The sequence below is a fragment of the Pseudarthrobacter sp. Y6 genome (assembly GCF_050156205.1).
Classification (GTDB): Bacteria; Actinomycetota; Actinomycetes; order Actinomycetales; family Micrococcaceae; genus Arthrobacter.
This window is the reverse complement of the sequence record NZ_CP189574.1, coordinates 1,355,759-1,412,230: the sequence shown is the minus strand read 5'-3', so window position 1 is coordinate 1,412,230 and position 56,472 is coordinate 1,355,759. Positions and strand designations below refer to the sequence as shown.

General features: G+C 63.5%; 56 protein-coding genes, 1 tRNA gene and 2 pseudogenes (1 of these 59 running past the window's edge). 39 read left to right on the top strand and 20 right to left on the bottom strand.

Annotation, left to right across the window (positions count from 1 at the left end; genetic code table 11):
• The first annotated feature begins 64 nt into the window (after positions 1-64).
• The gene (gene mscL, locus ACQCSW_RS06815; protein ID WP_426990068.1) at positions 65-457 is read left to right on the top strand and encodes a large conductance mechanosensitive channel protein MscL; all 393 of its coding nucleotides are present in this window, start codon (positions 65-67) and stop codon (positions 455-457) included.
• Positions 458-512: 55 nt separating this feature from the next.
• Here the strand turns inward: mscL and glmM are convergent, their stop codons facing one another.
• The 3 genes from glmM to rplM all read right to left on the bottom strand — a co-directional run bounded on the left by glmM (position 513) and on the right by rplM (position 2,995).
• Positions 513-1,874, bottom strand: a complete 1,362-nt coding sequence (glmM, locus tag ACQCSW_RS06810) for a phosphoglucosamine mutase (RefSeq protein ID WP_354250584.1) — start codon at positions 1,872-1,874, stop codon at positions 513-515.
• 132 nt (positions 1,875-2,006) lie between these two features.
• Complete coding sequence (gene rpsI / locus ACQCSW_RS06805; protein ID WP_056344277.1) at positions 2,007-2,513, bottom strand: 30S ribosomal protein S9; 507 nt, start codon at positions 2,511-2,513, stop codon at positions 2,007-2,009.
• Between the two features lie 38 nt (positions 2,514-2,551).
• Complete coding sequence (gene rplM, locus ACQCSW_RS06800; protein ID WP_058931751.1) at positions 2,552-2,995, bottom strand: 50S ribosomal protein L13; 444 nt, start codon at positions 2,993-2,995, stop codon at positions 2,552-2,554.
• A 378-nt stretch (positions 2,996-3,373) separates the two neighbouring features.
• Between rplM and ACQCSW_RS06795 the strand changes: the two genes are divergently transcribed.
• The 18 genes from ACQCSW_RS06795 (at position 3,374) to ACQCSW_RS06710 (ending at position 18,947) form a co-directional block, all read left to right on the top strand.
• Positions 3,374-3,958 carry a prepilin peptidase gene (locus tag ACQCSW_RS06795; protein ID WP_426990067.1) on the top strand — a complete coding sequence of 195 codons (585 nt, stop codon included), beginning with the start codon at positions 3,374-3,376 and terminating at the stop codon, positions 3,956-3,958.
• 277 nt (positions 3,959-4,235) lie between these two features.
• Positions 4,236-4,430, top strand: coding sequence for a Flp family type IVb pilin (locus tag ACQCSW_RS06790; protein WP_426990066.1), 195 nt, complete (start codon positions 4,236-4,238; stop codon positions 4,428-4,430).
• Between the two features lie 24 nt (positions 4,431-4,454).
• Entirely contained in the window at positions 4,455-4,769 is a 315-nt protein-coding gene (locus tag ACQCSW_RS06785) for a Flp family type IVb pilin (protein ID WP_426990065.1), read from the top strand.
• A 38-nt stretch (positions 4,770-4,807) separates the two neighbouring features.
• Positions 4,808-5,218: a TadE/TadG family type IV pilus assembly protein gene (locus ACQCSW_RS06780; RefSeq protein WP_426990064.1), complete on the top strand. Its 411-nt coding sequence runs from the start codon at positions 4,808-4,810 to the stop codon at positions 5,216-5,218.
• Entirely contained in the window at positions 5,206-6,237 is a 1,032-nt protein-coding gene (locus ACQCSW_RS06775; protein WP_426990063.1) for a pilus assembly protein TadG-related protein, read from the top strand. The genes ACQCSW_RS06780 and ACQCSW_RS06775 overlap by 13 nt, the downstream gene beginning before the upstream one ends.
• A 260-nt stretch (positions 6,238-6,497) precedes the next feature.
• The gene (locus ACQCSW_RS06770; RefSeq protein ID WP_426990062.1) at positions 6,498-7,046 is read left to right on the top strand and encodes an RcpC/CpaB family pilus assembly protein; all 549 of its coding nucleotides are present in this window, start codon (positions 6,498-6,500) and stop codon (positions 7,044-7,046) included.
• Positions 7,043-8,236, top strand: coding sequence for an AAA family ATPase (locus ACQCSW_RS06765; protein ID WP_426990061.1), 1,194 nt, complete (start codon positions 7,043-7,045; stop codon positions 8,234-8,236). The genes ACQCSW_RS06770 and ACQCSW_RS06765 overlap by 4 nt, the downstream gene beginning before the upstream one ends.
• Positions 8,233-9,678: a CpaF family protein gene (locus ACQCSW_RS06760; protein WP_426990060.1), complete on the top strand. Its 1,446-nt coding sequence runs from the start codon at positions 8,233-8,235 to the stop codon at positions 9,676-9,678. Before ACQCSW_RS06765 ends, ACQCSW_RS06760 begins: the two co-directional genes overlap by 4 nt.
• Positions 9,675-10,622 (top strand): type II secretion system F family protein, encoded by a 948-nt coding sequence (locus tag ACQCSW_RS06755; protein ID WP_426990059.1) that lies wholly within the window; start codon positions 9,675-9,677, stop codon positions 10,620-10,622. The genes ACQCSW_RS06760 and ACQCSW_RS06755 overlap by 4 nt, the downstream gene beginning before the upstream one ends.
• A gap of 11 nt (positions 10,623-10,633) precedes the next feature.
• Complete coding sequence (locus ACQCSW_RS06750; protein WP_426990058.1) at positions 10,634-11,524, top strand: type II secretion system F family protein; 891 nt, start codon at positions 10,634-10,636, stop codon at positions 11,522-11,524.
• A gap of 295 nt (positions 11,525-11,819) precedes the next feature.
• Positions 11,820-12,065, top strand: a complete 246-nt coding sequence (locus ACQCSW_RS06745; RefSeq protein ID WP_426990057.1) for a Flp family type IVb pilin — start codon at positions 11,820-11,822, stop codon at positions 12,063-12,065.
• Positions 12,066-12,188: 123 nt separating this feature from the next.
• A complete protein-coding gene (locus tag ACQCSW_RS06740; protein WP_426990056.1) occupies positions 12,189-12,563 on the top strand; it encodes a TadE/TadG family type IV pilus assembly protein in 375 nt (124 codons plus the stop codon).
• Positions 12,551-13,582, top strand: a complete 1,032-nt coding sequence (locus tag ACQCSW_RS06735; RefSeq protein WP_426990054.1) for a pilus assembly protein TadG-related protein — start codon at positions 12,551-12,553, stop codon at positions 13,580-13,582. The genes ACQCSW_RS06740 and ACQCSW_RS06735 overlap by 13 nt, the downstream gene beginning before the upstream one ends.
• Positions 13,583-13,622: 40 nt before the next feature.
• Positions 13,623-14,393, top strand: a complete 771-nt coding sequence (gene cpaB / locus ACQCSW_RS06730) for a Flp pilus assembly protein CpaB (protein WP_426990053.1) — start codon at positions 13,623-13,625, stop codon at positions 14,391-14,393.
• Positions 14,390-15,586 (top strand): AAA family ATPase, encoded by a 1,197-nt coding sequence (locus ACQCSW_RS06725; RefSeq protein WP_426990052.1) that lies wholly within the window; start codon positions 14,390-14,392, stop codon positions 15,584-15,586. Before cpaB ends, ACQCSW_RS06725 begins: the two co-directional genes overlap by 4 nt.
• Complete coding sequence (locus ACQCSW_RS06720; protein WP_426990051.1) at positions 15,587-17,122, top strand: CpaF family protein; 1,536 nt, start codon at positions 15,587-15,589, stop codon at positions 17,120-17,122.
• Positions 17,123-17,125: 3 nt separating this feature from the next.
• Positions 17,126-18,058 carry a type II secretion system F family protein gene (locus ACQCSW_RS06715; RefSeq protein ID WP_426990050.1) on the top strand — a complete coding sequence of 311 codons (933 nt, stop codon included), beginning with the start codon at positions 17,126-17,128 and terminating at the stop codon, positions 18,056-18,058.
• Between the two features lie 7 nt (positions 18,059-18,065).
• Positions 18,066-18,947 carry a type II secretion system F family protein gene (locus ACQCSW_RS06710; protein ID WP_426990049.1) on the top strand — a complete coding sequence of 294 codons (882 nt, stop codon included), beginning with the start codon at positions 18,066-18,068 and terminating at the stop codon, positions 18,945-18,947.
• Positions 18,948-19,234: 287 nt separating this feature from the next.
• On the opposite strand, the gene ACQCSW_RS06705 is transcribed toward ACQCSW_RS06710, so the two are convergent.
• Positions 19,235-19,846 carry a GtrA family protein gene (locus tag ACQCSW_RS06705; protein WP_426990048.1) on the bottom strand — a complete coding sequence of 204 codons (612 nt, stop codon included), beginning with the start codon at positions 19,844-19,846 and terminating at the stop codon, positions 19,235-19,237.
• 172 nt (positions 19,847-20,018) lie between these two features.
• Between ACQCSW_RS06705 and ACQCSW_RS06700 the strand changes: the two genes are divergently transcribed.
• From ACQCSW_RS06700 to ACQCSW_RS06680, 5 genes are all read left to right on the top strand, one after another.
• Positions 20,019-21,215 (top strand): 5-(carboxyamino)imidazole ribonucleotide synthase, encoded by a 1,197-nt coding sequence (locus ACQCSW_RS06700; RefSeq protein WP_426990047.1) that lies wholly within the window; start codon positions 20,019-20,021, stop codon positions 21,213-21,215.
• Positions 21,212-21,784 carry a 5-(carboxyamino)imidazole ribonucleotide mutase gene (purE, locus tag ACQCSW_RS06695; protein ID WP_426990046.1) on the top strand — a complete coding sequence of 191 codons (573 nt, stop codon included), beginning with the start codon at positions 21,212-21,214 and terminating at the stop codon, positions 21,782-21,784. Before ACQCSW_RS06700 ends, purE begins: the two co-directional genes overlap by 4 nt.
• Positions 21,785-21,794: 10 nt before the next feature.
• Entirely contained in the window at positions 21,795-23,444 is a 1,650-nt protein-coding gene (locus ACQCSW_RS06690) for an LCP family protein (RefSeq protein WP_426990044.1), read from the top strand.
• A gap of 86 nt (positions 23,445-23,530) precedes the next feature.
• A complete protein-coding gene (gene manA, locus ACQCSW_RS06685) occupies positions 23,531-24,781 on the top strand; it encodes a mannose-6-phosphate isomerase, class I (protein ID WP_426990043.1) in 1,251 nt (416 codons plus the stop codon).
• Between the two features lie 3 nt (positions 24,782-24,784).
• A complete protein-coding gene (locus ACQCSW_RS06680; RefSeq protein ID WP_426990042.1) occupies positions 24,785-25,750 on the top strand; it encodes a lipid II:glycine glycyltransferase FemX in 966 nt (321 codons plus the stop codon).
• A 27-nt stretch (positions 25,751-25,777) separates the two neighbouring features.
• Here the strand turns inward: ACQCSW_RS06680 and ACQCSW_RS06675 are convergent, their stop codons facing one another.
• Together ACQCSW_RS06675 and glpX are read right to left on the bottom strand one after the other, a co-directional pair.
• Positions 25,778-26,713 carry an endonuclease domain-containing protein gene (locus ACQCSW_RS06675; RefSeq protein ID WP_426990041.1) on the bottom strand — a complete coding sequence of 312 codons (936 nt, stop codon included), beginning with the start codon at positions 26,711-26,713 and terminating at the stop codon, positions 25,778-25,780.
• A 167-nt stretch (positions 26,714-26,880) separates the two neighbouring features.
• A complete protein-coding gene (gene glpX, locus ACQCSW_RS06670) occupies positions 26,881-27,903 on the bottom strand; it encodes a class II fructose-bisphosphatase (RefSeq protein ID WP_181037131.1) in 1,023 nt (340 codons plus the stop codon).
• Positions 27,904-28,122: 219 nt separating this feature from the next.
• Between glpX and ACQCSW_RS06665 the strand changes: the two genes are divergently transcribed.
• The 4 genes and pseudogenes from ACQCSW_RS06665 to ACQCSW_RS06650 form a co-directional block, all read left to right on the top strand.
• Positions 28,123-28,803 carry a DUF4245 domain-containing protein gene (locus tag ACQCSW_RS06665; RefSeq protein WP_426990638.1) on the top strand — a complete coding sequence of 227 codons (681 nt, stop codon included), beginning with the start codon at positions 28,123-28,125 and terminating at the stop codon, positions 28,801-28,803.
• Positions 28,804-28,812: 9 nt separating this feature from the next.
• Positions 28,813-29,427 (top strand): carbonic anhydrase, encoded by a 615-nt coding sequence (locus ACQCSW_RS06660; protein ID WP_426990040.1) that lies wholly within the window; start codon positions 28,813-28,815, stop codon positions 29,425-29,427.
• A gap of 76 nt (positions 29,428-29,503) precedes the next feature.
• The gene (locus ACQCSW_RS06655; protein WP_111906278.1) at positions 29,504-30,925 is read left to right on the top strand and encodes a class II fumarate hydratase; all 1,422 of its coding nucleotides are present in this window, start codon (positions 29,504-29,506) and stop codon (positions 30,923-30,925) included.
• A 115-nt stretch (positions 30,926-31,040) separates the two neighbouring features.
• Positions 31,041-32,112: pseudogene (locus ACQCSW_RS06650) on the top strand (MFS transporter); the annotation flags it as partial.
• Between the two features lie 117 nt (positions 32,113-32,229).
• Here the strand turns inward: ACQCSW_RS06650 and ACQCSW_RS06645 are convergent.
• Positions 32,230-32,787: a prepilin peptidase gene (locus ACQCSW_RS06645; RefSeq protein WP_426990039.1), complete on the bottom strand. Its 558-nt coding sequence runs from the start codon at positions 32,785-32,787 to the stop codon at positions 32,230-32,232.
• Positions 32,788-32,846: 59 nt separating this feature from the next.
• On the opposite strand from ACQCSW_RS06645, the gene ACQCSW_RS06640 reads away from it, so the two are divergent.
• Positions 32,847-33,641 (top strand): hypothetical protein, encoded by a 795-nt coding sequence (locus ACQCSW_RS06640; RefSeq protein ID WP_426990038.1) that lies wholly within the window; start codon positions 32,847-32,849, stop codon positions 33,639-33,641.
• A 71-nt stretch (positions 33,642-33,712) separates the two neighbouring features.
• Complete coding sequence (locus ACQCSW_RS06635) at positions 33,713-34,360, top strand: GNAT family N-acetyltransferase (RefSeq protein WP_426990037.1); 648 nt, start codon at positions 33,713-33,715, stop codon at positions 34,358-34,360.
• A 138-nt stretch (positions 34,361-34,498) separates the two neighbouring features.
• On the opposite strand, the gene ACQCSW_RS06630 is transcribed toward ACQCSW_RS06635, so the two are convergent.
• Both ACQCSW_RS06630 and ACQCSW_RS06625 read right to left on the bottom strand, forming a co-directional pair.
• Positions 34,499-35,929, bottom strand: a complete 1,431-nt coding sequence (locus tag ACQCSW_RS06630; RefSeq protein ID WP_426990036.1) for a PhoH family protein — start codon at positions 35,927-35,929, stop codon at positions 34,499-34,501.
• Positions 35,930-36,166: 237 nt separating this feature from the next.
• Positions 36,167-36,928: an isoprenyl transferase gene (locus ACQCSW_RS06625; protein ID WP_111906528.1), complete on the bottom strand. Its 762-nt coding sequence runs from the start codon at positions 36,926-36,928 to the stop codon at positions 36,167-36,169.
• Between the two features lie 154 nt (positions 36,929-37,082).
• On the opposite strand from ACQCSW_RS06625, the gene trhA reads away from it, so the two are divergent.
• Positions 37,083-37,805 carry a PAQR family membrane homeostasis protein TrhA gene (gene trhA / locus ACQCSW_RS06620; protein ID WP_426990035.1) on the top strand — a complete coding sequence of 241 codons (723 nt, stop codon included), beginning with the start codon at positions 37,083-37,085 and terminating at the stop codon, positions 37,803-37,805.
• Positions 37,806-37,845: 40 nt separating this feature from the next.
• On the opposite strand, the gene ACQCSW_RS06615 is transcribed toward trhA, so the two are convergent.
• Both ACQCSW_RS06615 and mca read right to left on the bottom strand, forming a co-directional pair.
• A complete protein-coding gene (locus ACQCSW_RS06615) occupies positions 37,846-38,187 on the bottom strand; it encodes a hypothetical protein (RefSeq protein WP_426990034.1) in 342 nt (113 codons plus the stop codon).
• A 115-nt stretch (positions 38,188-38,302) separates the two neighbouring features.
• Positions 38,303-39,208, bottom strand: coding sequence for a mycothiol conjugate amidase Mca (gene mca, locus ACQCSW_RS06610; RefSeq protein WP_426990033.1), 906 nt, complete (start codon positions 39,206-39,208; stop codon positions 38,303-38,305).
• A gap of 149 nt (positions 39,209-39,357) precedes the next feature.
• Between mca and ACQCSW_RS06605 the strand changes: the two genes are divergently transcribed.
• Both ACQCSW_RS06605 and greA read left to right on the top strand, forming a co-directional pair.
• A complete protein-coding gene (locus ACQCSW_RS06605) occupies positions 39,358-39,816 on the top strand; it encodes a DUF4307 domain-containing protein (RefSeq protein ID WP_426990032.1) in 459 nt (152 codons plus the stop codon).
• 151 nt (positions 39,817-39,967) lie between these two features.
• Positions 39,968-40,462: a transcription elongation factor GreA gene (gene greA, locus ACQCSW_RS06600; RefSeq protein WP_111906271.1), complete on the top strand. Its 495-nt coding sequence runs from the start codon at positions 39,968-39,970 to the stop codon at positions 40,460-40,462.
• 53 nt (positions 40,463-40,515) lie between these two features.
• Here greA and ACQCSW_RS06595 read toward each other — a convergent pair whose 3' ends face one another.
• From ACQCSW_RS06595 to ACQCSW_RS06580, 4 genes and pseudogenes are all read right to left on the bottom strand, one after another.
• Positions 40,516-41,133, bottom strand: a complete 618-nt coding sequence (locus tag ACQCSW_RS06595; protein WP_426990031.1) for a rhomboid family intramembrane serine protease — start codon at positions 41,131-41,133, stop codon at positions 40,516-40,518.
• A gap of 8 nt (positions 41,134-41,141) precedes the next feature.
• Positions 41,142-42,380, bottom strand: coding sequence for a threonine ammonia-lyase (gene ilvA / locus ACQCSW_RS06590; protein ID WP_426990029.1), 1,239 nt, complete (start codon positions 42,378-42,380; stop codon positions 41,142-41,144).
• A 48-nt stretch (positions 42,381-42,428) separates the two neighbouring features.
• Positions 42,429-43,741: pseudogene (locus tag ACQCSW_RS06585) on the bottom strand (AI-2E family transporter).
• Positions 43,742-43,781: 40 nt separating this feature from the next.
• Positions 43,782-44,741 (bottom strand): aldose 1-epimerase family protein, encoded by a 960-nt coding sequence (locus tag ACQCSW_RS06580; protein WP_426990028.1) that lies wholly within the window; start codon positions 44,739-44,741, stop codon positions 43,782-43,784.
• 152 nt (positions 44,742-44,893) lie between these two features.
• On the opposite strand from ACQCSW_RS06580, the gene galT reads away from it, so the two are divergent.
• Together galT and galK are read left to right on the top strand one after the other, a co-directional pair.
• Complete coding sequence (galT, locus tag ACQCSW_RS06575; protein ID WP_426990027.1) at positions 44,894-46,069, top strand: galactose-1-phosphate uridylyltransferase; 1,176 nt, start codon at positions 44,894-44,896, stop codon at positions 46,067-46,069.
• 68 nt (positions 46,070-46,137) lie between these two features.
• Positions 46,138-47,301, top strand: a complete 1,164-nt coding sequence (gene galK / locus ACQCSW_RS06570) for a galactokinase (protein ID WP_426990637.1) — start codon at positions 46,138-46,140, stop codon at positions 47,299-47,301.
• Between the two features lie 102 nt (positions 47,302-47,403).
• On the opposite strand, the gene ACQCSW_RS06565 is transcribed toward galK, so the two are convergent.
• Positions 47,404-48,300, bottom strand: a complete 897-nt coding sequence (locus ACQCSW_RS06565; RefSeq protein ID WP_426990026.1) for a Bax inhibitor-1/YccA family protein — start codon at positions 48,298-48,300, stop codon at positions 47,404-47,406.
• A 494-nt stretch (positions 48,301-48,794) separates the two neighbouring features.
• Here ACQCSW_RS06565 and ACQCSW_RS06560 point away from each other — a divergent pair, with 494 nt between their 5' ends.
• Genes ACQCSW_RS06560 through ACQCSW_RS06545 form a run of 4 tightly spaced genes read left to right on the top strand, consistent with a single transcriptional unit; the run spans position 48,795 to position 52,820 of the window.
• On the top strand, positions 48,795-50,078 hold the full coding sequence (locus tag ACQCSW_RS06560; RefSeq protein WP_426990025.1) for an ABC transporter permease subunit: 1,284 nt from the start codon (positions 48,795-48,797) through the stop codon (positions 50,076-50,078).
• Positions 50,079-50,089: 11 nt separating this feature from the next.
• A complete protein-coding gene (locus tag ACQCSW_RS06555; protein WP_426990024.1) occupies positions 50,090-51,061 on the top strand; it encodes a branched-chain amino acid ABC transporter permease in 972 nt (323 codons plus the stop codon).
• On the top strand, positions 51,058-52,050 hold the full coding sequence (locus tag ACQCSW_RS06550) for an ABC transporter ATP-binding protein (protein WP_426990023.1): 993 nt from the start codon (positions 51,058-51,060) through the stop codon (positions 52,048-52,050). The genes ACQCSW_RS06555 and ACQCSW_RS06550 overlap by 4 nt, the downstream gene beginning before the upstream one ends.
• Positions 52,047-52,820 (top strand): ABC transporter ATP-binding protein, encoded by a 774-nt coding sequence (locus ACQCSW_RS06545; RefSeq protein WP_111906261.1) that lies wholly within the window; start codon positions 52,047-52,049, stop codon positions 52,818-52,820. The genes ACQCSW_RS06550 and ACQCSW_RS06545 overlap by 4 nt, the downstream gene beginning before the upstream one ends.
• 104 nt (positions 52,821-52,924) lie before the next feature.
• Here ACQCSW_RS06545 and ACQCSW_RS06540 read toward each other — a convergent pair whose 3' ends face one another.
• The 4 genes from ACQCSW_RS06540 to ACQCSW_RS06525 form a co-directional block, all read right to left on the bottom strand.
• The gene (locus ACQCSW_RS06540) at positions 52,925-54,265 is read right to left on the bottom strand and encodes an ABC transporter substrate-binding protein (protein WP_426990022.1); all 1,341 of its coding nucleotides are present in this window, start codon (positions 54,263-54,265) and stop codon (positions 52,925-52,927) included.
• Between the two features lie 223 nt (positions 54,266-54,488).
• Positions 54,489-54,562: transfer RNA gene (locus ACQCSW_RS06535), tRNA-Leu, on the bottom strand.
• 20 nt (positions 54,563-54,582) lie between these two features.
• Positions 54,583-55,527 carry an N-acetyltransferase gene (locus tag ACQCSW_RS06530; protein ID WP_426990021.1) on the bottom strand — a complete coding sequence of 315 codons (945 nt, stop codon included), beginning with the start codon at positions 55,525-55,527 and terminating at the stop codon, positions 54,583-54,585.
• A gap of 107 nt (positions 55,528-55,634) precedes the next feature.
• Positions 55,635-56,472, bottom strand: the 3' portion of a protein-coding gene (locus tag ACQCSW_RS06525; protein WP_426990020.1) for an NAD(P)/FAD-dependent oxidoreductase. Its footprint extends 662 nt past the window's final position; 838 of the gene's 1,500 nt are visible here — the last part of the coding sequence; its start codon lies off the right edge, out of view; the stop codon is at positions 55,635-55,637.

The window sequence follows — 56,472 nt, the reverse complement described above, 5'->3', positions numbered from 1 at the left end:
GCGCGGCCAAAAGGATTACACCGTTGTCATCCGCCGTTCACAACCTTGGGCTAACTTGGTTCCTATGCTTACTGGATTCAGGAATTTCATTATGAAGGGCAACGTTGTTGACCTTGCCGTCGCCGTCGTGATGGGTGCCGCTTTCGGCGCCGTCGTGACCTCAATTGTCGAGGGCCTTCTCACGCCCCTGATCGGACGTCTCTTCAGCGCCAAAGGCATTGAAGAGATGCAGTGGGAGGGATTCATGTACGGGTCCGTCATCTCCTCCGTCATTTCTTTCGTACTGGTGGCCGCCGCCATCTACTTCGTGGTGGTTCTCCCGATGAACCACATGATCGAGCTCCGCAACCGCAAGCTGGGCATTGACCGGGACGTGAAGGAAGAGGCTGCGGAAGACCCGCAGATCGCCCTGCTCACCGAAATCCGGGATGCGCTGAAGGCCGACGCACGCCGGTAAAGCCAAAATGGCCCGTCTCCCTGCGGAGACGGGCCATTCTTTTGGTTCTTTCGGCTCAGTCCGCCACCAGCTCGAGCGCAAGCTCGGTGCGGACAACCTGGGCAAGGCGCTCGGCGATGGAGTGGGCTGTTGCCTCATCCCCCGCTTCCACCATGACGCGCACTACAGGCTCGGTGCCTGACGGGCGGAGCAGGACACGTCCGGTGTCACCCAGTGCGGCTTCGGCCAGGACCACGGCCTGTGCCAGCGCCTCGGAACTTCCCACGCGGGTGCGGTCAACGCCCTTGACGTTGATCAGTACCTGGGGAAGCTTGGTCATCACGGTGGCCAGCTGCTTGAGCGGGCGGCCTGTCAGGGCCACCTGGGCGGCCAGCTGCAGCCCGGTGAGGACGCCGTCGCCCGTGGTGGCATAGTCGGCAAAGATCACGTGCCCGGACTGCTCTCCACCAAGGTTGAAGCCGCCGTCGCGCATTTCCTCCAAGACGTAGCGGTCCCCCACCGCCGTTTCACGGATGCTGATGCCTGCCTTGCGGAGAGCGATCTTGAGGCCAAGATTGCTCATCACGGTGGCCACCAGGACGTCGTCTGTGAGCTTGCCGGAGGCTTTCAGCGCCACGGCCAGGATCGCCATGATCTGGTCGCCGTCAACGTCGTTGCCTTCGTGGTCCACGGCCAGGCAACGGTCGGCGTCGCCGTCGTGGGCGATGCCCAGGTCCGCTCCGTGCTTCAGGACGGCGGCCTTGAGGGGACCCAGGTGGGTGGAGCCCACGCCGTCGTTGATGTTGTGGCCGTCCGGCTCGGCGCCGATCACGATGACGTCGGCGCCGGCGTCCTTGAAGACCTGGGGTGAGCAGCCGCTGGCGGCACCGTGGGCGCAGTCCAGCACTACCTTCAGGCCGTCGAGGCGGTGCGGGAGCGTCTGCAGGAGGTGGACGATGTAGCGGTCCTCGGCGTCGGAGAACCGCTGGATCCGGCCCACGTCGCTGCCGACCGGCCGCACGGGCTCCTTGCCCATCTGTTCTTCGATGGCGTTCTCGACGTCGTCGGGGAGCTTCTGGCCGCCGCGGGCGAAGAACTTGATGCCGTTATCCGGCGCGGGATTGTGGGAGGCCGAGATCATGACGCCGAAGTCGGCGTCGAGGTCTGCCACGAGGTAGGCCGCGGCCGGCGTCGGAAGGACACCGGCGTCGTAGACGTCAATCCCAGAGCTGGACAGCCCTGCCTCGACGGCGGCGGCGATGAATTCCCCGCTGGCGCGGGGGTCACGCGCCACCACGGCGCGGGGCCGTGAGCCGTTGGTATTGCGGTCATGACCCAGCACGACGGCGGCCGCCTGGGCCAGGTGCATCGCCAGCTCAGCAGTCAACAGGCCGTTAGCCAGGCCCCGGACACCATCTGTTCCAAATAATCTAGACATCGGCTCAAGTCTAGAGGACGGTCACGCGAAGACCTGAACCGGCTGGTCAGAGTGACGCCAGCTTCGGGAGCCCGGCATTAAAAGCAGAAGCCCGCCCCACCGACGGTGGGACGGGCTCCTGCGTAAGCGGGTTTAGCGCTTGGAGTACTGCTGAGCCTTACGGGCCTTCTTGAGACCGGCCTTCTTACGCTCGATGACGCGTGCGTCACGGCGCAGGTAACCGGCCTTCTTCAGGGTGGCGCGGTTGTTCTCGGTGTCGATCTCGTTCAGTGAACGGGCGATGCCGAGGCGCAGGGCACCGGCCTGGCCGGAGATGCCGCCACCGTGGATGCGGGCAATGACGTCGTAGGCGCCATCAAGATCGAGGATCTTGAAGGGCTCGTTGACGTCCTGCTGGTGCAGCTTGTTCGGGAAGTAGTTGTCCAGCGCGCGGCCGTTGATGGTCCACTTGCCGGTGCCGGGGACGATGCGCACGCGGGCAACAGCTTCCTTGCGGCGGCCAACTGCGGCGCCGGCAACGGTCAGTGCCGGGCGTTCCTTCTTCGGCGCTTCTGCTTCCGCAGGACCGCTCTCCGAGGTGTAGCTGGTCGGGTTTTCCTCAGCCACAACGGCCTCGGTGGTCTCTTCGTTCTGAGCCACGATTCTCCTTGTATAGATAAGTTGTTTGGTGGCCAGGACTACTGGGCGACCTGGGAAATTTCGAACGTCTTGGGCTGCTGTGCGGCGTGGGGGTGCTCTGCACCGCGGTACACCTTCAGCTTGCCCAGCTGCTGCGCAGCGAGGGAGTTCTTCGGGAGCATGCCCTTGATGGCCTTCTCAACGGCGCGGACCGGGTTGGATTCCAGGAGTTCCGCGTAGTTGACGGAGGTCAGGCCGCCCGGGTAGCCGGAGTGGCGGTATGCGCGCTTCTGCTCCAGCTTGGCGCCGGTCAGGGCTACCTTCTCAGCGTTGATAATGATGACGAAGTCGCCCATGTCCATGTGGGACGCAAAGGTGGCCTTGTGCTTGCCGCGCAGCAGGATTGCGGTCTGGCTCGCGAGACGACCAAGGACAACGTCTGTGGCGTCAATGACGTGCCACTGGCGGTTGATATCGCCGGGCTTCGGGGTGTACGTACGCACGGTTTTTGCCTCGTTCTTGTTCTGGCGTTCTTGTTTAGGTGTCACTCAAGCGTGTGCACCTACTATCTATGCGCTACCGGAACAGAGGTGAGGGCTCCATGTAACCAGTCATCCTGAAGTCCCGAATGTGCTCGTTGAGTAGTTATCCTGCAACCGGATTCTCAAGCGGGCACGCATCATCGAGAAAGGACACGCACAACGACTACCAATGTTAGCTTGAACCGGGCCTCAGGGTCAAAATGGGGTAGCCGGACGCTCATCCACTAATCTGCCGGCCCGACGTAAGTAGGGGATGCAGTGACTTCTTGGGGCGACGCTGGCTCAGCCGGACTACTGTTCGAGGCCGTCATCGGGCTCTTGGGACTCATCGTCTCACCGATGACTGAGCTGCTCATTGCCAAGACGCTCCCCCGCGTCGGCCCGATGCCTTGCTGGCGAGCAAGGATCGCGACGGCCGCGATCACCGCCACCCTCTGTGCAGCCTTCGCCTTCCGGTTCGGCGTCGACCCAGAATTGCCGGCATTCCTACTCCTCGCCGTTCTTGGTGTGGAGCTGGCGAGAATTGACGTCTCGCTCCATTTGCTGCCGAACCCTTTGGTGATTGCCCTATTAGCAGGGGGCCTTTTGTTCCTTTTAGGGGCCACATTTGGCGGGGAACAGTGGTCCAGTCTCGTTCGCGCACTGGCCGGCGCCGCAATTCTCTTCGTCATCTACCTGATTCTGGCGTTAATTTCGCCGACGGGCCTCGGAATGGGCGACGTCAAGCTAGCCGCTCCAGTCGGCCTCTACTTGGGGTACCTAGGTTGGAACCAGTTGCTCTACGGTGGCCTGCTTGGCTTCATTGTCGGAGGAATTGCATCTGCCCTCACGCTGAGGTGGCACCGGAAAGAAAAGCCTGCCGAAGTGGCCTACGGGCCGTCGATGCTCACTGCAGCCGTTGCCGTGTCACTCGCTTGGGGTTGAGCCGAACGTTTCCCTGACTCACTTTTTGGGAGCTTCGCTCTGCCCGCCACCAAGTATTACCTGCTCCTGATCCGGGCCAAAAACTGAGTACTCAAAATCACGTCGCGCGTATGCCTGTGCATTAGCCCGCAAAAAGTCGAGTACCACTACGCATTGTTGCCGCTGAACGCCAGTGACAATCTTTTCCTAGCGAAGTCCAGCCGCTAGGAATTATGGGGGCAGCTGGAAATTCGTTGAAAATACCCCAATCAATTTCATCGAATTAAGGAAACCCAAAATGACTTCTCTCATGGTCTCAATGATCGCATTTGTCGCCGGCGTAAAGGATCGTCTCTCTAACGAAAAGGGCGCAACCGCAGTCGAATATGGACTGCTCGTCGCGCTCATCGCAGCGGTCATCATCGGCATCGTGGCAACCCTTGGCACGCAGATCGCTGCGGCGTTCCAGACCATCGTAGATGCGCTGCCGTAACCGATTCTTTCCTGAAGCCCAGGGGTGGGGCGGCGGCGAGTGGAGCGTCGATTTCACTGCCACCGCATCCGCCCCTGGGCTTCTTTAGTTATTGCACCCACCGGCTTGTGCCGGGTCTCAAGTTCAGGAGGGGTTGTGCCAGGTCTTACGCTATTTCAGGCAGTCGGGCAATGTGCTTTTGTGGACAGACTTCGGAATAATCTTTCCAGCGAAGCTGGGGCGACTGCTGTTGAATACAGCCTACTGGTCGCATTCATAGCCACGGTGATTATTGGTTCCGTGGGAGCCCTAGGGAACCAACTCATTCCTGGCTTCCAATCTGTGATCGACGGCCTCTGATGGCTGTTAAACGTCGCGCCGCACGACGGTCACGGTCCATGCTGCCGAAGGAAAAAGGGGCAGTCGCGGTCGAATTCGCCCTTGTTCTCCCGATATTTCTGATGCTTGTCTTCGGAATCGTCGAATTCGGCAGGGCTTACAACATCCAGGTCTCAATGTCCGAAGCAGCACGCGAAACAGCTAGGTACACGGCCATCCACTACGCGGACGCAGGCTTCTCACCCGCGGCTGCCCGCACGGAGGGCATCAACGCCGCGCCGTCAATCGCATTGAAGCCCGCCGATATTCAGATTGCTTACTCCAGCGGATCTGCTTGCGCGGCCGGCCAACGCGTTGTCGTCACCATCAATGTGGTGACTCCCTACATGACCGGGCTCCCGGGCCTTATCCCAGGAATGCCGGCAAGCCTCGACATTTCAAGCAAAGGCGTAATGCGATGTGGCGGATAAAACAGGACGACCCAGAGCGCGGAGTCATCGCACCATTGACCGCGATCCTCATGGTGGTATTGCTTGGAATGGCAGCGTTTGCCGTGGATGCGGCAACGATGTATTCCGAACATGCCCAGCTACAGAACGGCGCGGACTCCGCTGCCCTTTCAATTGCGCAGGCGTGTGCCGCCGCGCCCCCAACCGCCGGCTGCGCGGCGCCCAAAGCCGACGCGGCTCCCCTTGCTAAGGGCAACGCCGTGGACGGTTCGAGCCACGTGTTGACCGCGACAGTGACTGGGGGCACGGTTGATGTGACCACACAAACCGAGAACGCCGCAGGCGACAAGCACTTCTCGCTTGTATTTGCCCGGGTGCTGGGCATCGATACTGCGGACATACGCGCCTCCGCACAGGCGAAGTTTGGCGGCTATTCTGCTGCGAACGTCCTGCCGCTGTCATTCTCCAAATGTGAGTCAGACCCGGGGTTCACAAAGGATCTGCAGTTCTTCCCATCCCACGGTGACGCCCTAGCGAGCCAGCCTGGCTACAAATGCTTGTCGTCGTCATCGGGCTTGGAAGTCCCTGGCGGATTCGGCTGGCTGGATCACGTTGCCGGCACCTGCAATGTCAAGGTTGACATTAAGAATCCTTGGGTGGGCACAAACACCGGTCAGGACTTCGACGGTGACTGCGGCTCGGTATTGAGCCAATGGGGCAACATACTCGCCGATCCCACCAAGACGGTCAACATCCTGATTCCCATCTTCGACGACCTCCGCGGTACAGGGAGCAACGCGGAGTTTCACATACAGGCCTTCGCACAGATTTCTCTACGTGGCTGGAACCTTTCCGGTGGGACCAAACTGCCGGAGGACTTCATGACGGCTGAGGCCACTAAGTTGTCCAAATCGCTGAAGCTCAAGAACAGCGACAACGGAATTTTTGGCCGATTCATCAAAAAGGTCACCCTCGCCGAAGCCGCCACCCTGGGCGGACCGACAACGTACGGCGCACCGGGGGTCCAGCTGACGAAGTAGCTGGCACGCAAGTAATCAAGTTCCATTCCCGCAAAGGAGATAAAGACGTGAAAACTCGCCTACTGGGAGGCATCGTCGCACTTGTGCTGGCAATAGTTGGCACACTGCTACTGGTCTCATACGTTCAAGGATCCGAGGCAAGGGCCCAAGAGGACCTAAAGCCGGTCGAAGTGCTCGTAATCCAGGAACAGGTCCCGCAAGGCTCTGATCTTGAAAAAATCAAATCCGCCGTCAAACTTACCTCTCTTCCGTCAGCTTCAGTGCCCAACGGAGCACTCAAGAGCCTCGACGGGCTGAGCGGCAAGGTGGCAGCAGTTGAATTGTTGCCCGGAGAACCGCTACTCGGTGTCCGGCTGGCCGATCCGGACAGCCTATCCGCGCCAGGTTCCGTTCCTGTTCCCGAGGGAATGCAGGAAATCTCGGTTCAGCTGGAGGCCCAGCGGGTGGTTGGGGGGCGTATCGCCGCTGGCGATACGGTAGGCATCGTTGTCCTCTTTGACAAGGGCGCTGTCAAGGACGCCCCGGACGTTGAATCTGGCCAGCAGGTCTTTCATAAGGTCCTGGTGACGAGTGTCCAGCGTTCCCTTCCTAAGGCGTCCAACAAGGCGGCCACTCAGACTGACCCGGCAGAGCAGGCCAACACCGAACTGCCGACCGGTCAGATGATCGTAACGTTTGCCCGCAACGACGCTGATTCCGCGAAAATCGCCTTTGGGGCTCATTTTGGAAGCCTGTGGCTCACCAAGGAACCCTCAACAGCCACAGAAGGCGCCCCGGTAGTGGTCAAGAAGCCGGAGCTGTACCGATGAGCCGGTACGTCCTGATCACGTCAGATCAGGATTTTGAAAAACGCGTCAGGCAGGCGGCGTCCGGATTGCACGGCACCTTCCACGCAATCGCAGCAGACTATCTCCCCCCGGGTCCCGACGACCTGCTCCAGGTGCTCAGTGGCGACCCTGTCGAAGTCATCTTGCTTGGGCCCGGTTTGCCAATGGACGACTCCATCCGACTGGCCAGTCTCTTCGACCTTCAGTATCCGGAAATAAGCGTAGTCCTGGTGACCGAAAGTGAAGAGGAGGTTGCGCTTCCCGCCATGCGGGCCGGCATTAGGGACTTGCTACACCCCGGGTCGAATGCTGACTCCATCCGAAAATTGCTGGAGAGAGCAAGTCTGGCAGCCGCCGGCCGACGCCGCGGATTGGGCAACTCCGTCGAAGGACCAAGGAGCGGACGCATTATCGCGGTCATGTCTCCCAAAGGAGGCGTCGGCAAGACCACAATCACAACGAACCTTGCCGTCGGACTAGGCAAGGAAGCTCCTATGGGCGTTGTGGTGGTTGACCTGGATCTCCAGTTCGGTGACGTTGCTTCCGGGCTAATGCTGGACCCCGAGAGGACGTTGTCTGATGCCGTGGTTGGGGCCGCCGTCCAGGACACCGTAGTGCTGAAGTCCTACCTGACGTTGCACCCCTCCGGCATCTACGCGCTGTGCGCCCCGCTCAGCCCTACTGACGCCGATCAGATATCCGGCGAACAGGTCGGAAGGTTGCTGAGCCAACTGGCGAACGAATTCCAGTATGTCGTTGTTGATTCAGCACCGGGACTCGGCGAGCACCTTCTGGCCACGCTCGAACTGGCCACGGACGCGGTGTGGGTCTGTGGCATGGACATTCCGAGCATTAGGGGTCTTCGTACCGGATTCAGCATCCTTACTGAACTGGACCTTGTGCCTGAGAATCGGCATGTCGTCCTCAACTTCGCAGACCGACGCTCTGGGCTGACGTTGCAGGACGTCGAAGCCACAATCGGCTGTCCGGTGGATGTTGTCCTCCCGCGATCCCGGGCTGTGCCGTTTTCGACAAACAAAGGCGTTCCGCTGCTGCAGGAAGGCACAAGGGACGCGGCGACAAAGGGATTGCGTCAGCTTGTAGAACGGTTTACCGCCAACTGGGAATCACGCCCCCACAAGAAACTTCACAGAAGGGCAGTAGTTCAATGAACCTCAGCAAGCGTTTGGAATCCCTTCGGGGCATCGACACTGAAACTGCCGCGCAGCCCGCAGCTGCGGGCGGTCCTTGGGCCGGTGGCGCAGTATCGCCAGTCGAGCCCCAGGGAACCGCAACGGTACCGAGGAACCACGGCGGGGAGGGCAACGAGGCGTTGAACGCCGTCAAGGATCGCGCAGGCGCCGCACTCTACGAGCGGATGGGAAGCCGCATCACCGATTCGTCCCTGGACGAGTCAGAGCTCCAAAGCTATGTCAAGGAGGAGCTGCGGGCCATCATAGACGAAGATGAGATTCCGCTCACGGCCCCCGAACGGCACCGTCTGGTCCAGGAAATCATCGACGACGTCCTGGGACTCGGCCCGCTACAAAAGTTCCTTAACGATGCGGCGGTTACAGAAGTCATGGTGAACGGACCGGACAAGGTGTACGTAGAGCGGGGCGGCAGACTATCCCTTACTAATGCCCGGTTCAGCTCCGAGGAGCACTTACGCCGAATCATCGAACGCATCGTGACAAAGGTAGGACGACGCATCGACGAGTCCTCTCCAATGGTCGACGCCAGGCTATCGGATGGGTCGCGCGTTAACGCTATTATCGCTCCTCTTGCCGTCAGCGGATCATCGCTAACGATTCGAAAGTTCGGGCAGGTGCCGTTGACCGTCGACAACTTGATCTCGTTCGGGACCCTGTCACCGGAAATGGCGGAGCTGTTGCATGCCTGCGTCCACGGCCGGCTAAACATCATCGTCTCTGGCGGCACGGGCACGGGAAAGACCACTCTGCTGAACGTCTTGTCGTCATTCTTGCCCGCCGATGAACGCATCGTCACCATCGAGGATGCTGTGGAACTCCAACTGCAGCAGGAACACGTGGTACGGCTGGAAAGCCGGCCACGCAACATTGAAGGCAAGGGCGAGATCTCCATTCGGGACCTCGTCCGGAATTCGCTTCGCATGAGGCCCGACCGGATTGTCATCGGTGAAGTCCGGGGCGGTGAATCGCTCGACATGTTGCAGGCGATGAACACCGGCCACGACGGTTCGATCTCCACCGTGCACGCCAATTCGCCCCGCGATGCCATTGCGCGGCTTGAGACCTTGGTGCTTATGGCCGGAATGGACTTGCCGCTGAGGGCCATTCGCGAACAGATAGCGTCCGCGGTCAACTTGATCGTTCACATCTCCCGACTTCGGGACGGATCCCGCCGCGTCACCCATATCACGGAGGTTCAGGGGATGGAAGGGGACATCGTCACTCTTCAGGATGCGTTCACTTTCGACTACGGTGCTGGCGTTGATGCCAACGGCAGGTTCCTGGGCCGCCCTGTGCCAACGGGCGTCAGGCCTCGCTTCGTTGACCATTTTGCCGAGCTGGGAATCCATCTGTCACCGGCCGTCTTCGGAAGCATGCCCACAGGAGGGGGTTTCAGGTGAAGACCACTGATCCCATCTTTTTCACCATCGGCATCGCCCTGTGCTTTGTGTCCCTCGCAATCCTGCTGCTTTCCACTCTGGGCATAGGCAAGTCGGGGATTGCGCTCTCCCGTCGCCGGCCTGGCGTCGTCAATGAGCCGTCCGTCCTGACCCGCGCTACGGAGTCGGCGGTGTCTTTCGTGGACCGAAATGTCAGCAAGAACGCTCGCTTTGGTACCCAGGAATCGCTGGAGCAGGCAGGATTGCGTCTGAGGCAGGCGGATTTCATCCTACTCGTATGCTGCATCGGTGTTACTGCGGGCGTTGTTGGATTCATCGCCGGAGGATTCTTCCTAGGATTACTATTCCTGGTGCTCACTCCTTTCAGCGCAATGCTCTTCCTAAAAATCATGGCTAACCGCCGGCGCGCAAAGTTTGAGGCGCAACTTGCGGACACACTGCAAATGATTGCCGGAGGCTTACGTGCTGGCCATAGCCTGCTGCGGGCAATCGATGCCGTCGCCCAGGAGGCAGAGGCGCCCACGTCCGAAGAGTTTGCCAGGCTTATCAATGAATCCCGGCTAGGGCGCGATCTCAAGGACTCCATGCTTGACGCTGCCAGACGCCTCAAGAGCGAAGATTTTGACTGGACAGGTCAGGCCATCGAAATTCACCGCGAAGTCGGCGGTAATCTGGCAGAAGTCCTCGACCAGGTAGGTGAAACTATCCGGGAGCGCTCCGAGATCAAGGGGCAGGTCAAGTCTCTGAGCGCCGAGGGCAGGCTTTCCGCCTATATATTGGTTGCTCTCCCGGTGGGCATGTTCGTCTATCTGAGTTCAGCGAATCCCGCATACATGGGCGTCCTGTACACCAATCTGCTTGGTTGGGTAATGGTCGGCGTGTCCGTGGTTTTACTGGCCCTCGGTTCATGGTGGCTTAGCCGCGTCGTTAAGATCAAGTTCTAGGGAGCATCGCTATGACTGTAATGGCGTGGTTAATGGTCGGACTAATCATCGTTCCGATTTCAGCAATGGTCTGGTCGTTCATATCAATTGACCGCCAAGGACTAGCTTCGGTCCGAAGCAACCTTGGGCGAGGGAACCGCATCACCGTGGAAGGCAATGCCGGTGCCGAATCCCGAGGCCAGGCGGGCCTCGGCGTCCGGCTGACGCCCAAGGGATATTCGGGGTGGCTGGACAAACTCCTGGCGAAGGCGGGGCGCCCTGCGAGCATACCCCTGGAGCGCCTGCTGATTGCCAAGCCTGCGTTGGCGCTCGTGGCAGCATTCATTAGTATTTTGATAGTCGTGAAGTCGCCGACGAACGTCAGCATTCTGCTCGCGATCTTCCTGACGGTGCTGGCATACTTCATTCCGGACATCCTCATCCATGGCCGCGGTGACAAGCGCCAAAAGGCCATTGAGCAAGAGTTGCCGAACACACTTGACCAGATGCTTATCTCGGTGGAGGCCGGACTGGGATTCGAAGCGGCGATGGCTCGAGCGGGCCAGAACGGCAAGGGACCACTATCAGAGGAACTCGTCCGCACACTTCAGGATATGCAGGTCGGGCGAAGTCGCAGAGATGCCTATCTCGCAATGGGGCAAAGGTCTGATGTACCCGACCTCCGGAGCTTTGTCCGGTCCGTTGTGCAAGCAGACACCTACGGAATTGCGCTGGCCAACGTCCTTCGAACCCAAGCGAAACAAATGCGCATCAAGCGGCGCCAGCGGGCGGAAGAAAAAGCAATGAAGCTGCCCGTGAAGGTACTTTTTCCGCTGATGTTCTGCATCCTGCCCGTACTCTTCATCGTTCTCATCGGACCTGCTGTCATCGGTGTCATGCAGAACTTCGTGGGTGCGTGGTAAAAGATGTTCGACTGTTTCTGATCACCTGATCACACCAGCGGCCGATTTGTGAGGCCGTACCCCAAAGACCGGACCCCCTCGGCACCCAGAACCGAGGGGGTCCGTTTGTGTGCTCGGACAATCAGCATTTCGCAGGGTCAGCACAGGATTTGCGCAGGGAAAACGCAGGAAACGCGCGGCCGAAGAAGTCTTGTCGCAGGGTTCTGCAAGATCCGATCAAAGTCGCATCAAGGGTTGCTAGTTTCGTGGTTGAGCTGGTGCAGGACCAGCCGCCCGAACTCGCTCAGGAGTCCCCATGCTTTCTCTTTACACCAACCTCATGATCCGCCTTCGCAGCGACGAAAAGGGCGCCACCGCCGTTGAATACGGCATCATGGTCGCCCTGATCGCCGTCGTCATTATCGTCGCCGTCACCCTCCTAGGAACGACCCTAACCGAGACCTTTAATAGCGTTGCATGTAACGTCAAGGGCGGTGCTTGGACCGGAACGGTTGCCGCCACTGGTTCGACCACGGCAGTTGCCGGCAGCTGCTCCAAGTAAGGCAGCCGCCTACCCTCCTGAGGCGCTCGGCGCTCCACCAGGCGTAAAAGTGGCGGCGGCAACCAGGCCGCCGCCACTTTTGCTTTCCTAAACCAAGCTTGGCCTGACCGAAAGGCGTCACGCATGTCCAGGGCATCCGAGCGTGGAGCCGTCGCGGTCGAGTTTGCGATTGTGGCGCCCCTCTTGGTCATGCTGCTTCTGGGCATTATGGAATTCAGCCGCGCCTACAACGTCCAGGCTTCGCTCTCAGCCGCTGCTCGTGAAGGGGTCCGGGTTATGGCCATCTCCAGCAACATAACAGCAGCCCGCACTGCGGCCAAGAACGCGGCGGTGTCCCTGAACCCAGCATTGTCCGATGCCAACATCACTTTCGGCAGCGCTACATGCACCCCCAACGCCCAGATGACCATCACCATCACCTACAGCCTGTCCACCATGACCGGAATAGCCGGCCCGTTCGCCATGGCGGGCAACGGAGCGATGCTATGCGGCGGCTGACACGCACACGCAGAAAGAACGACGGCGAGCGCGGCGCCGTGAGTGTGATCGTCGCCCTCATGCTGGTCGCGCTGCTCGGGTTCGGCGCCATGGCAGTAGACGTGGGCATGATGTACTCAGAACGGACTCAGCTCCGCAACGGAGCCGACGCAGCCGCACTGGCTATCGCCCAAAAGTGCGCCAAGAGCACCACCCATCCTGGCTGCCTAGACCCAGCATCGTTGGCAGCAGGTTTCGCCAACTCCAACGCCAACGACGGCCTCAGCAACATCAAGTCAATTGCGCTGGACAGACCGGGGGGCACTGTGACCGTCACCGTCGGCTCCCAGGAGACAGGGCATACACCCAACCAAGTGTCCCTGTTCTTCGCGCGCGTCTTTGGCGTCAACACCACCGAGGTCAACGCCCCTTCGACAGTGCGATGGGGCAGTCCGGTGAAGGGCACCACGGCGTTTCCCATCACCGTGTCGATCTGCCAGGTTCGCAACAACACAGACATTATGCAGCTTCTGCGCCTGCACGGGACCGGGGCCAATCCCGGCTGCTTCTACGGACCGTCAGGCGCCGCCGTCGAGGGCGGGTTCGGTGGCCTCAAGCAGGACCCTAATTCGTGTGGTGCCTTCATCGACATATCGAAAAGCACCGCAGGCGGGGACACCGGCAACAATCCCCCGCCCAACTGTGAGGCCACACTGAGCTCCTGGGCAGCGGACATGAACACAGGCAAGGACGTCATTATCTTGCTGCCCATTTTCAATAAAGTAACCGGCACAGGAACAAATGCCATCTTTGGCCTCACAACCTTCGCCGCATTCAAGGTGGCAGGGTGGAAGTTCGGTCCCACGGGGCTTCCCTACACCTTCCGCAACCGAACTCCGGATGTCCCGGCAGCTCTCGAATGCAAGGAACCGTGCCGCGGCATCATCGGAACATTCGTCAAATACGTCTCGCTGGCGAACGGCTACACGCTAGGACCAGTAAACCCGGACGGCGCCACTGTAGTGGCGCTCAGCAGTTAGCCATGCGACACGTCGATTTTGAAAAACACAGGAGCACTCAGTGAAGTCACGTTTGTTGGCGGGAGTGGTGGCAGTCCTGCTGGCCATCGTCGGGGCGGTCATCGTTGTCACCTACGCCCAGGGCGCGGACCAGCGGGCTGTCCGTGACCTGGATCCAGTAGGCGTCCTGGTGGTCACTAAGGCCGCGCCGGCCGGCTCGTCCGTCGAAACCTTGAAGGCATCCGTGGCACTGCAGCAACTGCCGGGCACCGCCGTCGCAAAAACCGCCCTGAACACCTTGGACGGCTCGGGCGGAAAGGTCACGTCCGCAGACCTGGTCCCTGGCGAGCAGCTGCTGGCCGAACGGCTTGTCTCCCCCGAGGAACTGAAGTCATCCGGCTCTGTGCCGGTACCCGCAGGCTTGCAGGAAATCTCCTTCCAATTGGAGCCGCAGCGCGTCGTCGGCGGCCGCGTGACACCCGGCGACCACGTTGGCATCTTCATCTCCATGCCCACCGGCGGCATCGAAGCGAAGTCGGACAAGGAAACCGTCCAGCTGTCCATCCACAAAGCCCTGGTGACCGCCGTCCAGCGGGCGCCGGAAGGCGCAGCCGCAAAGCCGGCGCCGTCAGCAACCGACGCCCCTGCGCCAGACCCGCGTGACGTGAACCTTCCCACCGGATCGCTGATGGTCACCGTTGCTGTAAACGACATCAACGCCGACAAGATCGTTTTCGCTGCCGAGTACGCCTCCATCTGGCTCAGCAGGGAACCCCTTGACGCACAGGACAGCGGACCCCGCGTCCTTACCCGACCGGACCTTTACAAATGAGCCGCTTCGTCCTCATCACCCCCGAAGTCAGCTTCGACGCCCGGCTCCGCGAGGCGGTGGCGGGTGGCCTCCAAGGCGGCGTGCAGACATTCTTCACCAGCCTGCTGCCGGCGGACCCCAACGAACTTTTCGCTCACCTGAACCAGGAACAGCCCGAAGTGCTGGTCCTGGGACCGGAAGTGCCCGTGGACGACGCCCTCCGGCTCGCCACCGTCCTGAACGTCAGCTTCCCCGAACTCAGTGTCATTCTGGCCGCCGAACCCGATCCCGCCTTCCTCCTGCACGCCATGCGTGCCGGCATCCGCGATATCGTCCCCCCGGACTCCGATGCAGCCCAAATCCGGGTACTGCTGGAGCGCGCCAGCCAGTCCTTCACCAGCCGGCACCGCACCCAGGCGCCCCAGCAGAACGCGGAAACCAACAAGGGCCTGGTCATCGGTGTCTTCTCGCCCAAGGGCGGCGTGGGTAAAACCACCATTGCCACCAACATCGCCATCGGCCTGGGCAAAGTGGCGCCCATGAGCGTGGTCATCGTGGACCTGGACCTCCAGTTCGGAGACGTCGCGTCGGGCCTCTACCTTGACCCCGAGCACACGGTCACGGACGCGGTCTCCCCCGCCGCCAGCCAGGACTCCCTGGTCCTCAAGGCCTTCCTCACCGTCCACCCTGGCAGTATCTACGCCCTCTGCGCTCCGCCCACGCCCATCGATGCCGACGAGATCACCCCGGACCAGATCAGCCGGCTCCTCGAACAGCTCTCCGAACAGTTCCAATACGTGGTGGTGGACACCGCACCCGGGCTACCGGAAATCGGCCTCGCCGCAATGGAAAAGTGCACCGATGTGGTCTGGGTCAGCAGCATGGACATCCCCAGCGTGCGCGGCCTGCGCTCCGGGCTGGACGTCCTGCGCCAACTGGACATCCTTCCCGAGACCCGCCACGTGGTGCTGAACATGGCTGACGCCAAGAACGGACTCACGGTCCAGGACCTCGAATCGACCATGGGCGCGCCCGTGGACGTGAGCATCCCGCGGTCCCGGGCGGTGGCCCTCTCCACCAACCGCGGAATCCCTGTCCTCCAGGAACCGGTCAAAGACCCTGCCACCAAAGGGCTTAACCAGCTGGTGGAGCGTTTCAACCCTGCATGGCGGGCCAAGTCCCAGCGCAAACTGCACCGAAGGGTCGTGGTCTAGATGAAACTTTCAGAGCGCATCAGCGCTGCCCAGGCGAAAACCCAATCCGGGCAGCAACCCGCCCCCGCGCGGGCTTCCTCACCCACGCTCGAACTGCCGCGCCCCGAAATGCCCGCGCAGCGGGTGCAGTGGTTTGACCAGACCCCTGAACAATGGACGACGACGGCGGCACCGCCTGCCGCCGTCGTCCTCCCTGATCCCCCGGAAGAGATCCGGCCGAAGTTCCAGCAACCGGTGGACGTCTTTGCCGCGCTCAAGGAACGGGCAGCGACGGCCCTTTTTGAGCACCTGGGTGCACGGTTCAGCGACTCTGCCATCACGGAACTCGAACTGAAGTCATCGGCCAAGGACGAACTCACCCGGATCATCGATGCCGAGCAGGTGCCGCTCTCCCCCGAGGAGCGGACGCGCCTCGTCCAGGACGTGGCCGATGATGTGCTGGGCTACGGCCCGCTGCAGCGGTTGCTCGATGATCCCGCGGTCACCGAAATCATGGTCAACCGCATGGACCAGATTTACGTGGAGCGCAAAGGGCACCTCACTCTGGCGGATTCGCGGTTCAGCTCCGAGGAGCACCTGCGCAAGGTGATTGAACGCATCGTGTCCAAAGTTGGCCGCCGCATTGACGAATCCTCGCCCCTGGTGGACGCCCGGCTCGAAGACGGGTCGCGCGTGAACGCCGTGATCCCCCCGCTGGCCGTGGGCGGATCATCGCTGACCATCCGTAAGTTCAGCAAGGTCCCCCTCACCGTCCGGAACCTCATCGATTTCGGCACCCTGACGCCGGAAATGGCTGAACTGCTCAACGCCTGCGTCAAAGCCAAGCTCAACATCATCGTGTCCGGCGGAACGGGCACCGGCAAAACGACGCTGCTGAATGTCCTGTCCTCCTTCCTGCCGGCAAACGAACGGATTGTGACCATCGAGGACGCTGTCGAGCTCCAGATCCAGCAGGACCACGTGGTCCGACTTGAGAGCCGCCCGCCCAACACCGAGGGCAAAGGCGAGGTGACCATCCGCGAACTCCTCCGGAACTCGCTGCGAATGCGCCCTGACCGCATTGTGGTGGGTGAGGTCCGTGGCGGCGAATCACTGGACATGCTCCAGGCCATGAACACCGGCCACGACGGGTCCCTCTCCACCGTGCACTCCAACTCGCCGCGCGACGCCGTTGCCCGTCTGGAAACACTGGTGCTGATGGCCGGGATGGACCTACCGCTGCGGGCCATCCGTGAACAGATCGCCTCCGCCGTGAACCTCATTGTGCAGATCTCGCGTCTGCGCGACGGCTCCCGCCGCATCACCCACGTCACCGAGGTCCAGGGCATGGAAGGCGACATTGTGACTCTCCAGGATGCTTTTGTCTTCGACTACTCGGCCGGGGTGGACGTCCACGGGCGCTTCCTTGGCAAGCCCGTGGCCACCGGAATCCGGCCACGGTTCATCGACCGCTTCGAGGACCTGGGGATCCACGTTTCGCCCGCGGTGTTCGCCACTCCCGCGGCTACTGCCCCAACCGTCGACGGCAGGAGTTAAGCGATGCTCATTATCCTGGGAGCCGCACTCCTGTTCCTTGCCCCGGTTCTGGTGGGCGTGGCATTGGTGCTGCCACGAACTCCCGACATAGCGCTGGACCGGCGGCGCCCGTATGAGGCGGACCCGCCGTCGGGCCTTACCCGGCTGTCCACGGCCACCGTGGGAGGCCTGGACAGGTTCCTGGCAACCAGGAACGTCCGGCTCTACAACCGCGACGCACTGGAGAATGCCGGTGTCCGCCTCAGCCAGGCTGAGTTCATGGTGCTGGTCATTGCCGGCGCCATCGTGGGGGCCCTGGTGGGGCTGGTGATCGGCGTACCCTTTGTCTCCGTCCTATTGGCCTTCCTGGCGCCCTTCGTGGGGGACGTCCTGCTGGGAATCCTTGCCGGCAAACGCCGTGCCAAGTTCGATCAGCAGCTCGGTGACACGCTGCAGCTCCTCTCCGGCGGGCTGCGGGCCGGACACAGTATTCTGCGGGCCATCGACGCCGCAGCTTCTGAATCCCAGAGCCCCACGTCCGAGGAAATGCGCCGTGTGATCACAGAGACCAGTCTGGGCAGGGATCTGCTCGCCTCCTTGACTGACACATCCGAACGCATGCAGAACGAGGACTTCATCTGGATTGCCCAGGCCATCCAGATCAACCGCGAAGTAGGCGGAAACCTGGCGGAAGTCCTGGACCAGGTGAACGAAACCATCCGAGAGCGCAGCGAGATCAAGGGGCACATCAAGTCCCTTGCCGCGGAGGGCAAGTTTTCCGCCTACATCCTGATCGCCATGCCCTTCGGAATTGTCGTGATGCTGATGATGGTGAACCCCGGCTACATGAACCCGATGTTCACAAACCCGCTGGGGTGGATCATGATCGGCGCTTCGGCCGTCATGATGACGCTTGGCAGCCTGTGGATGCGCAAAATCATCGATCTGAAGTTCTGAGGCGACCGTGAGCCCCTTCGTAATTTCCTCACTGCTGGTCTCCCTGCCCATCGGCTACCTGGCGTGGGCCGTCCTCTCCGTGGACCGGAAGGCCCGGACTGCCACAGTGGCGATCCTGAACCGCGGCCGGCGGTCTGCCGAGGCGCCTGAAAAGCAATCCGCAGGCTTGCTGGCCGGCATCGGCTACCGCCTGACGCCACCGGCCTACGTCCGCAAACTGGACAGGCTGCTCGCACTCGCCGGACGGCCAAACGGCTGGCCGTTGAGCCGGATCCTCATGGCCAAGCCGGCGCTGGGCCTGGTAGGAGCTTCGCTGTTCGTCCTGATCAGCCTCGGCAACCCGCCGCCCATGATGCGGCTCGCCGGCCTGTTCCTCCTATTCCTGGGCTACTTCGTCCCGGACCTGATGCTTTACAGCAAAGGCCTGGAGCGCCAGAAGGCAATGCAGCTGGAACTGGCCAACACCCTGGACCAGATGCTGATCTCTGTAGAGGCGGGCCTGGGCTTCGAAGGGGCCATGGCCCGCGCCGGCGAAAACGGCAAGGGACCGCTGGCCGAGGAGCTGGTCCGCACCCTGCAGGACATGCAGGTGGGCCGCAGCCGCCGCGAGTCGTACCAGGCCCTGGCCGAGCGGACCAACATCCCGGAGCTGCGGAGCTTTGTCCAGGCCGTGATCCAGGCCGACACCTACGGCATCGCCATCAGCCGCGTGTTGCGGATCCAGGCCAAGGTCATGCGGGTCAAACGCCGCCAGCGTGCCGAGGAGAAGGCCATGAAACTTCCTGTGATGATCCTTTTCCCGTTGCTGTTCTTTATCTTTCCCGTGCTCTTCATCGCCATTCTGGGTCCCGCTGTTATCAACACGATTGCCACTTTCAGCGGGCAATGACCGCGCGATACCACCCGTCAAGGATGACTCAAGGTTTCCACAGGATCTACCGAAAACGGACTCCCAAGTAACTACAGGAAGTAGCCTTGAAGCATGGACAGCCCACCTCTCACCTCCAGCAGCGGGGGTGTCCCTGCCGAGCCGTCGGCTGCGGGGTCTGTTGCGGACGTGCATGCCGGACTGCTGAAGCCGGGCGAAGAGGCCATACGCTGGATTGAACCGGACATCCTGGCGGAGCTGGAAACAGAACTGGACGGCCCCGAACTTGCCCGTGGCTTCGCCCGTGATTACGCCGCCCTGTGGGACCAGCGCTTCAGCCGCCTAACTGCCGCCGTCCAGGCCGAGGATCGCCCGGAGGCGTTGGACGCCGTCATCAGCCTGCGGATCGCTTCAGCCTTCTCTTGGTGATGCCGCTCGATGAGCTCGTGGTCGTGTGAGAACTCCGGCTCCTGGTCCAGTTCTTCGTTGAAGACCCAGAACCGGTAGGCGAAGAAGCGGAAGATGGTGCCCAGGACCAGGCCCACCACACTGCCGGCAATAAAGAGCGAGGGTTTGTCGTTCAGGTCCAGAATGTACTTCGCGAACCAGACGCAGCCTGAGGCGATCAGGAGTCCCACCAGGTTCATGACGGCGAAGAGCACGGCCTCGCGGGCCACGTTGGCCTGCTTGCGGTGGCGGAACGTCCAGTAACGGTTGGCAACCCACGAGAAGATGCTTGCCACGATGGTTGCCACGGCCTTGGCCCAGACCTCGCTGCCGTGCATCGGTCCGGTGAATAGCCAGATAAAGATTGCCGAGTCAATGACGAAGGCCACACCGCCCACGGCTCCGAACTTGGCCACTTCACGCCAAAATAGCGAGGCGAGCCCCCGGATACGATCTGCAAGTGCGCTAAACATGACCCTCCATGGCCGTCCGTTCAATGGGCCACACGGCCAGAGGTCTATTTTAGACCCGAAATCGGTGAACCGGCCCACGCGGAGCGCAGGGTACAAGCGGAAATACCCGAAAAGCGGTCCCCTCGACGTCCCAAAGCCCGGATCCGGTGAGCTTTTCTGTAGGCTGGCACATGTGACTTTTCCAGTAATCGGCGTGGTTGGCGGCGGCCAACTCGCGCGCATGATGGCCCCGGCCGCTACCGCCCTTGGCTTTGAACTCCGTGTCCTGGCTGAGGCGGAGGACGTTTCAGCCGTGTCGGCTGTATCCAATTCACCTGTGGGTGACTACAAGGACCTCCAGACACTCCTCGACTTCGCGGACGGCCTGGATGTCATGACGTTCGACCACGAACACGTCCCCACGGACCACCTCCGCGCGCTTTTGGCCGCCGGTGTGAATGTCCAGCCCGGTCCAGACGCCTTGGTCAATGCACAGGACAAACTGGTGATGAGGGCTGCCATTGACAGCCTGGGGCTCCCAAACCCCACCTGGGCTGCCGTCGCTGACGTCACGGCGCTCGTCAGATTCGGCGAAGAAACCGGCTGGCCCGTTGTCCTCAAGATGCCCCGCGGCGGCTACGACGGCAAGGGCGTGCGGATCATCGACTCCGCCGACGGCGCCGAAGAGGCTGCTCCGTGGTTCGAGGCCATGAGTCCGCTCCTCGCCGAAGCCAAAGTTGAGTTCAGCCGCGAACTGTCCGCGCTGGTGGCGCGGACCCCGGGCGGCGAAGCGAGGGCCTGGCCGGTGGTGCACACCATCCAGGTGGACGGCGTCTGCGACGAAGTCATTGCCCCTGCCCTGGACATCCCCCTCGAGGTCGCCGCGGCCGCGGAAGACGCGGCACTGCGCGTCGCCACGGAACTGGGCGTCACCGGAGTGATGGCGGCGGAACTCTTTGAAACGCCGGGCTCCGGCGTCGGCTTCCTTATCAACGAACTCGCCATGCGTCCCCACAACACCGGCCACTGGACCCAAGACGGTTCGGTTACCAGTCAGTTTGAGCAGCACCTGCGGGCGGTCCTGGACCTGCCGCTGGGTGCCACCGACATCCTGGGCCCGGTAGTGGTCATGAAGAACTTCCTCGGCGGCGACAACCAGGATCTGTTTTCCGCCTACCCGGCCGCCCTTGCCAGCGAGCCGGCCGCCAAGGTCCACTGCTACGGCAAATCAGTGCGTCCCGGACGCAAGATGGGCCATGTCAACCTGGTAGGGACCTCCACGGATGACGTGGACTCGGTCCGGCAACGCGCAACCCGTGTGGCGGCCATCATCCGCGACGGCCGGGTTCCCACCGAAGAATCAGCACGGATTTCCGAGGAGAACGCATGACCACCGAATCCACCACCGGCCCCCGTCCCGTCGTTGGGCTGGTCATGGGCTCAGACTCGGATTGGCCGGTCATGGAGGCCGCCGCGGATGCATTGGCTGAGTTCGGCATCCCCTTTGAAGCCGATGTGGTCTCCGCTCACCGGATGCCCACCGAAATGATCCGGTACGGCCAGACCGCCCACGAGCGCGGGCTGCGGGTCATCATCGCGGGCGCCGGCGGAGCTGCCCACCTTCCCGGCATGCTGGCGAGCGTGACGCCCCTGCCCGTCATTGGCGTCCCGGTCCCGCTGAAGACCCTGGACGGCATGGATTCCCTCCTCTCCATCGTGCAAATGCCGGCCGGCGTTCCAGTAGCCACCGTGTCCATTGCCGGTGCCCGGAACGCAGGCCTGCTTGCAGTCCGGATCCTCGCGTCGGGTACGGACGAGCTGGCAGCCTCGCTTCGCGCCGATCTCCTGGACTTCGCCCAGGAACTCAACGACGTCGCCACCCGCAAGGGAGCCAACCTCAGGCAGAAAGTCAGCGAAGTCTTCGCCGACGGCAATGGTGTTCTCCGGGGCAGCCGTTAAGGAACCCGACATGTCCAGAAGCGAACCGCAGCAGCCAGCAACCGGCACGGTCATGACTGATCCTGTCCGGTATCCGTCCAGCGCCTCCGTACCCGTCCGGACCAAACGGGGCTTTGCCCTGGTCCTGATGACCCTGCTGGTGCCCGGCAGCGCCCAAATTGTGGCCGGCGACCGCAAGCTCGGCCGCATTGCCCTGCGCGTCACCCTGAGCGCCTGGGCTTTGCTGGCAGTCACTCTGCTGCTGCTGGCCGTGAACCGGTCGCTCCTGATCAACATCCTCACCAATCAGTTTGCCTCGCTGGTGATCATCCTGGTCCTGGTGGCACTGGCGCTCGGATGGGCGTTCCTGTTCATCAACACACTCCGGCTGATCCGCCCCGTCCTGCTGGCACCGGCGGCGCGTCCCGCCGTCGGCATCGCGCTGGTCCTTGCCCTGGTCCTGAGCAGCGGCACCCTCGGGTATGCCGCATACCTGCTGAACGTGGGCCGCAACGCCATCGGCAGCATCTTCGCGGCGGGACCATCGATCGATCCCGTGGACGGCCGCTACAACTTCCTGATGATGGGCGGTGACGCCGGCGCCGACCGCACTGGCAGGCGCCCGGACAGCCTGTCCGTACTCAGCGTGGACGCCAAGACCGGCCAGACAGCCATCATCTCCGTGCCGCGCAACCTGCAGAACGCCCAGTTCAGCGAAGGCTCGCCCATGCGCCAGGTCTACCCGGACGGCTACGACTGCGGCGACGCGTGTCTCATCAACGCCATCAACACCGAAGTGACCAACAAGCACGCGGACCTGTACCCGGGCGTTGCAGACCCCGGCGCCCAAGCCACGCTCGAGGCTGTGTCGGGAACCCTCGGGATAACAGTCCAGGCCTACGTGCTGGTGGATATGGATGGCTTCGCCAAACTGATCGATGCCATGGGCGGTATCCGGATCAAGGCCGGCGGCTGGGTGCCCATGAGCGGGGACATGATCGACGAAGCCAACGGCATCCACGGCATGCCGCTCGGGTGGATCGCCGCCGGCGACCAGCACCTCGATGGCTATCACGCCCTCTGGTACGGCCGCTCCCGCGAATTCGTTGATGACTACGCGCGGATCCAGCGGCAGCAGTGCGTCCAGCAGGCCATGCTGAAACAGCTGGACCCGGCGACGCTGCTGTCCAAATTCGAGGACATCGCCAATGCGGGCACCAAAGTTGTGGACTCAAACATCTCCTCCTCCCAGCTGGGCAGTTTTGTGGATCTCGCCATGAAAGCCAAGGGCCAGGAGGTCAAACGGCTGACCATCGGGCCGCCGGATTTTGACGCGTCCTTCTCCACCGTGCCCGACTTTGACATGATTCACGACAGAGTGGACCAGCTGCTGGCCTCCGCATCCGCACCGCAGGCTGCCGCACGCGTCGACGGCCTCGTTGAGCCTGCTACGGCCGGCGGACGGCTGCAAGCGTCCGCGCAGTTGCCCATGGCTGCGTTCCCGGCAGCCGGTGGAGCCGGCGCGCAGACTGCCCCGCCGTCGTCGGACTTCACTCCGGTGACCACAACGCCCGACGGCGAGCCGATCACCGAGGCGATGCTGAACCAGCTCAAGAGCGAAGGCAACGAACAGGCGCTGCGTGAACTGGTGGCTACCAACGGCCAATGCGCGCCGCTCTAGGCCCGCTGCGCCGTCGCCCCGAAAACCCGGCCGCAGCACCTGACTTAAGACTACGTAGATCTCAAGACCAAGAACGGACACCGGCTGTGTACGAAATTGAAAACGTCATCCGCGACTACGCCTGGGGATCGACAACCGCCATCGCCGGGCTGCTGGGACGCCCGGAGTCCGGCCGTCCGGAAGCGGAACTCTGGATCGGCGCCCACCCCGGGGCCCCTTCAATGGCCCGCCGGGCGGATGGCTCCGTGGGACCGCTGGATGCCTTGATTGCCGAAGATCCGGAACATTTCCTGGGCAGCGAATCCGTGGCCGAGTTTGGCCCGCGGCTCCCGTTCCTGACCAAGATCCTTGCTGCCTCCCTGCCGTTGTCGCTTCAGGTCCATCCCAGCATCGAACAGGCGGAAGCAGGATTCGCCCGTGAAAATGCTGAAGGCATTGCGCCCGATGCCGACCACCGCAACTACCGCGATGACAATCACAAGCCCGAAATGATCTTCGCGCTGACGCCCTTCGAAGCGTTGTGCGGGTTCCGGGCGCCGGCTGCAACCCGGAAGATCCTGCTCCACCTCGCCGCCTGCTTCGACCCGGTGGAAACCGAGATCCCGCCCCTGCTGGTTGAACTGCTCGAGGTCCTGGAAAACCCGGACGAGGGCGCGGGGCTCAGGAGCGCCTTCGAGCGACTGATCAAGGGCGGCGAAGACGTCTCCCACACAACAGCGATGGTGGCGACCGCCCTGATCTCCGGCGCTCCGCTGGCACCGTTCCAGGCGGAACTGTCCACAGTCATCAGCCTCAACGAGAAGTACCCGGGCGATCCGGGCGTTCTGATTTCGCTGCTCCTGAACAGGATTTCGCTGGCGCCCGGCGAAGCCGTCTACCTCCCCGCCGGCAACGTGCACGCGTACCTGCACGGCATGGGTGTCGAAGTCATGGCGTCCTCGGACAACGTGCTCCGCGGCGGGCTGACTCCGAAGTACATCGATGTGCCGGAGCTGCTGCGGACCATCGAATTCCGGCCGGTGGCGGTGCCGATGCTCACGCCGGAATTCTCCGGCTTTGGCCAGGAGCTCTACCAGCCGCCCTTCCGGGAGTTCCAGCTTCAGCGGATCGAACTGGCCCCCGGCGCGGAGCCGGTCCCACTGGCCCAGGCGGGCGCCGCCGTCGTCATTGTCGTTGCCGGATCGGTGTATCTCGACTCGCCCAAGGGCGACCTGCACCTGGCGCGCGGTGGCAGCGCTTTCCTGCCCGCCGCGGAAGCACCGGTCAACGTCCACCCGGTGGCCGGGGCCGAATCACCGGCCATTGCCTTCGCCGTGACCACATCCCTGAAGGCCTGAGCCGTGGACTACTTCCTGCAGACGCCCGCCTGGGCGGACGTCCAGTCCTCGCTGGGCCGCACCGTCCACCAGCAGTCCGGCCCGGGCTGGAGCTTCCTGGCCGTGGAGGAGAAAAACCCGGCCGGCAAGGTCCTCTACGCCCCCTATGGACCTGTGGCATCCTCCCCGGAGGCGTTCGACGCCGCCCTGGCAGCCCTGGTGGCAACGGCACGGTCGTGCGGGGCTGTGGTTGTCAGGATTGAGCCGGTGTCCGCCGGGCTGGAGATGCCGGCCGCCGCGGAGCTCAGCCGGCGCGGCCTGCGGCCGGCACCCGTGAACCAGCAGCCTGAACTCAGCTGGATCGTGGACCTCGAAGGCGACTTCAAGGACGTCCTGGCCGCGATGAAGCCCGTGAACCGGAACCTCTACCGGAACATCCACAAGAAGGGCGTCACCTTCCGGACGTCGCAGGACCCGGACGACATCAGGATCCTGCTGAACTTCCTGCACATGACATCTCGGCGGAACGGATTCAAACCGCAGAGCGACGAGTACCTGACCCAGGTGGCGGCGTCCCTCATGCCGGCAGGCGCTGCGACACTGTTCATCGCCGAACTGCACGGCGGTCCCATCGCCGCGGCCTTGGCCTACGATTCCGCGGACACCCGGACTTATGCCCACGCAGCCTTGGATGATACGCACCGCAAGCTAAGCGCGGGTATACCGCTCCTGGTGACGCTGATGGCGGACGCCAAGGACCGGGGCCAGAAACACGTGGACCTGTGGGGTGTTGCGCCTGCGGACCAGCCCGACCACAAATGGGCAGGTTTCACCGCTTTCAAGAAGTCCTTCGGCGGCCACGAGGTGGCGTACCCCGGCACCTGGGACCTCCCCGTGAAGAAGCTCCGGTACAACGCCTACCAGCTGGCCCGCAAGCTGCGCGACAGGCTCCGCGCCCTCCGCTCCCCCTCCGCGCGAACTGGCAGCTAATACCCTCAAATTCGCTGTTTGGAGTCATCAGCTGCCAGTTCGTTCCCACCCGGTCCAGGCCGACGAACCGCTCAGGACCGCCCGCACCTTTTCGACGACGAAGGGCAGTTCCCCCTCCAGGTCACCTTTCTGGACACGGATTTCTCGCCAGCCCAGACTTTCAGTCAGGCTCTGCCGCTTGATGTCGCGGCGGTGCTGGTCAGGATCACTGTGGTGGGCGCCGTCATATTGCAGTGCGATCCGATAATCCGGATAGGCAGCGTCCGGCCAAACCACGGGGTGACCCAGCCCGTTGCGGAGCACAACATTCAATGTCGGTTCGGGAAGTCCCGACTGTACCAGTGCCAGCCGCATCAGGCTTTCGGGTGCCGAGTCCGCTCCAACCCTGATCAGATCCAAGGCTAACCGCGCCGTTTTCACCCCGCGCATTCCCGGATGCTGACCCACCATGTACCTCAGGTCGGCCACAGTTGCCAGCGGCTTCCGTGGCATCGGGAAGTCATCTCCATGGCTGACGACAACGGAGTCACCGGCCGCGACAAGGTCGTTGAGGTTCAGCATTGTGGCCAGGTCGAGCCAGGTACGGGCAGGTGACGTGAGCCGAACTCCGTCGAACGATATGACCTCGCCGGACTTGAATGACAATTGGTGACCCACAACGTTCCTCCGGCGCGGCTTGCAGCCGTCTGCCGGGCGGGCAATGTGGATCCCCCAGTCCTGCTCCAGCCACGCCGGCAGGCATATACCGCAAATTCTCGCGCTGGTGGAGTGCGTCAGGACGGAACTGGGGTCAAGGCGGCTGTAGGCGCGGATGTTTTCTGCGACACTTCCGGTGCTGCCCAGCGGCAGTCTGATGCCGCGCGAGGGCGTGAATATGCCCTCCCGGCTCAGCTGTCTCCGAGTGAGGCCCAGGGCCTCTGCATCGGCAACAAGAAATGATCCGTGCGGGAGCTGAGGAGGCATGGGCGTCCGGGACATGCTCCATTGTGGACCAATTTCGGCTGGCGGTTTTCGTTATCCACAGGCTGAGTTACCTGCTGAAACGCGAACTGGCAGCTGATGACGACAAATCAGGGATTTGGGGTCATTAGCTGCCAGTTCGCGCAGGAGTACGCGGGGTGAAGAACCTGCTAGTTCTTGCGGGCGTAGCCTTCCCACTTGCTGGCCTGGTGCTCGCCGTCAACAAAGCGGATAGTGCCGGACTTGGAACGCATCACGATGGACTGGGTGAGGACCTTGTCCTTGGAGTAGCGGACGCCCTTCAGGAGGTCGCCGTCGGTGATGCCGGTGGCGGCGAAGTAGCAGTTGTCGCTGGAGACAAGGTCATTGGTGGACAGCACGCGGTCCAGGTCGTGGCCGGCGTCGATGGCCTTCTGCTTCTCGTCGTCACTCGTGGGCCACAGCCGGCCCTGGATAACGCCGCCGAGCGACTTGATGGCACAGGCAGCAACGATGCCTTCCGGCGTGCCGCCGATGCCCATGAGGGCGTCAACGCCGGTACCGGAGCGGGCTGCGGCAATTGCGCCGGCAACGTCGCCGTCCATGATGAACTTGGTGCGCGCACCGGCTTCGCGGATCTCTTCGACCAGCGGACGGTGGCGGTCGCGGTCAAGGATCATGACGTTGAGCTGGTTGACCTTCACGCCCTTCGCCTTGGCAATCAGGTGCAGGTTCTGCTTGACCGGCAGGCGGAGGTCCACCATGTCGGCGGCTTCCGGGCCCGTGACGAGCTTCTCCATGTAGAAGACGGCGGACGGATCGAACATGGAGCCGCGCTCAGCCACGGCGAGGACTGCCAGTGCGTTGTTGATGCCGAGGGCGGTCAGGCGGGTGCCGTCGATCGGGTCCACAGCGACGTCGCACTCGGGTCCCGTGCCGTCGCCAACATGTTCGCCGTTGAACAGCATGGGGGCTTCGTCTTTTTCGCCTTCGCCGATGACCACAACGCCGTTGAAGTGGACCGTGTGAAGGAAGGAGCGCATGGCGTCAACGGCCGCGCCGTCGGCCTTGTTCTTGTCGCCGAAGCCAACCCAGTGGCCGCCGGCGATGGCCGCTGCCTCGGTGACGCGGACGAGTTCCAGTGCAAGGTTGCGGTCCGGCTCGTCGATCCCCACTGCCAGGGAGGGGGAGATCGTGGAATACTGCTGGGTCATAGGCGCTGGTGACACGTGAACCTCTTCTTCGAGTGGCGATCATTGGACCCGCTCCGCCGGATTCAGCCGGTGCGGTGATTCCTCTGCTATTGATCATAGTCGTGGCGGCGCCCTCGGGGCGTGGCATGACGCAGTCCTGCAACATGGGCCTTGGGCCTCCCGCACTCCCCCGACTGTGAGTTGCGCCCAAACATGGGCGACTATAGAGAGGTGAGTGAAATGCAGGAAAAGACCAGCCCCGGGCCCGACCCCTCCGACTCCGGAGCTAAAGACGACGGGGCAGGGACGGCCGAACCACCCCCCGTCCGCCCAGTGATCCCGGCCGCTGCGGCAAAGCGCGCCAATGCCTCCGTGATCGGCATGATCATTGCCCTGGTGGTCAGCATCGCCGCCTTCCTGCCCATCATCCTGATGAATCCCCTCCCCAAGAGCGACGGATTCCGTCCGAACATCGATGTCAGCGCCGTGGCCCGGAACGCCGCGGATGTGGCGGGATTCACACCTGTAACACCGGACACCGGCAAGTCGTTCACGTCCAACTACGCACGATGGGAGTCGGGCAGCGGCAGCGGCGTTCCCACCTGGGAAGTTGGCTACCTGACCCCGAAAGAGTCCTTCATCGGCCTGGTCCAGACCCGCCAGTCCAACCCCACCTGGCTCGTCCAGCAGACCAAGAGCGCTCCCGTGACGGGAACGCGCACGGCGGGCGGACGGGAGTGGGAGCTGCGTGACACCGGCAAAGGCGAGAAGAGCATGGTGCTGAATTACCGCGGAACCACGGTTGTCCTGACGGGAAGCGCACAGCTGGACGAATTCGCCGAGCTCGCCGCCGCCGTCGTGCTGTCCATGGAAGCCAATCCGGCCGTCACAGTTTCACCGTCAGCCAGCACCGCCCCGTAAAGTAAACCCGTGGCTACCTACCTGACTCCCGCACTTGCCTGGCGCCGCATGCGAGAGGGCAACGAACGCTTTGTTGCCGGCGAATCGTCGCACCCGAACCAGGACGCGTCCCGCCGGTCGTCGCTAGTGGAAAACCAGCACCCGTTTGCCGTGATCTTCGGCTGCTCGGACTCCCGGCTCGCCGCGGAGATCATCTTCGACCTGGGCCTGGGCGACGCCTTTGTGGTTCGCACCGCCGGCCAGGTGATTGACGACGCCGTCTTGGGCTCCCTCGAATACAGCATCAGCGTGCTGGGGGTGCCGCTGATCGTGGTGCTGGGGCACGACAGCTGCGGCGCCGTCAGCGCCACCAAATCCGCAGTGGACACCGGCAACATGCCGGTGGGCTTTATGCGGGACCTGGTAGAGCGCATCACGCCCTCGGTACTGACGTCCATGCGGAACGGCGAGCACGAGGTCAACGACATGGTGGTAGAGCACGTCAAGCAGACGTCCCAGCGCCTTGTGGACAGCTCCCGTGTGATTTCCACCGCAATCGAGAACGGCCGCGCCGCGGTGATCGGCCTCTCCTACAGCCTCGCCGAAGGCCGCGCCAACGTAGTTTCCGGGATCGGCGACGTCTAGGCCCAGCCCGAATCAATGCCCGTAGCATGCGGTTCACGGTTTTAGTCCGGGCCCCCAATCGCCCTAAGCTAGCCCCATGACTTCCACTGAAGAATTCCGCATTGAACACGACACGATGGGCGAAGTCCGCGTCCCCGTGAACGCCCTGTACCGTGCACAGACGCAGCGTGCAGTTGAAAACTTCCCCATCTCCGGCAAGACCCTGGAACGCGCGCACATCGAGGCACTAGCCCGGGTCAAGAAGGCGGCCGCCCAGGCCAACGCAGAACTTGGAGTGCTCGACGGCGAGCTTGCCAAGGCGATTGCAGCGGCTGCCGATGAGGTAGCTGCCGGCAAGTATGACGGCGACTTCCCCATCGACGTTTTCCAGACCGGCTCCGGCACGTCCTCGAACATGAACACCAACGAGGTCATCGCCGAGCTGGCCACCCGCGCCCTCAAGGCCGCCGGCAGCGACAAGGTTGTCCACCCGAACGACCACGTCAACGCCTCGCAGTCCTCCAACGATGTCTTCCCCACGTCGGTCCACGTTGCAGCCACCTCGGCCCTGATCAACGACCTCATCCCGGCTCTCGGCTACCTCGCCGAGTCGCTGGAGCGCAAGGCCGTGGAGTTCAAGGACGTCGTCAAGTCCGGCCGCACACACCTCATGGACGCCACACCGGTGACGCTCGGCCAGGAGTTCGGCGGCTACGCAGCCCAGGTCCGCTACGGCATCGAGCGCATCAACGCCGCCCTCCCCCGCGTCGCCGAAGTTCCGCTCGGCGGCACCGCGGTGGGCACCGGCATCAACACCCCGGCCGGCTTCCCCGAGCGTGTCATCGAACTGCTCGCCACGGACACCGGCCTGCCGCTGACCGAGGCCCGCGACCACTTCGAGGCCCAGGCCAACCGCGACGGCCTCATCGAAGGCTCCAGCCAGCTGCGCAACATCGCGATCTCCTTTATGAAGATCAACAACGACCTCCGCTGGATGGGGTCCGGCCCCAACACCGGCCTCGGCGAAATCGCCATCCCGGACCTGCAGCCGGGCTCCTCGATCATGCCGGGCAAGGTCAACCCCGTCATCTGCGAAGCGTCCATCATGGTCTGCGCCCAGGTCATCGGCAACGACACCGCCATCGCCTGGTCCGGCACCAACGGCGCCTTCGAGCTCAACGTCGGCATCCCCGTGATGGCCGCCAACCTGCTCGAGTCCATCCGCCTGCTGGCGAACACCAGCCGGGTCATGGCGGACAAGATGATCGACGGCATCACCGCGAACGTGGAACGCGCCCGCTTCCTCGCCGAGGCGTCCCCCTCGATCGTGACGCCGCTGAACAAGTACATCGGCTACGAAAACGCGGCGAAGATCGCCAAGAAGGCCGTGGCCGAGGGCCTCACCATCCGTGAGACCGTCGTCGCCATGGGCTTCCTGGAACGCGGCGAGGTCACCGAAGAGCAGCTGGATACCGCGCTGGACGTTATGTCCATGACGCGCCCGCCGCACAAGGCATAGCCCCCGGCACCAAAGCACTCAACGACACAGTACGACGGCGGCCGGCACCTTCCCCACGGAAGGCGCCGGCCGCCGTCGCTCTTGGAGCGCGCATTTTTTGCACTCTTGGAGATTTAGTGCAACGTTCCTGATCTTCTTCACCGACTTCGGCGGCAAGAAGGATGAAGGCTGGGATTCACCGCTGACGTGGGCCTTCGGCGACGGAATGCTCATCTCCGCCGCAGCGTTCGTCATGGTGGAGTGCCGCGCGGAGGATCCCATCATCCCGCTCAGCCTGTTCAAAAACCGGATTTTCGTCAACGCTACAGCCATCGGCTTTACCCTGGGCCTGGGCATGTTCGCGGCCATCGCCTTCGTCCCTACGTTCCTGCAGGTGTCCTCCGGGACTTCTGCGGCTGAATCCGGGCTTCTTATGCTGCCCATGATGGTGGGCCTCATGGGCATGGCCATCTATTCGGGGATCCGGATCTCCAAGACCGGCAAGTACAAGATGTTCCCCATCCTCGGCGCCGGCCTGATGATCGCGGCGATGCTGTGGCTCACCACCTTGACCGCCGAAACCCCCATCTGGGTCATCTGCGTCCAGCTGTTCGTGTTCGGCGCAGGACTGGGATCGATCATGCAGGTCATCGTCCTGGTCGTGCAGAATTCTGTCCCCGCCGATCAGATCGGCACAGCGACCAGCACCAACAACTACTTCCGCGACGTCGGAGCGTCCCTGGGCCTGGCAGGGTTCGGCGCGATTTTCACCAACCGGCTCTCAGAGTCGCTGACCAATGCGTTCACCGGCGCCGGAGCGTCCACCGAGCAGGCATCACAGTCCACCAGCACCCTTGACCCGCAGGCACTCAGCCAGCTGCCGGACCAGCTGCGCGACGCAATCGTGAACGCCTACGCGGGCTCCCTCGCTCCGGTCTTCTGGTATCTGGTGCCGTTCCTCGCCGTCGCGCTGATCCTGGCCATCACCTTGAAGCAGATCCCGCTCTCAGACACCGCCGGCATGGCGGCCCGGGGCGAGGTCACCGGCGGGCGACGAGGCGGAACGGCTGGAAGCAGAGCACCTGGGCCCTGCTGAAGGGCACGACGGAGGAAGAACCTGCCGCCGTCGCGGGCCCCTCGGACAGACTGAAGGAAGACGACGGCGAACTGGTCTCCCGGCGCCGCTGACCGCCGTCGTGCGGCTGTAAGCCATGGCGGCAGAAGCCGCAGCAAAAAGCCTGCAGGGGCGCCGCGATCTTGGGGGTTGCGGCGCCCTTGTTGTTTTCGTGGCGCCTGCGGACCGGGGCTTCGGGTGTCCTCTCGCGCTAAGCCGGCACGAGCATGGCGGCGGCGGCGCCGGCGAGCATAAACGGGCCGAAAGGGATGGAGGATTTCAAGGTGCCGCGGCGGGCCGCCAGCAGGGCCATGGACCAGAGGCCCCCCAGCAGGAAAGCCGCGAAGGTCCCAGCGAAGACGTGTCCCCAGCCGAGGTAGCCAAGGTACATCCCCAGGACGCCGGCCAGCTTCACGTCGCCAAAGCCCATGCCCGGCGGGTAAACCATCCGAAGGACAAAATAAAAGACCCACAGAACCGCTCCCCCGGCCAGGATGCGCAGTGCCGGGATCCCCAGGAGCTCGGCAGCACCGTCAGGTGACCCCACGAGCGCGGCAGGACCGGCAATCACGTGCACCAAGGCCGCCGCGAGCAACAGGACCCCGGCCACGCCGTAGGAGGGGAAAACAATCCGGTTGGGCAGCAGATGGTGGCGCACGTCAATAATCGTCAGGCGCACCGCCATGACGGAAAAATAGGCGCATGCGGCCAGCACCAGCCAGAACGCCAGCGGCGTGGCATCCCACAGTCCATCGAGTCGTCGGATCACCCCTCGGATGCTACTGGATTCCCGCGCCGCACCGCAGAGCCCACGCGTAAACTGTGGATATGTCGACATGGGACACCAGGCACCGGCCGGATCCGGAGGGCAGCGCCGCCGCTGCGGACCTGCGCACCATGTTCCGGAACCTTTGCCGTTCTTCCCCCTGGAAGTGGCAGTCCCTGCGCTTTGAATACTGGGATGAACCGTTTACCGATGTCCCGGACCCGTCGGCTCCCCTGGTCCGCGCCTGGCTGCGCCGGCCCGGGGCGCTGCGCCTGGAAACCGCTGACCGTCTTGTCCTCCACAGCACCACCGGCATCAACGATTCCAAGGACGGATTGTATGTCAGTGCAACCCGGAAGTCCTGGCTCTTGCCGCCACACCTGGTAGCGCCCGTTTACGACGACGGCGGCCTGGTCAGGCGCCGGCCGGAGGCAGCATACGGCGAACCAGGGTTCGGGAACGGCCGCTTCTCGGCAGCCCTCGATCCCGTGGAACTCGCCGGGAGTGCCCCGGTCCCCATCGAGTTCCCGGGCACCAACGCCGTCGAGATCGACGCCGTTCGCCGCGTGGACCACAATGGCCGGCCGGCGCTGGAGGCAACCGTGACGCCTACCGCGTCCTACCATCCAACGGATCCGGCCGCTCCGCTCTGCCTGCCTGGCAGCAACCGGGTGCGGATCGACCTGGAAACCGGCGTCTGCGTCGCCAGCCAGTCACTGGAAACGGCAACCCCGGATTATGGGCACTGGATCCGGATCCTCGCGGTGGACGAATACATGCTGGACGACCTGTTCGTGGCCGAGTCCATGAACCTTACGGACGTCCGCCGCCACATCAGCTGGGACATCCGGGCCTGATCACGGTTCCCTCTCCGGCCATCACCGGCGTTTGACAGGATCCGTGGCCAGCCGTCGGCTAGGCTTCCCTGATGACCGCGCTGACTTCCATCTGGCCCCTCTTCGGCCTCGAGCTGACCACACCCCGCCTGGCGCTGCGTCCCATCGCCGACGCCGACATTCCCGCCGCAGTTGCAGCGGCCGCGAGCGGAGTCCACGAACCCGGCCGGAACCCCTTCAGCACCCCATGGACGGAACTGCCGGCGGAGTCCTTAGGGCACAACATGGCGCAGTGGTACTGGCGCTGCCGTGGCCAGGCCACGCCCGAGGACTGGACGCTGCTCCTGGGCATCTGGTACCAGGACGAATTCGTCGGCTGCCAGGACATCGGCGCCAAGGACTTTGCCACCCTCAAGACGGTCAGTACCGGCTCGTGGCTGAAGCAGTCCTTCCACGGCCGGGGGCTCGGTACCGAGATGCGGGCCGCCGTCGCGCTCTACGCGTTCGACTGGCTCGGCGCCGAAGTGGCCGAATCCGAAGCCGCCGCCTGGAACGCCGCCTCCTTGGGCGTGTCCCGCTCCCTCGGCTACGAACTCAACGGCACCAACAAGCAGTCGTGGGGCGGCAAAGCCGTCGAAGTCCAAAAAGTGCGCCTCACCCCCGCAACCTTCAAGCGCCCCGACTGGACCCTCCAAGTGAAGGGCCACGAAGCAGCAGCCAAGTTCCTCGGCGTCGGCTGAGGGCGGTTGCGGTCGCCCGCGACCGAAGGGGCCCTATGTGCCGTGTCTAAGCGACGGAGAAGGGCCGTGGCCCGGCGAACCCGACCACGGCCCCTTAGCCAGCACGCCGAGGAAGGGTGACCCGGGCGCCTCCCTGACCTAGATCTCTGCGCCCTCCAGGAGTTCGGTTACCAGGGCTGCGATGGGGGACCTTTCGGAGCGGGTGAGGGTGATGTGGCCGAAGAGCGGGTGTCCTTTCAGGGTTTCGACGACGGCGGCAATACCGTCATGCCGGCCGACGCGCAGGTTGTCGCGTTGGGCGACGTCGTGGGTGAGGACGATCTTGGAGTTCTGCCCGATGCGGCTCATCACGGTGAGGAGGACGTTCTTCTCGAGTGACTGGGCCTCATCGACGATCACGAAGGCGTCGTGCAGGGAGCGGCCGCGGATGTGGGTCAGCGGCATGACCTCGAGCATGCCACGGTCCATGACTTCTTCCACGACTTCCTGGCTGACCAGGGCGCCGAGCGTGTCAAAGACCGCCTGTGCCCAGGGGTTCATCTTTTCCGACTCGGAGCCGGGCAGGTAGCCAAGTTCCTGGCCACCCACGGCGTATAGCGGGCGGAAGACGATTACCTTGCGGTGCTCGCGGCGTTCCAGCACCGCTTCCAGGCCGGCACACAGGGCCAGCGCGGATTTTCCGGTGCCGGCCCGTCCGCCGATCGAAACGATTCCGACGGCGGGATCCATCAACATGTCGATGGCCAGCCGCTGTTCCGCCGATCGTCCGTGGAGCCCGAACACGTCCCGGTCCCCCTTGACCAGCCGCACTTGCTTGTCGGCGCCCACCCGACCCAGGGCTGAGCCCCGGTTGGAGAGGATCACCAGCCCGGTGTTGACCGGCATTTCGGCGGCAGCGGGGATGAAGACAGGCTCGTGGCCGTACAGGGTGGAAATTTGGTCCTCGCTGGCCTCGACCTCCGCAACGCCGGTCCAGCCCGAATCCTTCACGAGCTCGTTGCGGTATTCGTCGGCAGTAAGTCCCATGGCGGAGGCCTTAACCCGCATGGGGAGATCCTTCGAAACCACCGTGACGTTCCGGCCTTCATTGGCCAGGTTCTTGGCCACGGCAAGGATGCGGCTGTCGTTGTCGCCGCTGCGGAAACCCAGCGGAAGCACCTCGGCGGAAATGTGGTTCAGCTCCACCAGTAGGGTGCCGCCCTCGTCGCCGATGGGGATAGGCCGGCTCAGGCCGCCGTGTTTCACCCGGAGGTCATCGAGCAGCCGGAGCGCCTTGCGGGCAAAGTAGCCCAGCTCGGGGTCGTGCCGTTTCCCCTCAAGTTCGGTGATGACAACGATGGGAACAATGACTTCGTGCTCGGCGAAGCGCAGCAGCGCCCGTGGATCCGAGAGCAGGACGGAGGTGTCAATGACGAAGCTGCTGATGGTGGCGTCCCTTCCGGAGACAGCAAAACCGGCCGCAGAATTTTCGTCTGCTGCACCGGTTTTTGAGGTAGCTCGCGTGGTGCGAGAGGTAGCTTTCTGTCCCTGGTGAAAAACGGCCTCGGGCAGTTGCTCAGAAATAGCCACATCGACTCCAGCCCCGGGCAAGCCCGGAATTGTTATTGGTGAGGCGGCTCGGCCTGGAGGCCGGGCTCGGCCTCCCGTACAACCGGTGCGAAACATCGCTCCATGTACTGGCCTCCCCGATCAGCCGGCGGTTTTGCCTGCTGATAGCTACAACGTAAATCCACAGCAACTAATTTCCAGTTTCATCCGTCGGCGATTCCTGTTGCGGCCGTGTGAATTCCGGGTGAACGGCGGCGTTCAGGTGCCGAAGCGCCGCTGCCTGCCTGCGTAGTCGCGAAGGGCGCGGAGGAAGTCCACTTTCCGGAAGGCGGGCCACAAGGCCTCGCAGAAGTAGAACTCGCTGTAGGCGCTCTGCCACATCAGGAAACCGGACAGGCGCTGCTCCCCGGAGGTTCTGATCACCAGGTCCGGATCCGGCTGGCCGCGCGTGTAAAGGAAACGGGAAATATCGTCCACGGACAGCGTGTCAGCGAGCGCCGAAATGTCAGAGCCCTTGGCGACGGCGTCATGAAGCAGCTCCCGCACGGCGTCGACGATCTCGCGGCGTCCGCCGTAGCCCACCGCAACGTTGACATGGATCTTCTCGCGTACCGGAGTGCGGGCCGTGAGCTTGTTGAGCCGCTCCGCCAGGTAGTCGGGCAGGAGCTCGGGGGCGCCCATCGCGTTGACCGAGATGTTGGCGTCCTCGTCGAGGCGGTCCAGAGTGTTGGCAATGATCCCCATCAGAAGATCCAGTTCCTCGCTGGATCGGCTCATGTTGTCCGTGGACAGCATGTACAGCGTGACCACCTTGACCCCAAGCTCCTGGCACCAGCCGAGGAATTCATGGATCTTGTCCGCGCCGGCCTGGTGGCCCTGGCTGGTGGGTGCATTGAACTGCTTGGCCCAGCGGCGGTTGCCGTCCACCATCACGCCGATGTGCTTGGGAATGCGGCCGCCGGCAAGCTCGCTGAGCAGCCGCCTCTCGTAGAAGCCATAAAGGAACCCGCGCAATTCCACGAGGAGACTCACCTGACTTCTTTTGCTGTTCGACGGCATTGCACATCCTAGGCTACCGTCCGGGACCGGGACGGGTGTGCCGGGACGCTCCCGGATGACCCGTCCTGATTGTTACCCATGAGTAACTTACTGAAAGAGAGGATATTCTGAAGCCATGAACAGCCAGACTCCTGACGGCCCCCGCGCGCCCTCCGCAGACCACGGCCACAGCCCCTTGGACGACGCCGCCGTCCGGCTGGGCGAGCTCCTGATGATCAAGCCCAAGTGGCGCGGCTGGATCCATACCGTCGCGGCGCCGTTGGCCCTGGCAGCGGGCATCGTCCTGGTGGTCCTCGCCCCCACTACGGACCGGAAGATCACCTCGGCCATCTACGCCGCCACCGGCGTCCTGCTTTTTGGCATCAGTGCCATCTACCACCGAGGCAACTGGTCCCCCGGCGTGAAGATTGTCCTCAAGCGCCTGGACCACACCAACATCATGCTAGTCATCGCCGGCAGCTATACACCCCTGGCCTGGTCGCTGCTGGAACAGCCCAAGGCGGTCCTGCTGCTCTGGGTCATCTGGTCCGGGGCCATCCTCGGCGTGCTGTTCCGGCTGCTGTGGACGGACGCCCCGCGCTGGCTGTACGTGCCGATCTACATTGCACTAGGTTGCGGGTCGCTGTTCTACCTGCCCGAGTTCTTCGCGGCCAGCGTCCCCGCCGCCGTCCTGATCTGTGTGGGCGGGATTCTATACATCACCGGCGCCGTGTTTTATGCGCTCAAAAAGCCCAACTTCAGCTACGAGCACTTCGGCTTCCACGAACTCTTCCACGCCCTGACAGTCCTGGCATTCGCGGCACATTTTACGGCGATCGCCATCGCAGTCCTCAGTTGAACTGGGCGGACCCGGTGGGAACGCGGGAGTTCGGCCCGCTTTAGTCGCGGGGCTGGGACCGGTCGGCGGCCTGGCCCTGCCCGTTGTCTTCGAGGCCTGCCGGCTCCCCGGCAGCACCGAGTCCGCCATGGTCGTCGGCAGCTTCAATGTCCGCGGCTTCGGCCGCTGCCTGGCGCTCCTCTTCCACCTGCGCACGGTAGCGGACGCGGCGGATGCGGCGGACCATGTCCACAATCAGCAGCGTGGTGGCCAGCACAAAGAAGGCCGTCATGATGAAGCCCCACAGGCCCGGGGTGATCTGGTCCTCGGAGATGCCCTCACGCAGGCCGGGCGTCGGCAGCGGCGAGGGGGTGGTGGTCAGGGCGAGGAGCAAGTGATGCACGGTTCAAACCTTCTGTGGAAACTGATGGGCAGCCGGCCCGGGATTCCGGAGGCGGGTCCGCGGGACCCGGACCAGCCCACTGCTTTTCTACACGGCATAGAATACGCTGCCACCTCTATCTTAGCCCGGCGAAAAGGTCCTTTTCGGGCAATTCCGCGGGGACCCTGGACTCGATCAGGGAGTAGTCTTCCCACGGCCACACGCGGCTCTGCATCTCGGCCGACACGGCAAAGAAGAACCCCAGCGGATCCACCTGCGTGCGGTGCGCGCGGAGGGCGTCGTCGCGGGCCTCAAAAAAGTCCCCGCAGTCGATCTGCGTGGTGGTGGCATGGGCACCCCGCGGCGGGGTATGGCCCTCCGCGTCCGTTTCCAGCCACGCGGCAAGCCGCTGGGCATACGGGGACTGCAGCCCTGCTTCCTCCAGGGCAAAATGCAAGGCGCGGAACCGGTCCGGGCTGAAGGCCCTGTCGTAGTAGAGCTTGCTGGGTTCCCAAGGCGCTCCGGCGTCCGGATACCTGTCCGGGTCACCCGCAGCCGCAAATGCCTCCACTGCCACCCGGTGCGCCATGATGTGGTCCGGGTGCGGGTATCCCCCGTTTTCGTCATAGCTGACGATCACCTGCGGCTTGAAGTCCCGGACCAGCCGCACCAGCGGCGCCGCGGCGCGCTCCAGCGGCAGGACGGCGAAGGATCCGGCCGGCAGCGGCGGCAGCGGATCACCCTCCGGCAACCCGGAGTCCGTGAATCCCAACCAGCGCTGCTGGATGCCAAGTACCTTGGCCGCCTGGTCCATCTCCAGCCGGCGCGCCCCTGCCATGTCCCGTTTGGGATGCGGCTCACCTTCCACAGCCGGGTTCTGGATATCGCCGCGGGATCCGTCGGTGCAGGTGGCCACCATAACTTCCACCCCGGCGGCGGCGTACATGGCCATGGTCGCCGCGCCCTTGCTGGACTCGTCGTCCGGGTGCGCATGAACGGCTAGCAGCCTCAGCGTTGCCGGGGTATGCGTGGACGCTGTCATCGAAGGACGGCTCCTTATTCTTCTGCGGCTGCTGTGACGGCCACTGGACTGACGGGACTGCATGACGGAACAGACGGCATAGCGGAGCCTGAGAGGGGTGCGGATCCGGCCCGGACAGCCATGGACCGGAACCGAACTAAACTGGACTGGTGACTACCCAGGATCAGCCCGCCGTGTCCCCGCCTGCAGACACTAGCCTAACCAATCGTTATGGCAGTAAAAAGCAGCCTCTCCCGCGTGCGGTCAAACGTGGCATCGCCGTAGCGGCCCTGGCGGCCGGAGTGGGGTTTATGGCCTGGGTCTCCACGTCCTCAGCCGTCTCCGACGTGACGTTCAAGGACATCGGATTCAGCACCATCGATGCCACTGCGGCCGAGGTTGATTTCCAGGTCACCAGGGAACCAGGAACGGCCGTCAAGTGCGCCGTCAAGGCCCTCGACTCCAAGTTCGCCGTGGTGGGTTGGAAAGTCGTGGACATCCCGCCCGGAGAAGCTGACGGAACGGCCGACGGCGGGAGGACAGTTTCGCAGCGCGTGACACTGCGGACGGAGTCCCTGTCCGTTTCCGGTGTAGTGGACGACTGCTGGATTCCGGGTGCCGGGACGTAGCGCCATGTGACCTGTGCCCCATCCCGGTTGGGTATGTCCAGAGTATTGACTACAATGGGTCAATACCTTTACCCCGCTGAGCTGGTTGCTGAGTTCCACAAGTGGCCACCGTTGCGGGGTCTTTTGCATGTATGACCATTAGGAGAAGTCCGTGTCTACCACCAACAGCGCGCCTGCAGCCTGGCTCACCCAGGAAGCTTTTGACCGTCTGAAGGCAGAGCTGGACCACCTTTCCGGCCCTGGCCGTGCGGAGATTGTCCAGAAGATTGAAGCCGCCCGCCAGGAGGGCGACCTGAAGGAAAACGGCGGCTACCATGCAGCCAAAGAAGAGCAGGGCAAGATCGAAGCCCGGATCCGCCAGCTGACGGCCCTTCTGCGTGATGCCCACGTGGGCGAGTCCCCCGCTGACGATGGCATCGTCGAGCCCGGCATGCTCGTTGTTGCCCGGATCGCAGGCGACGAAGTGACATTCCTGCTGGGGTCCCGCGAAATCGCCGGCGATTCAGACCTGGACGTGTTCAGTGAGAAGTCACCCCTCGGCGCCGCAATCGTCGGCCACAAAGAGGGCGCGAAACTCAGCTACACGGCTCCGAACGGCAAGGACATCACGGTGGAAATCCTCTCCGCCAAGCCTTACGCAGGCTGACGCTTCACTCTGCTCGCTTCAGGCCAACCAGGTCAAGCCAACGCCGGCCCCCGTCAGGGGGCCGGCGTTCTTGCGTACTTGGGGCGCAGCAACAGGGCAGCGACAACTCCGCCGGCCGCTCCGCCGAGGTGCGCCTGCCATGAGATGTAGCTTCCCATGATGGGCAACACCCCCAGCAGGATGCCGCCGTAGACCATAAACAGCACCACGGCGAGCAGGATCTGCCGCCAGCTGTGGTTGAAGAAACCCCGCACCAGGAGGAAGGCGAACAACCCGAAAACCAGGCCGGAGGCGCCAACTGTGATGCCGCCGTCGCCAATCAGCCACACTGTCAGTCCGGAGCCCAGCCAGCTGAACCCGAGGGCCGCCAGGAACACCCGCACGCCCGAGAGGAACACCAGGAAACCAAAGACGATCAGGGGCAGGGCATTGGACAGCAGGTGGTTCAGATTGGCGTGCAGCAGCGGGAACGTCAGGATGTCCAGAAGCCCGTCTGCGGACCGCGGCCGGAGCCCGAAGGTCCGGTTCAGGGCGCGCAGGGTCAGCATGTTGAACAGTTCGATCACAAAGAGCACGGCCACAAAGCCGCCGGCCACCAACAGCCCGCCCTTCGCCCGCGAGGCTGTGGTTTCCCGGTTCCGCGGCTTTCCGTCCCCCGTCACGTCAAGCATTGCTGCTCCTAATGCACCACAATGGGCTGGAAGCCCTCGGCACGGAGGGCGCCGAGGACCTGCTCGCAATGTTCGTGGCCCTTGGTTTCGAGGTTCACGGTGATGGAAACGTCGCCCATACTGATGGAGCCACCAACACGTGTGTGGTCCAGGCCCGTGACGTTCGCATCGTTTTCGGCGATGATGCGGGCGATGGTGGCCAGCGAACCCGGCCGGTCATCCAGCATCATCCGAACTGTCATGTAGCGCCCGGCGGCAGACAGGCCCCGCTGGATGACTTTGAGCATCAGCATCGGATCGATATTACCGCCGGACAGGATCACGGCCGTAGTGCCGGGGTTTTCGATCTTGCCGTCCATCAAGGCGGCAACTCCCACCGCCCCGGCGGGTTCCACCACCATCTTGGCCCGCTCCAGCAGGAAAATCAGGGCACGCGCCAGGGAATCCTCGCTGACGGTGACCACATCGTCCACGAGCTCGCGGATGATGCTGAAGGGCAACTGTCCGGGCCGGCCCACAGCGATGCCGTCAGCCATGGTGGACACTTTCTTCAGGGGAACCAGGGCGTCGGCGGCCAGGGACGGCGGATAAGCCGCGGCGTTTTCGGCCTGGACACCGATGATGCGGATTTCCCGCCCAAGTTCCCTGGCCCGGGCTTTGACGGCTACGGCGACGCCGGCCAGCAGCCCGCCGCCGCCCACGCCCATCAGGACGGTGTCCACGTTGGGGATCTGCTCGAGAATCTCCAGGCCTATGGTTCCCTGGCCGGACACCACATCAACATTGTCGAAGGGGTGCACAAAGACCATGCCGGACTCGTCGGCGTAGCGCTGCGCCTCGGCGAGGGCCTCATCAACGTTGTGGCCGTGGAGGATCACCTCCGCACCGTGGCTGCGGGTGGCGGCCAGTTTGGGGAGGGCTACGCCAAGCGGCATGTAGATGCGGGCTTTGATTCCCAGGCTTTTGGCAGCCACGGCCACGCCCTGCGCGTGGTTTCCGGCTGACGCGGCCACAACACCGCGTTTTTTCTCCTCAGCCGAGAGCTTGGCCATGCGGACGTAAGCACCGCGGACCTTGAACGAGCCGGCCCGCTGCAGGTTTTCGCACTTGAAGAAGACGTCGCCGCCCACCATCCCGCCCAAGGCCCGTGATGATTCCACCGGGGTCCGCATAATAATCCCCTCGAGCAGCTTCTGCGCCTCCAGGACATCGTCCAGCGTGACGGGAAGGGTTTCGAGGGTGTTCACGGACTTATTCTCCTTGGGTGGATACGGCTCCGGTGCTTGGCCGCTGGGTCAGGCCTGGGCGTCCGGATTGGATGCATCTGTGCTGGCTGCGGCGTCCTTGCCGCGCTTGGGCCTGGCGCCCGGCAACCGGACCTCCCTGATGGAGTCATCATGGTCCGGGCCTGGCGTCACTGGCCCTCCGGGGTTGCCAGCACCTGTTCATGTTCCCACGTTCTGGCGGCAATGTAGCGAATCGCGGCGTTTGCTACGGCGAGGATGGGCACTGAGAACAGCGCGCCGGGGATACCCGCGAGGTACGAACCCGCCGCCACAGAGAGGATCACCGCCACCGGATGCAGGGCCACGGCTTTGCCCATCACGAGTGGCTGCAGGATGTGGCTCTCCAGCTGCTGGACCAGCAGGACGATTGCCAACATGATCAGGGCGTTGACCGGCCCGTTGGCCACCAGTGCCAGGAGGACGGCGATGGCCCCGGTCACCAGTGCGCCGACCACCGGGATAAAGGAGCCGATGAAGACGAGCACGCTCAGGGGCAGGGCAAGCGGCACTCCGATGATAGCCGCGCCGGCGCCGATGCCCACCGCGTCAACAAACGCAACAAACATCTGGATCCGTGCGTAGCTGACCATGGACGCCCAGCCCTTGCGTCCGGCACCGAACGTTGCCGCGCGTGCTTTCTTCGGGAGGAGGCGGACCAGGAAGGCCCAGATCCTGTCGCCTTCGAGCAGGAAGAAGATCAGGATGAACAGGGCCAGCACCATTCCCGCGGCAAAGTGGCCCGCCGTGCTGCCGAAGGACAACGCACCGCTGAGGATGCTGCTGCTGTTGTCCTGGAGGGCGGCGGAGGCTTCCTTGAGGTACTGGTCGATCTGGTCTGCGGTGAGGTGCAAGGGTCCGTCGGCCAGCCAGTCCTGGACCTGTCTCACGCCCGTCAGCGCCTGGGACCACAATTCGCCAAAACCTGAAGCCAGCTGGCGTCCCACCAAGGCAAGGGCGCCAACAATCACACCGATGAACCCCACCACCGTGATCGCCACCGCGGCGCCGTTCGGAAGGCGCCTGCTCCGCAGCCACCGCACCACCGGGCTCAGCAGCCCGGCCAGCAGTGCGGCCACCATAACGGGGATAATCAGGAAGCTGATCCGGCTGAGCAGCCAGACCAGGGCGCCGCCCACCAGCAGGATGAGGCCGAGCCGCCAGGCCCACGACGCAGCGATCCGGATACCGTAGGGAATGTCCTGCTCAAGCTCCCGGTCCGCACGCACCCGGGCCGGGCGGACAGTTTCCACCGGCCGGACCGTGTCCGGTGCCGTGCCTGTGGGCGTTGAATCGGATGGGGTGGCGTCCTCGGCTGGCGTCATAGCCTAATACTTCCTCAGCACCGGCCCTTATGCGAAACGGCTACCCGGCCTCGCCCAGCACAGCATCGATCCCCCAGGCCATCGTGAACGTTTCCCCGGCCGGGAGCCACCGCAGCCCGTCACCCGAGTTGAAGGCGTTGGCCGGACCGGTCATGGGTTCGATGGCCACCGCCCTAGGCCTGCCGGGCAGCTCAGTTGTCACAAAGATGTGGACGTAGCCGCAGGATTCGTCCTGCCACAACGTGACGCTGCGGCCGTCAGGCGCGCTGAGCACATGGCGGGCCGCACCGCCGTCGAACGTCAGGTCAGTGAGGGCTACATCGATCTCAAGGTCCCCCACTCTTTGGCCTCTGCGGAAGTCACTGTCCCCGCTGACGGGCTCCGAGCTCCGCGGGATCAGGCGCTGGTCCGCCACCAGGCGGGTGCCGGCGGCGACGGTCAGGGTCAGGTGGTCCACGTCCGCGTCGCCCAGCCGCAGGTATGGGTGGGCGCCCAGGACGAACGGCGCTGGCGCGTTGGACTCGTTGATCAGCGTCTGGCGGACTTCCAGGCCAAGGTCCTCAGCGAGAAGGTACTGGACCCGGTGCCGCACCAGGAAGGGGTAGCCATGCTGCGGGAAGACCGTCGCCTCGAGGGTCACCGAATATTGCGATTCATCAACCAGGCTGTAGGCGGAGTTGCGGAGCAGTCCATGGCTGGCGTTGTTCCGTGAAACCTCCGTGATGTCCAGTTGCTGCTTCTTACCGTCCAAGTACCAGACACCGTCCTCCACCCTGTTTGCCCATGGAGCGAGAGTGATTCCGGCGGCCCCAGGGGAAATCTCGGCGTCCCCATAGGTCTCGGTGAGCTGGACACCGGCGCGGCTGTAAAGCCGCAGGCCGGCCGCCAACTCAGTCACAACGGCCAACGCGTCACCCCTACGGAGTTCGTACTGCCGGCCGGTGGCGTAGGTCTGGAATCCGGCGGGAATGCTCGCGGCCGGGGTTGCACTCGAAGTCATGAGCACCACCGTAACAGGGGGCAAGGACAGCCTGCCATCACCGCAAAATGTTATCTTTTGTGTGAAACTATTCTTTTTTGAGCGAAATATGGGATGATCGAGGCAACGGATGCCCGGCACCTGCCGGCACCAGCACGCAAAGGACCTCCGCCATGACAGGTATCACCACCACCACCACGCTCGCCGATGGCCGGGAGCTGATCTATTTCGACGACGGCGCAACTGCCAAGCCCCGCACGGCGGCCACCACCACCGATCACCGGCCTTTGCCCGAGCGCGGCGAGCCTGGCGAAGTCCGCTTCGATGCCCTCACCGACGAGTGGGTGGCCGTCGCGGCCCACCGGCAGTCCCGCACCCACCTCCCGCCTGCCGACCAGTGCCCCATCTGCCCCACCACACCGAACAACCCCTCCGAGATCCCCGCACCCGACTACGACGTTGTGGTGTTTGAAAACCGCTTCCCGTCGCTGGGCCCGGCCGTGGGGCCAGTGCCGCCCACCCCGGGCTGGGGCACCACGGGGCCCGCGTACGGACGCTGCGAAGTAGTGGCGTTCACGCCTGAGCACACGGGATCGTTCAGTGGCCTGGGTGAGGCCCGCGCCCGGACTGTTGTTGAGGCGTGGGCGCACCGCACCGAAGCCCTCAGCAAACTGCCGGGGATCAAGCAGGTGTTCCCGTTCGAAAACCGGGGGGCCGACATCGGCGTCACGCTCCACCACCCTCACGGCCAGATCTATGCGTACCCCTATGTCACGCCCCGGGCAGGGGTCATCGGAGCGGCAGCACGCAAGTTCTATGATGGCTCCGACGGGCGGCAGACGCTCACTGGCTCGCTGCTGCGGGCAGAACGGGAGGACGGGAGCCGAATGGTGATGGAGGGCGAGAACTTCAGCGCCTACGTGCCGTTCGCTGCCCGCTGGCCGCTGGAGATCCATCTGGTACCGCACCGGCAGGTACCCGATCTGGCCGCCTTGAGCGGTGAGGAAAGGGACGAACTGGCGCATGTTTACCTTGACCTGCTCAAACGGCTCGATGCCCTTTATCCGACGCCGACACCCTACATTTCAGCCTGGCACCAGGCCCCCCTCGATGACCTCCTGCGCCCGGCCAGCTACCTGCACCTCCAACTGACGTCGCCCCGCCGGGCAGCGGACAAGCTCAAGTTTCTGGCCGGCTCCGAGGCCGCCATGGGCGCCTTTATCAACGACACCACCCCGGAAAGCGTGGCGGAGCGGCTCCGTGCCGTGGTGGTCCAGGAGTCCAGCCACTCCCGTGCCACAACTTCCCCCGCCCCTCTGGGGGCCCTGCCTGAAGGAGCACACGCGTGAGCGCCTCCCCTGACCCGTTGACTGCCGAGACCCCGCTGACCAGCCCAGCGGAACCGGGCACGGCGGACTTGGGCACAGCTCAGCCCGGCACAGCGGACCTGGCCGCCCGCTTTGAGCAGGAGTTCGGCAGGCTTCCCGACGGCGTCTGGCAGGCACCGGGGCGCGTTAACCTCATCGGTGAGCACACCGACTACAACGAGGGCTTTGTGCTCCCGTTCGCGATCGATAAGACCGCCCGGGTGGCTGTCGGAGTCCGTCCGGACTCCGTGGTCAGGCTCCTGTCCACCTACGGCGACCACGGCATGGTCATCGCCGACCTCGGCACTTTGGCCGCGGCTTCCGCCAAGGGCTGGACGAAGTATCCGCTCGGTGTGATGTGGGCGTTACAGCAGCAGGGCATCACCGTTCCGGGGGTCGATCTGCTGCTTGATTCCAACGTTCCTCTGGGCGCCGGCCTGTCCTCATCGCACGCCATCGAGTGTGCGGTCATCACGGCTCTGAATGAACTGACGGGAGCTGGACTTGAACCCGAGGAGATGGTCCTCGCCACCCAGCGCGCAGAGAACGACTTTGTCGGCGCACCGACGGGCATCATGGACCAGTCCGCGTCGCTGCGCGGATCCAGGGGGCACGCCGTGTTCCTGGACTGCCGCGACCAAAGTGTTCAGCTGGTTCCCTTCGAAGCAGAACCCGCGGGGCTGGTGATGCTGGTGATCGACACCAAGGTCTCCCATTCCCATGCCGACGGCGGCTACGCCGCCCGCCGCGCATCCTGCGAATTGGGCGCCGAGGTCCTGGGCGTCAAGGCACTGCGGGACGTCCGGCTGGAGGACCTGGAAGAAGCCGCCGGCCTCCTGGACGAGGTCACTTACCGGCGGGTGCGCCATGTGGTGACCGAAAACGACCGTGTGCTGCAGACCGTGGAGCTGCTCGCCAGCGCGGGCCCGGGTTCCATCGGTGCGCTGCTGGACGCCAGCCACTTGTCCATGCGGGACGATTTCGAAATCTCCTGTCCGGAGTTGGATCTGGCCGTGTCCACCGCCCGTACCAACGGGGCAATCGGCGCACGGATGACCGGCGGTGGTTTCGGCGGGGCGGCCATCGCGCTCACCCCGGTGACGTCGGAGCAGCAAGTGCGTGCCGCCGTCGCGCGCGCCTTCGCAGACGCCGGCCATGCGGCTCCTGACATCTTCACGGTGACCCCGGCAGCCGGAGCCATGCGCATTTCGTAGCTCGGCTGCACTACAGGAGAGGGCCCCGCCTGATGCGAAATGCATCGGTGGGGCCCTCTCGTGTTGCGTTGGGATTACGACGGCGGACGCCGGGTTTTGTTGTCAGTCCTCGCCGCGGAGGATGGCCAGGACACGGATGATCTCCACGTAGAGCCATACCAAGGTGACCGTCAGGCCAAAGGCAGCGGTCCAGGAGAAGCGCTGCGGTGCGCCGCTCTGCACGCCGGCTTCGATGCTGGTGAAGTCCATGACCAGGGAAAACGCGGCCAGGCCGATAGCAAGGATGCCGATGACAACACCAATAATGCCGCTGCGCAGGCCGAAGGGTTCCGTCGTCATACCCGTCATCATCATGACCAGGTTGACCACGGAGAACAGGCCGTAACCCACCAGGGCGATCATAAAGAACTTCACGGCCTTGGGCGAGGCGCGCACCTTGCCGCTCTTGAACAGGAGCAGCGTCACGGTGAACACGGACAGCGTGCCGATGACGGCCTGCAGGCCGACTCCCGGGTACATCAGGTCTAGCACGCGGGTGAGTCCGCCGAGGAACAGACCTTCGAGCCCGGCATAGGCCAGGATCAGGGCCGGTGAAGGCTGCTTCTTGAACGTGTTGACCAGTGCCAGGACGAAGCCGCCCAGTGCACCGACGATCATCAGTATGCTGGCCAGCCCCATGCTGACGAACATAGTCACTGCGGCACCTGCCAGCAGGACTCCGAGGCACGCCGCCGTCTTGACGATTACGTCGTCGTACGTCATCCGGCCGGTGTCCGCGGGACCTGCGGCCGGCTGGTTGTACATCTGGCGCAACTGCTCGTCGGTCATGTTCTGCTGCTGACCCCAACCGTTCTGGGGGTCCATGACCTGGCCGGGCGCCCGGCCGGAAGCCTGCTGGCCATACTGGGCCTGTCCGTAGGGCGCCTGCGGGACACGCGGTGCCTGCGTTGCTCCACGGAAATTCTTTCCGTTGAAGATCGGGTTTCCGCCAAGTGCCATTGCTGGTGTCCTCCAAGTAAAGGTTGAGTCGTGACTTACGAACCACGCTACCAATATCTACGCGCTCACACTCCAATAAGTTCCCCCTCCATGGCGCCGAAACCCAACCGTGATGCATCCGGGTGGGCGCGCGCCCGCGCTGCCGGTCCGCGCGGGAGCCAGGCCGTCCCCTGAGGAATACTGCTGATCAACAGAAGTTTCTTTGCGAACACTTTGCCGATGCGCCATTGCTGCGACGCAGTTGTTATGCGATCGCTACCAGCCCGCCTCCCCGCAGCCTAAAATTTGGCCCTGACGAGCTGTAACATAGGCCACACGCGGTGACGGATATCACAATCAGGCCCCTGGCCTGCAGAAAGCACCACCATCCGTCCCGTCACGTTTGCAGCGGGTGCAAAGGCGCACCCCTGGCCCACCCCACCCAAGTGGAGGATTTGATCTTGAGAAGTACACCCAAAGGCTCGCCGCACAGACGGCCGGGCGGATTGCTGAAAATGATAGGGGCCGTCTTTGCCGCTATCGTGGTGATCCTGCTCGCCGTTGCCCCGGCATCACAGGCCACTTCGCCGGCTCCGACACCATCCCCGTCGGCTACCAGTTCGCCGTTCAGCATCAGCGGTTTCCTCCGCAACGCCGGCGCCCCACTGGCCGATGTCAAAATCAGTGCTACTGGCCAAGGGTTCGAAGGGTCCGCCACCTCGGCGGCCAACGGGTCCTGGTCGATCAGCGTCCCGCAATCGGGCACCTACGAAATCGAACTGGACGAAGGAACTCTTCCTGAGGGAATCAAACTGGCCGACGGCCAGGAGAACCCCCGCCAGTTAACGTTCGGCCAGACCTCGAATCAGACCACCATTTTCGCCTTCGGCGAAGGGATCGTAATACAGCAGGGCAATTTTGCGCAGGACCTGACGAACAGGCTCGTTGCCGGTCTCAGTTTCGGCCTCCTGCTGGCACTTGCAGCCGTTGGCCTCTCACTCATTTTCGGTACCACGGGCCTGACTAACTTTGCCCATGGCGAGATGGTCACGCTGGGCCCCGTCCTCGTGTTCGTTCTCAACGCGGTGGGCGCGCCGTTCTGGTTGGCCATCGTCGTTGCCCTGATTGGCGGCGGCTTGGTGGGATTTGCGCAGGACACCTGGCTGTGGAAGCCCCTGCGGCGACGCGGCACGGCGCTCGTTCCCATGATGATCGTCAGTATCGGCCTGGCATTGGCCGTGCGGTATGTCATCCAGTTCTACTTCGGCGGGGCCACCGAGCAGCTCCCCGGCGCCCAGAGTGCCGAGATCCAGCTCGGTCCGATTTCCATCTCGCCCAACAACCTGTGGTCCCTCATCATCAGCGCGGTTGTCATCCTGATTGTGGGGCTTGTGCTGATGAAGACCAGGCTTGGCAAGGCCACCCGTGCCGTTGCTGACAATCCTGCGCTGGCCGCAGCCTCCGGCATCGATGTCGACGGCGTCATCCGCATTGTGTGGATTGTCGGCGGCGTGCTCGCTTCCCTCGGCGGCATTCTGTGGGCCTACTACCGCCCCGGCGTTTCGTTCAATATGGGTTCGCAGATCCTGCTCCTTATCTTCGCCGGTGTCACCCTGGGCGGTCTCGGGACCGTCTTCGGAGCCCTCGTGGGCTCCGTGGTGGTTGGTGTGTTCACCGAACTCACCACGGTCTTCGGCGTCCCCGCAGACCTCAAGTACGTCATACCCCTGGGCGTCATGATCATCGTCCTGCTCATCCGGCCCCAGGGCATCCTGGGCCGCCGCGAGCGCGTGGGATAGGAAGGACCATCATGGATTTCGCAGCAATTCTTTCCAACGCCATCGGCGAACTCATCAGCCCCACCACTGCCGCCTACGCCCTGGCGGCGCTGGGTCTGGCCGTCCACTTCGGCTACTCAGGCCTGCTGAACTTCGGCCAGGCAGGTTTTATGGCCGTGGGAGCCTACGGCTTCGCCATCTCCACGCTGACCTTCAACGCACCGTTCTTCGTGGCCCTGCTCATCGCCGTCGTCGCAGCAGCGCTTTTCGCGCTGATCCTCGGCATTCCAACACTCCGGCTCCGGGCCGACTACCTGGCGATCGTCACCATTGCCGCGGCGGAAATTGTCCGGTACCTCGTCACCACCAACGGCTGGACTGCAGTCACCGGCTCAGCCAACGGCCTGGCGGCCTTCGAGGGCGGCTTCTTCGAGATGAACCCGTTCCCGCCCGGCTCGTATCCCCTAGGCATGAACAACCGGGACTTCTTCATCCGGATCGTCGGATGGACGCTGGTCATCGTGGCCGGCATCCTGGTGTGGCTGCTGATGCGCAGCCCGTGGGGCAGGGTCCTCAAGGGCATCCGTGAGGATGAAAACGCCGTGCGTTCACTCGGCAAGAACGTCTACGCCTACAAGATGCAGGCACTGATCATCGGCGGTGTGCTGGGCGCCCTGGCCGGGATGATCTTCACGCTCCCCCGCGGCGCGATCCAGCCGGCCAACTACGGCACCGAGCTGACGTTCTTCCTCTGGACCTGCCTGCTGCTGGGCGGTATGGCCACCGTCCTCGGGCCGGTGATTGGGGCCATGCTGTTCTGGGTGGTGCTGTCGCTCACCCAGGGCGTTCTGAGCGGGCTGATCGAGTCCGGAACCATCACCTGGCTGACCACCATCCAGGCGGGCCAGCTCCGGTTCATCCTGGTCGGTGTTGCCCTTATGCTCCTGATGATCTTCCGGCCCCAAGGTGTCTTTGGCAATAAGAAGGAGCTGGCATTCGCATGAGTGAACAGCGTGAAGAGAACATCGACTACATGACCGATGCCCGCCCCATCGCGGTGGGTGATAACGAACCAGGTTGCAAGAAGCGCGATCCCATCGTTGTGGCGGAAAACGTCACACGGAGCTTCGGTGGCATCAACGCCGTGGATGTCGAGTATCTTGAAATTCCGCGGCATAAGATCACTGCCCTGATCGGACCGAACGGGGCCGGCAAAACCACCCTGTTCAACCTGCTGACCGGTTTCGATAATCCCAACTCCGGCAAGTGGCAGTTTGAAGGCCAGAGCATAGCGGGGGTTTCCCCGTACAAAGTTGCCCGCATGGGCATGGTGAGAACGTTTCAGCTGACCAAGGTCATGGGCAAGCTCACCGTTCTGGAAAACATGCGCCTCGGTGCCTCCGACCAGCCCGGCGAGCGTCTCTCCAAGGCCCTCTTCAAGGGGATCTGGGGAAGCCGGGAGAAGGAAATCACAGCGCAGGCCGATGTTCTGCTGGAGAAATTCAAGCTGGACGCCAAAAAGGACGACTACGCGGCGTCTTTGTCCGGCGGCCAACGCAAACTGCTTGAGATGGCACGCTCGCTTATGGTCCGGCCCAAGCTCGTCATGCTGGATGAGCCCATGGCCGGTGTGAATCCGGCGCTCACACAGTCACTGCTGGACCACATCAAGAACCTCAAGTCCGAGGGCATGACCGTATTGTTCGTCGAACACGACATGAACATGGTGCGCCATATCGCCGACTGGGTGGTGGTCATGGCGGAAGGCAAGATCGTGGCCGAAGGGCCTCCCGGCGAAGTCATGAAGAACCCTGCCGTGATTGACGCCTACCTGGGCGCCCACCACGATGTTGATCTCGGCGATGCCGAGGGCATCAGGGAACTCGAAGCCGAACTTGAGGCAGACGAGGAATCGGTGGTCGGTACCGAGGACGCCGGCATTATTGCCCCGGACCATGTGATCTCGGGACTCGACAAGAAGGACGGAAAATGAGCGCAGCCAGCGCAGCGGCCCCGGCAGCAAGTCCGGCGCACGCCGACGACGCCGTCGTCTCGGTAAAGAACCTCGTGGCCGGCTACCTCCCCGGCGTCAACATCCTCAACAGCTGCAGCATTGAGGCCCGCAAGGGAGAACTGATCGGCATCATCGGCCCCAACGGTGCGGGGAAGTCCACGCTCCTGAAGGCCATGTTCGGACTGGTCAAAGTCCATTCGGGGACCGTGGTGGTCCGCGGCAAGGACATCACAGGACTCAAGGCGAACAAGCTGGTCAGCCAGGGCGTGGGTTTCGTGCCACAGACGAACAATGTGTTCGCGGCGCTCACCATCGAAGAGAATCTGCAGATGGGGATGTTCCAGAGGCCGAAGGCTTTTGCCGAGCGGTTTGATTTCGTGACCGGCCTGTTCCCCGAACTTGGCAAACGGCGCGCGCAGCGTGCGGGTTCGCTGTCCGGCGGTGAACGCCAGATGGTGGCGATGGGCCGGGCCCTCATGATGGATCCGGCCGTACTGCTGCTTGATGAGCCCTCTGCAGGCCTCTCCCCCGTCAGGCAGGACGAGACCTTCCTCCGCGTCCACGAGATCAACAGGGCCGGCGTCTCGGTGATCATGGTGGAACAGAACGCCCGGCGTTGCCTGCAGATCTGCGATCGCGGCTATGTCCTGGACCAGGGCAAGGACGCGTACACGGGCACCGGACGCGACCTGATGAAAGATCCGAAGGTCATCCAGCTCTATCTGGGCACGCTGGCCGACCAGGACTGACTGGCCCGCCAGGACTGATCAGTCCCACCAACAGCAGTACCCACAGAGAAGACCCCCGCCCGGTGAACCGGACGGGGGTCTTTTCTATCAGCGGAGGAGCAGGCTTACAGCTTGCCGAACTCTTCCTTGACGAGGCCGATCTTGTTGTCTTCCTTGTACTCGTAGACACCGATGGTTGCTTCCGAAGGATCGCCGCTGTCGGCAAAAGTGACCGGACCGGACTGGCCGTCGTAGTCAATATCCTTGCCTTCGCGCAGCAGTGTCACGCAGCTGGCGAAGCTGAAACACTTCTCGCCATCCTTGGACACGGCCTGCAGCTGCTTGGCGATGTCCACACCCTTGGTGCTCTTTGCCGCCTCTGCAGCGAGCGCGATCAGGTTGGCAGCGTCCCAGCTCTCACCGGCATAGATGAAATCCTTCAGGGTGGGATCGACAGCCAGCAACGACTTCCTGAAGTCTTCACCGGCAGTCGTTCCGGGAATCGTGCCATGCGCCTTGGTGAGCGTACCTGCCTTGAAATCCTTGCTGTAGTCAACGGTGTTGCCGTCAACCAGGAAGATCTGCTCAGCCTTGATGCCCTTACCGGTCAACAGCGGGATGATGCTCTTGCCCTGAACGAAGGAGATGACTGCGACGGCATCCGGCTTCGCGGCGATGACCTTGTCCACCTGGCTGCTGAACTGGGAGTCGCCTTCGTTGAACAGCTCTTCGGCGACTACCTTGCCGCCAGCCTTCTCGAACGTCTCCTTGAGCTTCTTGCCAAGGCCCGTCCCGTAGGAATCGTTCAGCACCAGCATGCCCAGTGTCTGAGCGCCACAGGAGGCTGCGTAGTTGCCCAGCACGGAGCCCTGCAGGACATCGGAGGGTGCGGTCCGCCAGTACAGGCCCTTGTCATCCCACGTGGTGAAGTCCACGGAGGTGTTGGCAGGCGAGAACTGGACAACACCGGCGCCTGTGATCTGGTTGATGACAGTCTTGGAGACGCCGGAGGAGGCGGCACCAATGATGGCGCTGACGCCCTGGCTCAGAAGGTTGGTCACGGACTGCGTGGCGACATCGGTGGTGGTGTCACCGGAATCACGGTGGGTCACCTCGATGGGTTTGCCAAGGACGCCGCCTGCGGCATTGATTTCATTCTTCGCGAGCTCAACGCCGGCGATCTCGGGCGGGCCTAGGTAGGCCAAGGCCCCGGTGGTCGGCAGCAGCGTGCCGAGCTTCAGGGGCGTGTCAGTGGTGGTGGAGGACGGCGGCACGGTCCCTGACGCGGGAATTACGGGTGCCTTGAGTCCTTCCGAGGGAGCTGGGCAGGACAGACCTGCCGGCTTGGTTGTCGTGGTCGCCGTCGGGGTGGAGGTACCACCACAGGCAGTGGCCAGCAGGGCGACGCCTACGCTAAGCGCTGTGAGCTTAGCAACGCGGGGTGCCGCCGGGGGGAGTGAAATCATTGACAATCTCCTGGATCGAAAGGTGCGAACGGCCTTTGACGCGGATGATCAGGTGTTCCTGATTTAACTTCAAGCTAATGCAAATCTGCGGAGGATATAAGTGACTGAGGTCACATCCTTATAACAGTCGTTGCATATTCGGAATCAACGGAGGCGAGGCTCCGTTTCGAGGTCGTTCGGGACGCATGGCAGGCCGCAAGAGGACGCCGCGGGAGAAAATTTGTACCCCAGGTGGGACTCGAACCCACAACACGCGGATTTTAAGTCCGCTGCCTCTGCCAATTGGGCTACTGGGGCGCCCGGTCAATGGTATCCCGTCATTCGCCCGCAAGCGGTCCGGCGTACCGGAACGTCCCGTGGACCCCGCCGGGCCAGACCGCCAGCGGGAGCAGCTGGAAGTGGTCCCCCCAGGCCGCGTCGGGCGGGAGGACGCCGAAGGACGCAGCCGGGACAAAACCGAAGCGCGGGTAGTATTCGGTGCTGCCCAGCAACGCAATCCCGCCCTCCCCCGCCGCGTTGGCCCGGGCGATGGTGTCATTCATGAGAGCGCTGCCGATCCCATGGCGCTGCAGCCTGGGTGCCACACCGATGGGCCCGAGCCCCAGCAACCCATAGTCGCCCACCCGGCCCCGTGTGCTGATCACATGGCCGACTATTTCGTCGTCCAGCACCGCCACCACGCTGAACTCTGGCAGGTAGTCCTCGCATTCGAAGAGCCGGCGGAGCACTTCTACCTCCGCAGGCTCCCCGTCCACCGGCAGGCCTGTGACCGGGGAGACCGCGAACGCATCGGCCGTCAACGCGAGGATCTTGTCCCTGTCCGCAGACGTCTCGTTCCGGAGCAGCAGCCCGGGCCGCGGCAGGTGCCGGCTTGCGGCTGACAGCTCAGCGAGGGCTTCAACGGCGCGTGGCGCGTCCGCCACCGGCACCAGCAGGTGGTCATGGTGGAAGCCGGCCAGCACGTTGCAGCTGATCCTGGCATCGGTCAAGGCTTTCCCGACGGCGGCGGTCAGGCCAACAGCTTCCAGTGCAGAGTGCACCTCCAGGGTGATCCACGCGGCCACAAAGTCGTAGTGCAGCCCCAGATTGTCTGCCCTTTCCCGGGGCAGGACCACCGTCAGGCCCTCGGCCTCACGCACGGCAGCCTCAATTCCCGGCTCAAGGGGCCTGCCATGCGGCCACAGGACGTAGACATACTCCCCCTCCCGCAGTACCGGACTCAGTGTTGCCAGCAGGGCCTGGAGGTTCTTTTCGCCAGTCATGCTGACAGTCTAGAAGGGACAGCCGGCGGGATACGCAAAACGGCGACCATCCCCTCAAGGGGACAGCCGCCGTCGGGCGTTACAAATGCTGTTTCAGGATGCCGGTGTTACTTGGCGTCCGCGGTGACCGACTGTTTGGGGTCCACGCTGGTGGCCTCCGCAGAGCCGGGCTGTGCCGCTCCGGCGGATGCCTTCGGCGCGCTGGCCGCCGGGGCAGGAGCAGCCGCAGCCGGCTTGGGAGCCGGTGTGGCAGCGGCCACGAAGGCACCGCGCGGGTTATCGAGGTCGATCAGCTGGGTGGTGTCGCGGCCCATAAAGAACGCGAGGATCCAACCCATGATGACACGGACCTTGCGCTCCATGGTGGGCATGGCCATGCCGTGATAGCCACGGTGTGCCAGCCAGGCAAGCGGGCCCTTGAGGCCGATGCTGCCCACGAGGTTGATGTTGGCAACACCCTTCCACTCGCCGAAGCCGGCCACAGCACCCAGGTTCTTGTGCTTGTAGTCCTTCAGCGGCTTGTCCCAGCGCGAAGCCCACAGGTTCTTGGCGAGGCGCTTGGCCTGGCGCAATGCGTGCTGGGCGTTCGGGACGCACGTGCCGTCCGGCAGGCCGCTGCCCGTGAGGTCCGGCACGGCGGCGATGTCGCCGGCGGCCCAGGCGTTGTCAACGATGCCTTCATCGCCGGCGATGCGGAGGTCCGGCAGAACGCGGACGCGGCCGCGCGGTTCCAGCGGGAAGTCGGAGGAGCGGATCATCGGGTTGGCCTGCACGCCGGCAGTCCAGACGAGCGTATCGGCTTCGAATTCCTGGGCGAGGGACTTGTCCGGGAGGTTGATGAGCTTCAGTGAGCCCTCAGCGCTGTCCAGCGAGGTGTTCAGCAGGACCTCAATGCCGCGGCTGCGGAGGTGCTCCACAACCCATTCGGCCTGCGGTGCCGTGACC

Excerpts from the sequence above, each read along its gene's own strand:
- trhA (WP_426990035.1), top strand. The coding sequence starts at position 37,083 with ATGAACAGCCAGACTCCTGACGGCCCCCGCGCGCCCTCCGCAGACCAC.
- mscL (WP_426990068.1), top strand. The coding sequence starts at position 65 with ATGCTTACTGGATTCAGGAATTTCATTATGAAGGGCAACGTTGTTGAC.
- ACQCSW_RS06775 (WP_426990063.1), top strand. The coding sequence starts at position 5,206 with ATGTGGCGGATAAAACAGGACGACCCAGAGCGCGGAGTCATCGCACCA.
- ACQCSW_RS06725 (WP_426990052.1), top strand. The coding sequence starts at position 14,390 with ATGAGCCGCTTCGTCCTCATCACCCCCGAAGTCAGCTTCGACGCCCGG.
- ACQCSW_RS06780 (WP_426990064.1), top strand. The coding sequence starts at position 4,808 with ATGCTGCCGAAGGAAAAAGGGGCAGTCGCGGTCGAATTCGCCCTTGTT.
- ACQCSW_RS06665 (WP_426990638.1), top strand. The coding sequence starts at position 28,123 with ATGCAGGAAAAGACCAGCCCCGGGCCCGACCCCTCCGACTCCGGAGCT.
- ACQCSW_RS06595 (WP_426990031.1), bottom strand. The coding sequence starts at position 41,133 with ATGCTTGACGTGACGGGGGACGGAAAGCCGCGGAACCGGGAAACCACA.
- ACQCSW_RS06735 (WP_426990054.1), top strand. The coding sequence starts at position 12,551 with ATGCGGCGGCTGACACGCACACGCAGAAAGAACGACGGCGAGCGCGGC.
- ACQCSW_RS06690 (WP_426990044.1), top strand. The coding sequence starts at position 21,795 with ATGTCCAGAAGCGAACCGCAGCAGCCAGCAACCGGCACGGTCATGACT.
- ACQCSW_RS06530 (WP_426990021.1), bottom strand. The coding sequence starts at position 55,527 with ATGACTGGCGAAAAGAACCTCCAGGCCCTGCTGGCAACACTGAGTCCG.
- ACQCSW_RS06720 (WP_426990051.1), top strand. The coding sequence starts at position 15,587 with ATGAAACTTTCAGAGCGCATCAGCGCTGCCCAGGCGAAAACCCAATCC.
- ACQCSW_RS06565 (WP_426990026.1), bottom strand. The coding sequence starts at position 48,300 with ATGGCACTTGGCGGAAACCCGATCTTCAACGGAAAGAATTTCCGTGGA.
- glpX (WP_181037131.1), bottom strand. The coding sequence starts at position 27,903 with ATGACCCAGCAGTATTCCACGATCTCCCCCTCCCTGGCAGTGGGGATC.
- ACQCSW_RS06750 (WP_426990058.1), top strand. The coding sequence starts at position 10,634 with ATGACTGTAATGGCGTGGTTAATGGTCGGACTAATCATCGTTCCGATT.
- ACQCSW_RS06705 (WP_426990048.1), bottom strand. The coding sequence starts at position 19,846 with ATGTTTAGCGCACTTGCAGATCGTATCCGGGGGCTCGCCTCGCTATTT.
- galT (WP_426990027.1), top strand. The coding sequence starts at position 44,894 with ATGACAGGTATCACCACCACCACCACGCTCGCCGATGGCCGGGAGCTG.
- ACQCSW_RS06740 (WP_426990056.1), top strand. The coding sequence starts at position 12,189 with ATGTCCAGGGCATCCGAGCGTGGAGCCGTCGCGGTCGAGTTTGCGATT.
- glmM (WP_354250584.1), bottom strand. The coding sequence starts at position 1,874 with ATGTCTAGATTATTTGGAACAGATGGTGTCCGGGGCCTGGCTAACGGC.
- ACQCSW_RS06765 (WP_426990061.1), top strand. The coding sequence starts at position 7,043 with ATGAGCCGGTACGTCCTGATCACGTCAGATCAGGATTTTGAAAAACGC.
- ACQCSW_RS06640 (WP_426990038.1), top strand. The coding sequence starts at position 32,847 with ATGTCGACATGGGACACCAGGCACCGGCCGGATCCGGAGGGCAGCGCC.
- ACQCSW_RS06715 (WP_426990050.1), top strand. The coding sequence starts at position 17,126 with ATGCTCATTATCCTGGGAGCCGCACTCCTGTTCCTTGCCCCGGTTCTG.
- ACQCSW_RS06760 (WP_426990060.1), top strand. The coding sequence starts at position 8,233 with ATGAACCTCAGCAAGCGTTTGGAATCCCTTCGGGGCATCGACACTGAA.
- ACQCSW_RS06635 (WP_426990037.1), top strand. The coding sequence starts at position 33,713 with ATGACCGCGCTGACTTCCATCTGGCCCCTCTTCGGCCTCGAGCTGACC.
- mca (WP_426990033.1), bottom strand. The coding sequence starts at position 39,208 with ATGACAGCGTCCACGCATACCCCGGCAACGCTGAGGCTGCTAGCCGTT.
- ACQCSW_RS06545 (WP_111906261.1), top strand. The coding sequence starts at position 52,047 with ATGAGCGCAGCCAGCGCAGCGGCCCCGGCAGCAAGTCCGGCGCACGCC.
- ACQCSW_RS06655 (WP_111906278.1), top strand. The coding sequence starts at position 29,504 with ATGACTTCCACTGAAGAATTCCGCATTGAACACGACACGATGGGCGAA.
- ACQCSW_RS06795 (WP_426990067.1), top strand. The coding sequence starts at position 3,374 with ATGACTGAGCTGCTCATTGCCAAGACGCTCCCCCGCGTCGGCCCGATG.
- ACQCSW_RS06560 (WP_426990025.1), top strand. The coding sequence starts at position 48,795 with ATGATAGGGGCCGTCTTTGCCGCTATCGTGGTGATCCTGCTCGCCGTT.
- ACQCSW_RS06580 (WP_426990028.1), bottom strand. The coding sequence starts at position 44,741 with ATGACTTCGAGTGCAACCCCGGCCGCGAGCATTCCCGCCGGATTCCAG.
- ACQCSW_RS06745 (WP_426990057.1), top strand. The coding sequence starts at position 11,820 with ATGCTTTCTCTTTACACCAACCTCATGATCCGCCTTCGCAGCGACGAA.
- ACQCSW_RS06555 (WP_426990024.1), top strand. The coding sequence starts at position 50,090 with ATGGATTTCGCAGCAATTCTTTCCAACGCCATCGGCGAACTCATCAGC.
- ACQCSW_RS06675 (WP_426990041.1), bottom strand. The coding sequence starts at position 26,713 with ATGCCTCCTCAGCTCCCGCACGGATCATTTCTTGTTGCCGATGCAGAG.
- ACQCSW_RS06790 (WP_426990066.1), top strand. The coding sequence starts at position 4,236 with ATGACTTCTCTCATGGTCTCAATGATCGCATTTGTCGCCGGCGTAAAG.
- ACQCSW_RS06550 (WP_426990023.1), top strand. The coding sequence starts at position 51,058 with ATGAGTGAACAGCGTGAAGAGAACATCGACTACATGACCGATGCCCGC.
- ACQCSW_RS06540 (WP_426990022.1), bottom strand. The coding sequence starts at position 54,265 with ATGATTTCACTCCCCCCGGCGGCACCCCGCGTTGCTAAGCTCACAGCG.
- purE (WP_426990046.1), top strand. The coding sequence starts at position 21,212 with ATGACCACCGAATCCACCACCGGCCCCCGTCCCGTCGTTGGGCTGGTC.